This window comes from Cupriavidus sp. CuC1, from assembly GCF_044627735.1.
Classification (GTDB): Bacteria; Pseudomonadota; Gammaproteobacteria; order Burkholderiales; family Burkholderiaceae; genus Cupriavidus; species Cupriavidus ulmosensis.
This window is the reverse complement of sequence record NZ_JBIUHC010000008.1, coordinates 56,292-113,593: the sequence shown is the minus strand read 5'-3', so window position 1 is coordinate 113,593 and position 57,302 is coordinate 56,292. Positions and strand designations below refer to the sequence as shown.

The window sequence follows — 57,302 nt, the reverse complement described above, 5'->3', positions numbered from 1 at the left end:
CAGGATGCCGCGGTCGGCGCCGATGGCCATCGCCGTACGCAGGGTTTCCTGGCACTGGGTCACGCCGCAGGACACGGCGATCACCTCGGTGACCACCCCGGCTTCCCGCAGGCGCACCGCTTCTTCCACGGCGATTTCGTCAAACGGGTTCATGCTCATCTTGACGTTGGCCAGATCCACGCCCGTGCCGTCCGACTTCACCCGGACCTTGACGTTGTAATCCACCACGCGCTTGACTGCGACGAGTACTTTCATGCGCTCACTCCACTGATAGTCGATAGTCAGAAATTTGGTTCGCTCGCCATTATAACCACCGGGTGGGTGGCACTCTTATTTTTCGAACGGTCGTACTATTTTATCGGTAAAGAATTGCCGGGCATAGCCCGGCAATGTGAAAACTTCGCCGTATTGTGCCGCAGGATGCCCTGCGGCATACGGTTTTTGAGGGTTTTTTCAAACTTACCAGGCGGTAATCACCGAATCCTTGAAAGTGCTCTGGACATACTGCTTGATCTCCGGCGAATGATAGGCCTTGACCAGCTTGGCCACCCAGGGCTTGTTCTTGTCGGCTTCGCGGATGGCGATCAGGTTGGCATAGGGACCCTTGGGGCCTTCCATGGCAATCGCGTCCTTGGTCGGCGACAGGCCAGCCGACTCGGCGTAGTTGCCGTTGATGGCCGCAGCGTCGAGGTCATCCAGCGAGCGCGGCAGTTGCGCGGCGTCCAGCTCGACGATCCGGATCTTCTTCGGGTTGGAGACGATGTCCAGCGGCGTAGCCTTCAGGCCAGCGTCCGGGCGCAGCTTGATCAGGCCCTTGCTTTGCAGCAACAGCAGGCCACGGCCACCATTGGTAGGATCGTTCGGTACGCCAACGCGCGCGCCATCCTTGATCTGGTCGAGCGACTTGATCTTCTTGGAGTACACGCCCATCGGGAAGGTCACGGTGAAGGCAATGTGGGTGAACTTGTAGCCACGGTCCTTGATCTGCGCTTCCAGGTAGGGCAGGTGCTGGTAGCTGTTGGCATCCAGGTCACCCGAAGCCAGCGCGGCGTTCGGCTGGATGTAATCGCTGAACTCCACCACCTGGATGTTCAGGCCATCCTTGGCCGCGACCTTCTTCACCTGTTCCATGATCTGGGCGTGCGGGCCGCCGGTGACGCCGATCTTGATCGGCTTTTCCTGCGCCACGGCGCCGGTGGCCAGGGTGGCGCCCAGGGCGGCGCCGACAATCCATTGCAGCAAGTTACGACGTTGCATGTTGACTTCCTTTTTCTCGATGGCTCTATGTCTTTGCAGATAGCCGGGCGGAATGCCGGGCCGACCTGTTACTTGTGGCTGATGCGCCGCACCAGCCAGTCGCCGAAGCTTTGCACCGCTTGCACGGAAACGATCAGGATCAGTACCACCGCCACCATCACCTCGGTGATGTAGCGCTGGTAGCCGTAGCGGATGCCGAGGTCGCCCAGGCCGCCGCCGCCGATGGCGCCGGCCATGGCCGAGTAGCCCACCAGGCTGACAAAGGTGATGGTCAGGCCGGCCACGATGCCAGGCATGGCCTCGGGCAGCAGCACCTTCATCACGATCTGGCCGGTGCTCGCGCCCATCGACTGGGCGGCTTCGACCAGGCCCTTGTCGACTTCGCGCAGCGCGCTTTCCACCAGGCGCGCGATAAACGGGATCGCGGCGATGGTCAGCGGCACCACGGCCGCGGTCGTGCCGATCGACGACCCCACGATAAAGCGCGTGAACGGGATCACCACCACCAGCAGGATGATGAAGGGGATCGAGCGCACGGCGTTGACCACCACGCCGATGGTGCGGTTGAACAGCGGATGCGACAGCACGCCGCCGCGGTTGGTCAGGTGCAGCAGCACGCCCAGTGGCACGCCAAACAACGCGCCGACCACGCCCGAGATGCTCACCATCAGCAGTGTCTCGTTGAACGAGGCCAGGAACAGGTCAAACATTTCAGACCACATGCTCGATCTCCTCCACCACTACGCCCTCTTGTTGCAGGTACTCCATCGCCGCCTTCACGTCGGCCGGCTCGCCGGTGGCCATGATGGCCAGCGAGCCGAAGGCCTGGCCCTGGATCTCGTCGATATGCCCGTGCAGGATGTTGAAGTCCAGCCCGTAGCGGCGGATCGCCTGGGCCAGCACCGGCTGGTCCACGCCCGCGCCGGTGAAGGCCAGGCGGTAGACGTGGTCGCGCCCGTTGCCAAGCCGGCTTTCCACACGCTTGAGCACGCTAGGCGGCAGTTCCTGCGCGATCACGTCGCCGATCATGGCGCGCGTGACTTCATGCTTGGGGCGCAGGAATACGTCGATCACCCGGCCGGTTTCCACCACCTGGCCGGCTTCGAGCACGGCCACGCGGTCGCAGACCTGTTTGATCACTTCCATCTGGTGCGTGATCATGACGATGGTCAGGCCCAGCTCGCGATTGATCTGCTTGAGCAGTTCGAGGATGGAGCGGGTGGTCTCCGGATCGAGGGCGGAGGTCGCCTCGTCCGACAGCAGCACCTTGGGCTTGCTGGCCAGCGCACGGGCAATCCCCACGCGCTGCTTCTGCCCGCCGCTGACCTGGGCAGGATAGCGATCCTTGAGCGCCGTCAGGCCGACCAACTCCAGCAGCGGCAGCACCGTATCGGAGATCTCGCTGCGGGACTTCCCGGCGAGCTCCAGCGGCAGCGCCACATTGTCATAGACGGTACGCGACGACAGCAGGTTGAAATGCTGGAAGATCATGCCGATGTCGCGGCGTGCCTTGCGCAACGCGGCGCTGTCAAGCGCGGTCAACTCCTGGCCGGCCACGCTCACGCGGCCGGCGCTGGGGCGGTTAAGCAGGTTGATGGCGCGCACCAGCGTGCTCTTGCCGGCGCCGCTGCGGCCGATGATGCCGAAGACCTCACCTGCCGCAATCGACAGGTTGACGTCCCGCAGCGCATACACCTCACCCGACCCGCCGGGGAAGCGCTGCGAAAGACCTTGCAGTTCGATCATGTGAAAAGAAAACGGCAACAGGCGAGAAAGTCTCTCTAGCGCTGTTGCCGCATTTTATTTTTTGGGCGAAGCGCGCATTTTAAGCGATCCGCTTCATACCAGAAACGACTTTTTGCCGATGTCTTTATATGTTAGGGGCATATAGGCCCGTATAAGCCAACAAAAAGATATTTAAACATCACTCCAAGAGGGCGGGCGCTTGTCGAGAAAGGCCTGGACGCCCTCCAGCGCCGCCGGATCCATCATGTTGCAAGCCATGGTCTGCCCGGCGAGCTGATAGGCCGCTTCGATGCCCATCTCCAGTTGGCGGTAGAACAGGCCCTTGCCGGCGGCCACGGCGGCGGCCGGCTTGGCGCAGATGCTGGCCGCCAGGCGCGCGACCTCGGCATCGAGGGCATCGGCCGGCACTACGCGGTTGACCAGCCCGCGGTCCCGGGCTTGCAGGGCGTCGATCATGTCGCCGGTCAGCAGCATCTCCATGGCGTGCTTGCGCGACAGGTTGCGCGACAGCGCCACGCCGGGGGTCGCGCAGAACAAGCCGAGATTTACGCCCGATACCGCAAAGCGGGCCACGTCGGCCGCCACCGCCAGGTCGCACATCGCCACCAGCTGGCAGCCGGCGGCGGTGGCAATGCCTTGCACGCGCGCGATGACCGGCTGCGGCATCTTCTGCATCGCCATCATCATGCGGGTGCAGCGGTCGAACAGGCGGCGGTAGTAGTCGTGCGACGGGCTGGCGCGCATCTCGCGCAGGTCATGGCCCGCGCAGAACGCGCGGCCGGCCGCAGCCAGCACCACCACGCGGACCGAGGCATCGGCGCCGGCGCGGGCAAACGCCGCGGACAGCGCATCCAGCAGGTCCTCTGACAGCGAGTTGAACGCTTCGGGCCGGTTCATCGTCAGGCGCAGCACGCCCGGGGCGTCGAGGCTTTCGGTGAGCAGCGGCGTCACGGCGCGGATATCGCGGATATCGGTTTCAGCCATGCCAGGGCCTCCTATCGTTCGAGCAGCACCTTGAGGTGCGCACACACGCTACGGCTCAGCGCGCTCAGGTTATAGCCACCTTCCAGGCAACTGACGATGCGCCCTTTCGCATGGGCGCGGGCGACGTCGACCAGTTGGGCGGTGATCCAGGCATAGTCCTGCTCGACCAGCCCCATCTGCCCGAGGTCATCCTCGCGATGGGCGTCGAAGCCAGCCGAGATAAACAGCATCTGCGGCTTGAACTCGTTCAGGCGCGGCAGCCAGATCGTCTCCACCACTTCACGCACCGCCAGGCCGTTGGTATAGGCCGGCAGCGGGATGTTCGACATATTGGCGGCGATGTGCTCGGTGCCGCTGTAGGGATAGAACGGATGCTGGAAGAAGCTGCACATCAACACCTGGGCGTCGCCACGGAAGGCGGCTTCGGTGCCATTGCCGTGATGCACGTCGAAATCGACGATGGCCACGCGCTCGAGCCCGTGCGCGGCGAGCGCATGACGCGCGGCGATCGCCACATTGTTGTAGAAGCAAAAGCCCATGGCCCGATCCGGCTCGGCATGGTGCCCCGGCGGGCGCACGCAGCAAAACGCGTTCTCGACTTCGCCCGCCATCACCGCATCGGTGGCGGCCACCGCGGCGCCGGCCGCATGGGTGGCGGCGGCCAGCGTGTGCGGGTTCATCGAGGTATCGGGATCGATCGGGTAGTAGCCGCTGGCAGGGCTGGCCGCGGCCAGCGAGGCGATGTATTGCGGAAGATGCACGCGCCCGATCTGCTCGGCGGTGGCGGCGCTCGCCTCACGCCGGTCGAGCAGGCCGTCCATGCCGTGCGAGATCAGGTGATCCTCAATGGCCCGCAGGCGCTCGGGGCACTCCGGATGGAAATGCCCCATCTCATGCAGCAGGAACTCGGGATGCGTGTAATAGCCTGTGGGCATGTCTTATTGCTTTAATCGTGGTCTCCACTCGTTACGTTATCACATGCCGCGCTGGCCACCCAGCGGGGTGGCACGCAGGCACCATCCGCTATACTCGCTGCGACTTGCAAAGGACACCATGACCGACTCCCAGCGCTCCCTGCGCCGCCCGCTCCTGGGCGCCGCACTTTCCGCTGCCGCATTGAGCTTGTGCGGCGTCTCCCCCGCCCTGCTTGCCGCCGGCAAGCGCCGCGTGAGCGTGCGCGAAGAAGAAATCGAGCCGGGCCGCTACCGTGACAACCCCAAGAGCCGCGCCTTCATCGACGAGATGGTGGCGCGCCACGGCTTTGCCCGCCAGACGCTGGAAGACTGGTTCGGCCAGGCCGTGTATTCGTCCACGGTGGTGCGCCTGATCATGCCGCCCGCCACGCCGGGACGCAAAAGCTGGCGCACCTACCGCTCGCGCTTTATCGAGCCGATCCGCATCGATGCGGGCGTGCGCTTCTGGCAGCAGAATCGCGAAACGCTGCGCCGCGCGGAAGCCGAGTTCGGTGTGCCGGCCGCGGTGATCGTCGGCATCATCGGCGTCGAGACCATCTATGGCCGCGACATGGGCACCTTCCGCGTGATCGACTCGCTCTCCACGCTGGCCTTTGATTATCCGGACGTGCCCAACCGCGAAGCGCGCACCACGCTGTTCCGCAACCAGCTGGCCGACTACCTGCTGTGGTGCCGCGACACCAACACCGATGTGTTCTCGGTGCTGGGCTCCTTCGCGGGCGCCGTGGGCATTCCGCAGTTCATGCCCACCAGCCTGCGCGAATACGCCATCGACTACGACGGCGACGGCCACATCGACCTGCGCAGCAGCGCCACCGACGCGATCGGCAGCGTGGCCCGCTTCCTGCAACTGCACGGCTGGGAACAGGGCCGCCCGGTGGTCTGGCGCATCGCCACCGACGAGGGCAGCCGCGGCATCGTCGCCGCCGCTGCGGATGGCGAGCCATGGCCCACCCGCACGCTCAACCAGTTGCTCAAGGCCGGCCTGCGCGTGGACGAGCCGATCGACCTGGCACGCGAAGGCGAAACCGGCGTGCTGGTGGTGGACCTGCCCACGCCCGGCGAAACCACCGACTACATGCTCGGCCTGCGCAACTTCTATGTGCTGACACGCTACAACCGCAGCTTCTTCTACGCGCTGGCCGTGTACCAGCTGGGCGAGGCGGTCAAGGCCGCGATGGGCTGACCTCGCTAATCGCAGCACCAGAAACAAAAAGCCCCGCAAGATTCGCGGGGCTTTTTTTTAATGCGCGGAGCAACGCGGCGTCAGGCCGGGAACACCCCGGTCGACAGGTAGCGATCGCCGCGATCGCACACCACGAACACAATGGTGGCGTTCTCCACTTCCTCGGCGATACGCAGCGCCACGCACAGCGCGCCGGCAGCCGAGATGCCGCAGAAGATCCCTTCCTCGCGCGCCATGCGGCGTGCCATGTGCTCGGCATCGCCCTGGCCGACAGGCTCGGTACGGTCGATGAACTTCGGGTCGTAGATCTTCGGCATGTACGCCTCGGGCCACTTGCGGATACCGGGAATGCGCGAGCCTTCGGCGGGTTGCGCCCCCACGATCTGGATCTCTGCGTTCTGTTCCTTGAGGTAGCGCGAAACACCGGTAATGGTGCCCGTGGTGCCCATGGCAGAGACGAAGTGAGTAATGCGCCCTTCGGTATCGCGCCAGATCTCCGGGCCAGTGGTCTCGTAGTGAGCCAGCGGATTGTCCGGGTTGGCGAACTGGTCCAGGATCACGCCGCGGCCATCGCGCTCCATGGAGTCCGCGAGGTCGCGCGCATATTCCATGCCGCCCTTGACCGGCGTCAGGATGATCTCCGCGCCGTAGGCGGCCATGCTCTGGCGGCGCTCCATGCTCAGGTCTTCCGGCATGATCAGCACCATCTTGTAGCCACGGATGGCAGCTGCCATGGCCAGCGCGATACCGGTATTGCCCGAAGTGGCTTCGATCAGCGTGTCGCCCGGCTTGATGCGCCCGCGCGACTCGGCGCGGGCAATCATCGAGACTGCCGGCCGGTCCTTGACCGAGCCCGCCGGGTTGTTGCCCTCGAGCTTGCCGAGGATTACGTTGCCGCGCGGCGTGCCGGCGGCGCCGGGGATGCGCTGCAGTTGCACCAGCGGCGTATTGCCGATGGTGTCTTCAATCGTCTTGTAGGCCATGGTGAGCGGGATTCCAATGTCGGCGCTCATTGTAATGCAGTCGCAAAGCCCGCGTTGCCGACGTGGCGGGCGCTCCCCCGCGGGAGCGCCCGCTAGCTTCGCGGTGTGTCAGGCTTCGGCTTCCGCCTCGGCTTCCGCCTCGGCCTCGGCCTCGGCCTTGCGGCTGCCCAGCAGGTGATACAGCAGGATCGCGCCAAAAGTGGCGGTACCGATGCCGCCAAGCGTCATGCCGCCCAGCTTCAGGGTCAGGTCGCCGGCCGCCACGGTCAGCGTGGCGCCGACCGTGATCAGGTTGCGCGAACTGGAGAAATCGACCTTGTTCTGCACCCAGATACGCCCGGCGGTGGCAGCGATCAGGCCGAACACGACAATGGTCAGGCCACCGATCACCGGACCCGGGATGGTCAGGATCAGCGCACCAAACTTGGGCGAGAAGCCCAGCACCAGCGCCACCGCCGCCGCCACCACGAAGATCAGCGTGGAGTAGATCTTGGTCACCGCCATCACGCCCATGTTCTCGGCGTAAGTGGTCACGCCCGTGCCGCCGCCGCCGGCGGAGATGATGGTGGCAATGCCGTCGCCGATGAAGGCGCGGCCGATATACGGGTCGAGATTGCGGCCGGTCATCACACTGATGGCCTTGATATGCCCGAGGTTTTCCGCCACCAGCACGATGGCTACCGGGGCGATCAGCAGCATGGCGCTGGCCTGGAACACCGGCGTGGAGAAGACCGGCAGGCCGAACCAGGCGGCGGCGGCCACGCCGGAGAAATCGATGCCTTTGCCCATGCCCAGCCCGTTGGCGCAGACGAAGTACAGCACGTAGCCGAACAGCCCGCCCACCAGCACCGGGAGCCGGCGCAGCATGCCCGGCGCATGGACTGCGACCATGCCCACGGCCAGCACCGTGGCCAGGCCCACCCAGGTGTCCAGCGCGGCGCCGCTCACGGCCTTGACCGCCACCGGCGCCAGGTTCAGGCCGATGGCCGCCACGATGGCGCCCGTCACCACGGGCGGCATCAGCCGCTCCACCCAGCGATAGCCGACCGACTGCACCACCAGGCCAATGAGCAGGTACAGCACGCCCGCTGCGATGATGCCGCCGAGCGCCACCGGGATATTCGGGTTGGGGCCGCTGCCGGCGTAGCCGGTCGCCGCGATCACCACCGCGATGAAGGCAAAGCTGGAGCCCAGGTAGCTCGGCACCCTGCCGCGCACGCACAGGAAAAAGATCAGCGTGCCGATGCCGGAAAACAGGATGGCGATATTGGGATTGAAGCCCATCAGGATCGGCGCGATCGCGGTCGAGCCGAACATCGCCACCACATGCTGGATCCCTGCCAGGAGGGTCTGGCCGGCGGGCAGGCGCTCATCCGGCGCAATCACGCCGTGCGTCTTTAGCCGCCACTTGGGCAGGAATCCCGCGTCCTCGTTATTTCCCATTGTCCAGCTCCCTTTTTATTGGCCTGGCCGCCCCCCGTATGCGGGCAGGTCCGGCTCGATTTTGGATTTTGTGGGCCACGCAGCCGGCTCGGGCCGCAACAGCGTCCGCATGATACCGCGCGGCCGCATTCGTGATAAGCCACACGGCACTAGCACGAGCCATACCAGCGCCGGATCCTCGTGCTGGTGCATGGGTAGCAAAAAAGCCCCGGGCTCGGCCGGGGCTTCGACGATCGGATAGCTTCGGGGGCGGGCGCCGCGCAGCACGCCCGCGGCAGCCTTAGCGAACGGCCTTGGCCGGCGGCTTCTCCGCCTTGGCGTCCTTCTTGGCCGGAGCCGCCGCGGCCACCGTGGCCTTCGGCGCGGCTGCGCCGCCGGCGCCGATGGTCATGCCGGCCTCCTGCAAGCGCACGACCGATTTCTGCCCCAGGCCCTTGACCCGATCGGCGAGATCCGCGGCATCCTTGAAAGGACCGCCCCGGCTGCGTTCGCTGACAATGGTGCTGGCCGTGGCAGGCCCGATGCCCTTGAGCGAAACCAGCGCGGCCTCATCGGCGGTATTCACATCGATCGCCGCGAGCGCGGCGCCAGAGAGCGAGAACCAGACGGCGGCGGCCAGCAGGACCTGCCTGGACGCACGCGTCAAAGTTGGCTTGAACATGGGAATTTCTCCTATCCGTTGATGAAGGTGGCTTCGCCCTGGCTGGACGAAGCAACACGCAGGATAGGAGCGGGCAAGCGGCTTGGCGCACCCCGCAACAAAAGTTCACCTCAACGCTACCGAGGTGTTTCCACAGTGCGCGGAAAGCGGGCGGCAAGTGGTTCTATGCGCGCGTCTTTGCGACTTCAGCCCTTGTTCTGCAACAACCAGCGGCAGTAGCGCGACACGCCTTCTTCCACGGTGTAGAAGGCTTCCTTGTACCCGGCGCCACGCAGGCGCGAGACATCGGATTGGGTGTAGCACTGGTACTTGCCGCGCAGCGCGTCGGGGAACTTGATGTACTCCACCAGGCCCTCCAGCACCATCTCGTCGAGCGTCAGATGGGGCCGGCCATCGGCCTCGCGCAGCGTGTTGACCACGGTCGCGGCGATGTCGTTGAACGGTTGCGCGCGGCCGGTGCCGAGGTTGAAGATGCCCGACTTGTCCGGATGCTCCAGGAAGAACAGGTTGACCTTCACCACGTCTTCCACCGAGATGAAGTCACGGGTGTGGCCACCCGGCGCATAGCCGCCATACTCGCCAAACAGCTTCACCGTGCCGTCGGCGCGGAACTGGTTGAAATTGTGGAACGCCACCGAGGCCATGCGGCCCTTGTGCGCCTCACGCGGGCCATACACGTTGAAATAGCGAAAGCCCACGATCTGCGACAGCGCGGACGGCAGCGTGCGCCGCACCACCTGGTCGAACAGGAACTTGGAGTAGCCGTAGACGTTCAGCGGCTTCTCAAATTCGCGCTCTTCCTTGAACACCTGCGAGGCGCCATAGGTGGCCGCCGACGAGGCGTAGAGGAATTGCGTGCCCTGTTCCAGGCAGGCATCCATCAGCGCCTTGGTGTAGCGGAAATTGTTCTCCATCATGTAGCGGCCGTCGGTCTCCATGGTGTCCGAACAGGCACCCTCATGAAACACCGCGCGCACCTTGCCGAACTCGCCGCGCTTGAAGCGCTCGATAAACTCGCCCTTGTCGAGGTAATCGCGGATCTCGCAGTCGACGAGGTTGTGGAATTTGTCGGCGCGCGTCAGGTTGTCGACGGCGACGACATTGTCTTCGCCGCGCTCGTTCAGGCCCTTGACGAGGTTGCTGCCGATGAAGCCGGCAGCGCCGGTAACGATGATGGTCATGGTCGTGTGGGCTCAGTCGAGCCAGGAGGCAGCGCGGCCATTATGCCGGCGTGCCGAACAATTCAGGATAGGTGACGACCGCGGTGCCCAGCTTGCCCACCACGATGCTGCCAGCGCGATTGGCGTGCTGCACGGCTTCCTTGAGCGGCACGCCCGCGCCCAGCATGGTCGCCAGCGTGGCGATCACGGTGTCGCCGGCGCCGGACACGTCGTAGACTTCGCGCGCCTGCGCCGACACGTGCAGCACCTCGGCTTCGGTGTAGAGCGTCATGCCCTCTTCCGAGCGCGTCAGCAGCAGCGCTTCGAGATGCAGCTCGCGCCGCAGGTTCTGGGCCCGGATGGTGAGATCGGACTCGGTCTTCCAGGCGCCCACCACGTGCCGCATTTCAGCGCGGTTGGGGGTGATCAGCGTGGCGCCGCGATAGCGTGAGTAATCGTCGCCCTTGGGGTCGACCAGCACCAGGCAGCCTGCGGCGCGGCCCGCCTCGACCATGCGGCCGACGTGGGCCAGTCCGCCCTTGCCGTAGTCGGAGAGCACCAGGACCTTGTACTCCTTGACCAGGGCCAGGAAACGATCCTGCACCGCAGCCAGCACTTCATGTCCCGGAACATTCTCGAAGTCCACCCGCAGCAACTGTTGCTGGTGCGCCACCACGCGCAGCTTGATGGTGGTGTTGACGGTGGGGTCGCGATGCAGGTAGGGCTGCACGTGGCTGGCGCTGAGCAGCGCCTCCAGCGTACGGCCGGGCTCGTCGTCGCCGACCACGCCCAGCATGCCCACCTGGGCGCCCAGCGCGGCGGCATTGCGCGCCACGTTGGCGGCGCCGCCGAGGCGTTCGTCGCTGCGCTTGATCTGCACCACCGGCACCGGCGCTTCCGGCGAGATGCGCTCGACATCGCCAAACCAATAGCGGTCGAGCATCATGTCGCCCGCCACCAGGATGCGCGATTGATTGATCTGTTGCTGCGGAATATGGTTCTTGCTCATGGACATCCTTGGCAACACGGCCCGGTCCGTCAGCCGGGGCGTTGGCTTGTCGTTCCCGTTGGGTTGCGTTTCAGCGCGTCGTGGTCGGCCGCCCGATCGCATGATATTCGATGCCCGCTTCCTGCATGGCTTCGGGCTCGTACAGATTGCGTCCGTCGAAGATGACGGGTGCCTTCAGGCGGCGCTTGATCTGGTTGAAATCCGGGCTGCGGAACACCTTCCACTCGGTGACGATGACCAGGGCATCGGCACCGTCGAGCGTATCCATCTGCGCGTCGCTGAAATGCACGCGCGCGAAGCCGCCTTCGATGTCCGCGAGATCGAGGGCCAGCGCATGCTTGGCCTCGGCCATGGAGATCGGATCATGCACGCGCAGGCAGGCGCCCCGGGACACCAGCGCTTGCGCCAGCACCCGCGACGGCGCTTCACGCATGTCGTCGGTATTGGGCTTGAATGCCAGGCCCCAGATCGCAAAGGTGCGGCCGGTGAGATCCTCGCCGCAGCGGCGCACGACCTTGTCGGCGAGGACCTGCTTTTGCGCATCGTTGACCGCTTCCACCGCTTCCAGCACGCGCATGGGCTTGCCATGCGCGCTGGCGGTGCGCATCAGCGCCTGCACATCCTTGGGGAAGCACGAGCCGCCGTAGCCGGCACCGGCGTACAGGAAACTATAGCCGATGCGCGGATCGGAACCGATGCCCATGCGGACCAGCTCGATATCGGCGCCGACCTCATCGGCCAGGTTCGCCAGCTCGTTCATGAACGAGATGCGCGTGGCCAGCATCGAGTTAGCGGCGTACTTGGTGAACTCGGCCGAGCGCACGTCCATATAGAAAGTACGCTCATGATTGCGGTTGAAGGGCGCGTAGAGCTGGCGCATGATCGCCTTGGCGTGGCGGCCTGCCACGTCGGCATTGCAGCCCAGCACGATACGGTCGGGACGCATGAAGTCCTCCACCGCGGCGCCTTCCTTCAGGAACTCCGGATTCGAGACCACCGAGAACTGCAGGTCTTCGAGGCCGCGCGCGGCCAACTCTTCACGAATGGCTTCGGCGACACGGTCGCCGGTGCCGACCGGCACGGTGGACTTGTCCACCACCACCTTGAAGCCGGTCATGTACTTGCCGATATTGCGGGCAGCCGCCAGCACATATTGCAGGTCGGCCGAGCCGTCCTCGTCGGGCGGGGTGCCAACGGCGATGAACTGCACGTCGGCATGCTCCACGCTGGCCGCCACATCGGTGGAAAACGTCAGCCGGCCAGCCTCGCGGTTGCGCTGGATCAGCTCTTTCAAGCCCGGTTCGTAGATCGGCACGCCGCCGGCATTGAGCATCGTGATCTTGCGTTCGTCGACGTCCAGGCAAAACACATCGTTGCCCAGCTCGGCCAGGCAGGCCCCGGTCACTAGACCGACGTAGCCGCTGCCGATAATGGTGACTTTCATAACTTGTACTCCAGATAGGGATTGGCGTGCGACGCTAAAGCATCAACATCAACATCAACATCAGCATCGGCGCCAGCGTCAGCCGAGCGCCTCGGAGCGGCGCGGTGCATAAGTTTCCCAGCGGTTGCAGCCGGGGCACTGCCAATAGAACAATCGGGCGCGGAAGCCGCATTCGCGGCAGGTATAGCGCGCCAGGTTACGCGTGCGATGTTGCAGCAGGTCGCGAATCGCCGACACCTCCTGCTCATGTTCGATATCGTGGGCGGAGCCCGCCGGCTCGGCATCGGCCCCATCGGCAGTGACAGCCACGCTGGCTTGCGCTACCTCCGCAGCCTGCGCCTCGAAATACTTGGTCAGGGCCTGCAACGACGGCTGGCGGCGCAATTGCTCGCGCATCAGCACGGCCGCGGCATGCGCGCCGTGCAGTTCCAGCTCGGCGCGATAGGCACTATCGAGCAGCTCGGCAGCCAGGTTCGTCTTGAGCAGGCCACGCAACCACTCCAGCGCCCGGCCATCGTCGCCCAGCTGGCGGTACGCCTTGACCACGCGATCCGCCACCAGCGGCAGGTAGGAGGCATCCTGCTTCTCGATGCCAAGCCAGTGGCCGAGTGCGCCTTGCGCGTCGCCCGCCGCCATCGCCACGTCGCCCAGCAGCATCGGCGCGCGCACATTGGCGGGGTTTTCCTTGACTGCCTGCTGCAGCCAGCCGATGGCGTCGTCGGGCTGCTTGCGCTGCAGCGCGTCCTGCGCCAGCTCGCAGCAGAACTGCGCGATCTGCACACTGTAGTCCTTGTGCTCCAGCGGCTGCAGTTCGCGTGCCGCGTCGATGGCCTTCTTCCACTCTTTCTCGACTTCGTAGAGCTCCAGAAGCACATGCTTTGCCGGGGCGGCATACGGCCCGGACATCAGGCGGCGCAGCGATTCCTCGGCGCGGTCAAGCAGGCCGGCACGCAGGAAGTCCTGGCCCAGCTCATAGAGCGCGTGCTCGCGCTCGGCATCGGGAAGATCCTGGCGGCTGGCCAGGTTCTGGTGCACGCGGATGGCGCGTTCGGTTTCACCGCGCCGGCGGAACAAGGCGCCGAGCGCAAAGTGCAGCTCGGTGGTCTCGGGGTCCAGGCGCACCACCTCGATGAACGCATCGATGGCTTGGTCGGGCTGCTCGTTGAGCAGGAAATTCAGCCCCTTGAAATAGGAGCGCGGCAGCGCGCCCTGCTCGCTCATCAGCTGGCGCGCATCGAAGCGGGCAGCCATCCAGCCGAGGCCGAAAATGAGCGGCAGCGCCAGCAGCCACCAGGTTTCAAAAATCATGGGTCAGACTTTAGGGCCAACTACGTTGTAAGGAATGCCGGAACCTGCCGCGGCCTGTGGGTCGCGCGCACTTTCCGCCGACTGGCTGCGCGCCTCGCCCAACGCACGCCGCAGCCGGCCGGCCTCCATGCGCTGGCGCATCAGCGCAGGCGCCAGCGCAGCGAGTGCTGCGAGGATGCCCAGCCCGAAAGCGGCCAGCAAGATCAGGATCAGGGGCGCGCGCCAGACTGCGTCGAAAAAGAGCTGCAACGAGACGTCGGCGGTGTTGCGCAGCGCCAGCACGAACAGCAGCGCGAACAGGACGATGCGGATGATCCAGGCGACAAGTTTCATGCGGGCTTCATGCGGCAGATGGGATGGATCGGACTCCGGTGATGCGGACGCCGGCGGGCGGCGCCCCCTCGGTGGTAGGGTAGGGATAGGCCATTCCTGGTCACCATCCCCCCCTAAGAACCGTACGTGCGAGTTTCCCCGCATACGGCTCAAGCCTCTACAAAATGTTAATTAAACACCGGTTTCACAACGGTCTGGCCGTGGTGGTGAACGCGGATATGACAATTCGGATGCAACAGCACACGATTTCCCAGAGCGTCCGAGCCGCCGAGAATGCGCGGTTCGAGATGGTGATCTTCCCACCCGGACTCTTTGGTTATCTTGCACTGACACACCGCACACAAGCCTTGCTGGGACAGGTACAACTTGATCCATTGCTTTCGGTGCGACATGCTTGATCGCATGCGCTCTTGCCGCAACTTCTCACCGTACTGCTCCTGCTCAGGATCAAAGGGGTTGTAGCTCCCTTTGACTTTTGTGTGCCGCTGAATGACCGTGCTCGCAAGCGAGTACAGTTCCATCCAGTGGCGACTACCAGCCTCGTCTGTGACTGTGGTCCCGAACACCCAGTTCCGTTCCCCGATCGAAGCGAAGTACTTCTTCCGCACCCAATCAGAGTTCTTTCCTCGGTGTCGCCGTGTCGCCCATCGCCATAGAGCCTGGAATACCACATGCTCCATACGTGTGAACGTGGCCTTTGCAACCACTGGACTGTGATACTGCGCCCAGCCCCTTAGCATCGGATTCAGCAGAGCAATTAGATCCGCCTGCTTTCCCGCTTTGTTAGCACTGATGACTTCCTTCACCTTGCGATAGAACGTCTGCACGTTCTTCCTGCTCGGTTTGATGAGCAGCGTTCCCGAGTACTTCCGGAAATTCCACCCTAGGAAGTCAAAGCCGTTGGCGATGTTGACGATCCGCGTCTTTTCCGTCGATAGCGTCAGCCCCCGTACTGCTAGGAACTGCTCCACCCACGGTTTTACCTCATGTTCCAAAAGCTCCGGCGTGTTGCCGGTGATCACGAAGTCATCCGCATAGCGCACAACGTTAACCTTTAGCTTCTTGGTTTGGTTGACTCCCAACTTCGTCCGCAAGGACTCCGTCAGTTGCCGTTCCAACCCGTTCAATGCCACGTTTGCCAGAGTCGGGGAAATGATGCCCCCCTGTGGTGTTCCGGCCTCGGTCGCCTGAAACTGGCCCTGAAATACAACGCCAGCCTTCAGCCACTTTTGCAGAATTGCGCGGTCCATCGGGACGTTGCGTTCCAGCCAGTCGTGACTGATATGGTCAAAGCACCCCTTGATATCTGCCTCTAGTACCCATTGAGCCGAAGCCTTCTGGGACAACGAGACAAATAGCTGGGACATGGCATCCGCGGTAGAGCGATTGATCCGGAACCCATAGGAGTTCGGATCACTCGTCCCTTCGGACACCGGTTCCAGCGCCAGCAGATACAGGGCCTGCATGGCTCGGTCCAACATGGTCGGAATGCCCAGAGGGCGTTCCTTCCCATTGGACTTGGGGATAAAGACCCTCCGTAATGGCATGGGCCGGTACCCCCGGCGTTTCAACCGTCCGATGGCTTCCCATCGGACTTCAGGCGAGTCCCACTTTTCGCGGTCAACACCTACTGTCCGCGCACCTTGGTTCTCCGTCACTCGCCGCACCGCCGATGCCTTGGCGGACCACGAGCGGGTCAGGGACCGCTGCAGGGCTTTCACCCTGCGCCAATCCCCTTCCTGTGTTGCCTTCGCAATTCGAATCTGCATTACCCGAACGTTTCGCTCAACGCGGCGCCAATTGATGTCGCCCCATCGCTGCGGTACGCCGGAGGGCGCAGATTCATCCTTGCGGATCAATGCTTCCATGCTGCTCTCCTATCTTGAGGATCCTCCCCAGAATCAAGAGACAACATGCCCCTTGAGGGACAGTTGCCCCTCAAGGGAAGAAAAATTAAACAAGCGAGTTCAGTCAGCCGTCTTGTGACGAAAGACCAGTTGGAAGTCTGCCCGCTTTCGCGTGGGATGATGTTTCAACCCCTATCCGAACCATTACAGCCCGGCGTTCGCTTTTTCCAACCTCCCATACCCGCACAGCCAACAGCGTTCCTTGCGGTTCGCCTGCCGAAGCTAGCTGCGCTTCGGCAGCCATACGGGCTTACCACGTTCCCTGCGCGTTACACGACTGGGTTAGGGTCCGCCTCTTCGCCGGTGGTCCAATGACGACGTGTCCCGAGGAACCAACGGGACAACCGACCACGTACCGTTTTGGTTAGTGCCTAACAGCAGCTTTGGCACCGCAATGCTCACGGCGTTTATCAGCAGTTCACTTACATTACCCATACCAGTCAGCCTAGCTCCTCGACCCCATCGCTGCTCGGAGTCTCCACCCATTTCCCTCACGGAAAACGGGCGCCCTTACGGGGGCTACATTGTCAGGGAAGCTTCACACCCCACCGTTACCAGTGACGCATGTCCCCCTAGGCTACTGCTAGTCGCATAGCAGGTTCTCTATCAAAGCACCCTCGCGGGTGAGTCCGACCGAACCATAACGCGCAGAGCTTACGCTCCGGAACCTCACTCTCTTACTTCATGTGCTCCTAACCAGCGAGCGCTTGACGGCGGTGGGCTCTTGCGAGCGCTAGCCTCCGTCCCAAAGAACGTAGCGCCGATCCATATGGACCGGATTGAATGCTATGTTGCGCCTGCACAACAAACCGCATTGTACAAACGCCCACACCCTCCATAGAGCGTGTGTGTACAGAGAACTCGCCCAAAGGCGAGCGTCCCCGCCTTTGGGCAATGGCTGGACATTCATCCAGCAAAAAGCAAACTGCGACTCGGGCCGGTATTCTGGCCTTCATCACAACATCTGGACTCCCCCCACCTTACGGCCAGGTTCGTCAAAGCAAGAAATGGTTGAGATTGACGGGTCAGCCGAAGCCTTCCCGTGTCCCAACAAAGGTCGATGCTCCTAACGTTGGAGCTGCCCGGACACGAAGTGCGTGTCGCACGATTCCCGGCATTGTAGCGGAATCGCCTCGTGCCAACGGTAACCTCTTGTATGCACACGCAATGAAAAAGCGCCCCGATAAGGGGCGCTTTTTTGACTATCCAGGCACATCACGAGCCAAACACAGCGGATTCAGGACTGGGCCAGTTTCAGCCCGCCGTCATCATGCGAGGCGCTGCCGGCAACGGCTGCCGGCTTCGCCTGGCCAGGCGCGGTCGCATGACCCGCACCAGCCGCAGCGCCATGGCCATTGCTGCCGCCATGGATGCTGCCATTCGCATTGCCGCCGCCAACGTGACTTCCGTTGGCATTGGCACCAGCACCGCCGCCGCTACCTGCCTGCGGCAGCGCCGGGCTGCGATCGACACGTTCACGCAACTCCTTGCCCGCCTTGAAGTGCGGTACCCGTTTCTCGGGCACCAGCACGCGTTCGCCGGACTTGGGGTTGCGCCCAACGCGCGGCGGACGCCGGTTCAGACCAAAACTGCCGAATCCGCGAATCTCGATGCGGTGGCCATCGGCCAGCGCTTCGGACATCGCGTCGAGGATCGTCTTCACCGAGATATCCGCATCCCGCAGCAACAGCTGCGGGAACCGGGCAGCCAGTTTTTCGACAAGCTCGGACTTGGTCATGGGCATCCGCTAGCAGGCGTAAGAACCAATGCTTACTGGTTGTCCTGGCCGAGCTTGGCCTTCAGCAGCGCGCCCAGGTTGGTCGTGCCAGCCGTGCCGGTGTCGGCAGCGAACTTTTGCATGGCTTCTTGCTGCTCGACGTTGTCCTTGGCCTTGATCGACAGGTTGATGTTGCGCGACTTGCGGTCGACGTTCACCACCAGGGCGGTGATTTGTTCGCCTTCCTTCAGCACGTTGCGAGCATCTTCCACGCGGTCAGCCGAGATTTCGGATGCGCGCAGGTAGCCTTCGACGTCATCAGCCAGTTGCACGACAGCGCCCTTGGCATCAACAGTCTTGATCGTGCCGTTGACCAGGGAACCCTTGTCGTTAGCCGAGATGAAGTTGTTGAACGGGTCGCCCGACAGCTGCTTGATACCCAGCGAGATGCGTTCCTTGTCGACGTCGATGCCCAGAACCACGGCTTCCACTTCGTCGCCCTTCTTGTACTTGCGCACGGCTTCTTCGCCGGTTTCTTGCCAGGACAGGTCGGACAGGTGCACCAGGCCGTCGATGCCACCGGGCAGGCCGATGAACACGCCGAAGTCGGTGATCGACTTGATCTGGCCGCCCAGCTTGTCGCCCTTCTTGTGGTTACGGCTGAAATCGTCCCACGGATTGGCCTTGCATTGCTTCATGCCCAGGCTGATACGACGCTTGTCTTCGTCGATATCCAGAACCATGACTTCGACTTCGTCGCCCAGCTGGACAACCTTCGACGGGGCCACGTTCTTGTTGGTCCAGTCCATTTCGGAAACGTGGACCAGGCCTTCGATGCCGGCTTCGATTTCAACGAATGCGCCGTAGTCGGTCAGGTTGGTCACCTTGCCGAACAGGCGGGTGCTTTGCGGGTAGCGACGCGAGATGCCGACCCACGGATCTTCGCCCAGCTGCTTCACGCCCAGCGAGACGCGGTTCTTCTCTTGGTCGAACTTGAGGATCTTGGCGGTGATTTCCTGGCCAACCGACAGCACTTCGCTCGGGTGACGCACACGACGCCATGCCAGGTCGGTGATGTGCAGCAGGCCGTCGATGCCACCCAGGTCCACGAATGCGCCGTAGTCCGTGATGTTCTTGACGATACCGTTGACGATGGCGCCTTCCTTCAGGGTTTCCATCAGCTTCTGGCGCTCTTCGCCCAGGGTCGCTTCCACAACGGCGCGGCGCGACAGCACCACGTTGTTGCGCTTGCGATCCAGCTTGATGACCTTGAATTCCAGGGTCTTGCCTTCGTACGGCGTGGTGTCCTTGATCGGACGCACGTCGACCAGCGAGCCCGGCAGGAACGCGCGGATGCCGTTGACCATGACGGTCAGGCCGCCCTTGACCTTGCCCGTGACCGTGCCCGAGATGATTTCGCCGTCTTCCAGCGCCTTCTCGAGGTTCAGCCACGATGCCAGGCGCTTGGCCTTGTCGCGGGACAGGATGGTGTCGCCATAGCCGTTCTCGAGCGCGTCGATGGCCACGGAGACGTAGTCGCCGGCCTGCACTTCGAGTTCGCCCTGGTCGTTCAGGAACTCCTCCACCGGCACAAAGGCTTCCGATTTGAGGCCGGCGTTGACGACCACGAAATTGTGGTCGATGCGCACGACTTCAGCGGAAATCACTTCGCCAGCCTTCATATTGGAGCGGGCGACGGATTCCTCGAACAGTGCGGCAAAGGATTCGTTAGTTTGCAGGTCGGACATAAACTTGAGTATCAATCCGCAGTACTCGGGCCGGCGCGTGGATCGCGCTCAGTCTGCACCGGGCAGCGGGGTCAGGTTGAACAACACCGGCGGATCTGCGCTTGCAGGCTCTGCCGGCACTTCGATGTTGCAGCGGCTGGACTCGCGCGGGTCAATAACCCGGCGCGCCATACCACTGCAGCACCTGCGCCACCGCCTGATCCACCGTCATGTCGGAGGTATCGAGCAGGTGCGCATCCTCTGCGGGACGCAGCGGCGCGGCCGTGCGGGAGCGATCCCGCTGGTCGCGCGACTCAAGGTCTCGCAAAAGGTCTTCGATATTAGCAGAAATTCCCTTATCAATCAATTGTTTATAGCGCCTGCGAGCGCGCGCCTCGACACTTGCCGTCAGGAACACCTTCAGCCGGGCATCCGGGAAAATCACGGTACCCATGTCGCGGCCGTCGGCAACCAGGCCGGGCAGCTTGCGAAAACCGCGCTGCAGCGCCGTCAGGGCGTCGCGCACCGGCTGGTGGACGGCGATCGCCGAGGCCCGGTTGCCGGTGGCTTCCGCGCGGATGGCCAGGCTGACCTCCTCGCCGCGCAGCCAGACACGGTCCGGCCCGAACTTCACATCGAGGCGGGTAGCCAGGCTTGCCAACCCCTCCACATCCTGCATGTCGATGCCCGCACGCTCGCTGGCCAGCGCCACCAGGCGATACAACGCACCGCTGTCCAGCAAGTGGAAACTGAGCGCGTCGGCCACCTTGTGCGCTACGGTACCCTTTCCTGATGCGGTGGGCCCGTCGATTGTGATGACGTCGACGATAGTCATTGTTTATTAAGACAGAACAAAATATTGATTTCTTAAATCAATTGAGAATCATTAGCATGTGGTTCGTGACGGGCACCCGACAAAAACCCGGGCACATGCAGCAAACAACCGACATCTTCGCGAGGCAATCTACCATGGCTAAGACCCTGTCGTTCGGCATCATGCACGTTGCCATTGCCTTTGGCGTCACTTATACGCTGACCGGCAATCTGGCTGTCAGCGGCGCCGTGACGTTCATCGAACCGGCAGTCAACACTGTGGCGCATTACTTCTTCGACCGCTACTGGGAACGGCGCGAACCCGGCGCGCAGCACAAGCGCTCGCCCCAAACCGGGCGCGGCGACGACGGCCTGCAACTGGCCGCGTGATCAGCGCGCCACCGTGCCAAACACCTCGAAGTAATCCGGGAACGTCTTCGCGACGCAGCCGGGTTCGTTGATGCGCACCGGCAGCGGACCGAACGCGGCCAGCGAAAAGCACATCGCCATGCGGTGGTCATCATAGGTATCGATGCCGGCGGCCGGGGTCTGCCAGGCGGATTGGGCCGGCGGCGTCACCTTCAGGTAATCCGCGCCCTCTTCCACCTCGACACCCAGCTTGCGCAGCTCGGTGGCCATGGCGCTGATGCGGTCAGTTTCCTTGACCCGCCAACTGGCGATATTAGTTAGCGTGGTGGGCCCTTCGGCGAACAGTGCCGCCACGGCCAGCGTCATGGCAGCGTCCGGAATATGGTTGCAGTCCAGCTCGATGCCGTGCAGGCGGCAATCGTCGCGCTCGGTGCCGCGGACCTCGATCCAGTTGGCGCCGGCCATCACGTTGGCGCCCATGCGGTTAAGCGCCTCGGCAAACTTGACGTCGCCCTGGATGCTTGCCATGCCCACGCCCTCCACCCGCAGCGGGCCGCCGCCGATGGCGCCCGCAGCCAGGAAGTAGGAGGCCGAAGACGCATCGCCCTCGACAAAAATCTCGCCCGGCGAGCGATATGCGGCGCGAGCCGGCAGGATGAAGCGTGACCAGCCCTCGCGCCGGACCTCGATGCCAAAGCGCGCCAGCAGGTTGAGCGTGATCTCCACATAGGGCTTGGAAATCAGCTCGCCCACCACTTCGATCTCGATGGTGTCGCCAGGCGCATCGGCCAGCGGCAAGGTCATCAGCAGCGCCGTCAGGAACTGGCTGGACACGTCTCCACGCACGCGGATCGGCGCATCGATGCGAATCTGCGCGGGAGAAATCTGCAAGGGCGGATAGCCCTCGGTGCCAAGGTAAGCGACGCTCGCGCCAATCTGGCGCAGGCCATCGACCAGATCGCCGATCGGCCGCTCATGCATGCGCGGCACGCCGGACAGCTTGTAGTTCCCGCCCTGCAGCGCCAGCGCCGCGGTGAGCGGGCGGATGGCCGTGCCCGCATTGCCCATGAACAGCTCGGCCGCCTTGTTGGGGAAATTGCCGCCCACGCCGCGCACCACGCAAACGCCGTCCTCCTGGCGCCATTCGACACCCAGCGTGCGCAGCGCCTGCAGCATCACGCGCGTGTCATCCGAGTCGAGCAGGTCGCACACGCGGGTCTCACCCTCGGCCAGCGCCGCCAGCAGCAGGACCCGGTTCGAGATGCTCTTGGAACCCGGCAGGCGAACCGTGCCCGAAGCGCGAGTGAAGGGACCGAGCGTGAGATGTTCCATGGTTTGCATGCTAGTTGGCCGGCGGCTTTCGATGAAAGGCGCGCCGCTCCGTTGGTGACGTGGCGTTGGCGTAGTGGTGGCGTATGGCTGGCGTGGCGATTGCGTGACGATCAGGGCTCGGCGTTGACAGCCGGCGCGCGCTGCGCGCCCCATTGCTGCCGCGCCTGGCTGGCGCGCTGGAAAATACGTTCCAGGCCCTCGCCGTTGCTGTTTTCGATCAGGGTCTTCAGATGCGCCAGCATGGCCTGGTAGGTGCTGAGCTCACTCAGCATCGCCTCGCGGTTGCCAACACAGATATCGCGCCACATTTCCGGCGAGGACGCCGCGATCCGGGTGAAATCCCGGAAGCCGCCGCCGGCGAAATCGAGCTTGAGCGCCGCGTCTTCGGCATTGGCCACCTGGGCTACCAGCGCGTAGGACAGCAGGTGCGGCAAATGGCTGACGGCGGCAAACACGGCATCGTGCTGCACGGCCGACATCACGCTGCACTGGGCGCCCGTGGTCTCCCACATGGCGCGCACGGCGGCCACGTCGATGCGGGCATTTTCCTGCAGCGGGCACAGCACGACTTTCTTGCCGACATAGAGATCGTCCAGCGCGGCTTCCACGCCATGCAGCTCACGTCCGGCGATGGGATGGGCCGGCACGAACTGAGCCGCCTTGTCGCCCAGCGCGGTCTTGGCCGCCATGATGACGTCGGACTTGGTGCTGCCGGCGTCCGTGATGATGGTGGTGGGCTCCAGATGCGGCTCAAGTGCATGGAGCAGCGCAAAGGTCTGCGCCACCGGCGCGCACAGCACGATCATGCTGGCGCCCTTGGCGGCGTCTTCCAGCGCGGCCGCCTCGTCGATCACGCCCAGCTTGAGCGCTCGCTCGAGCGAAGCTTGCGAGCGGCCAACGCCGACCACCGTGCCAACCGCACCCGCGCGCTTGAGCGCGAGTGCCAGCGAGCCGCCGATCAGGCCGACGCCGACAATGACGACACGGGAAAAAAATGGAGCGGACGCAGGAACGGTCACGGGGATACGCTGCCAGGCAAGGAAGTTCGGGAATCCGATATTGTAACTTCTCCGCCGGGCGTCGGCGCCGCCATTCCGGCATCCGGGACGGTGCCGGCCCGCACAGGGCCGGGACAGCGCTTATTTGAGGGCCTTTTCCAGCGCCGCGATAAAGGCAGCGTTTTCTTCAGGCAGGCCGATGGTGATGCGCAGCCATTGCGGCAAGTTGTAGTTGCCCACCGGCCGCACGATCACGCCCTGCTTGAGCAGCGCCAGGTTGACGCGCGCGCCGGCGCCATCGTCCTGGCCCACACGCACCAGCACGAAATTGCCCGAGGACGGCACGTACTGCAGGCCAAGCCGGTCGAACGCCGCCACCAGTTGCGCCTTGCCGGCACGGTTGAGCTCGGCGCTGCGCCGCAGGAAGGCCGCATCGCCCAGCGCCGCCACCGCCGCAGCCTGCGCCAGGCTGTTGACGTTGAAGGGTTGGCGGATACGGTTGAGCAGATCGGTGAGCGCAGGCTGCGCCACGGCGTAGCCGATGCGCAGGCCGGCCAGGCCGTAAGCCTTGGAGAAGGTGCGCGACACCAGCAGGTTGGGATACTTCCGGACCCACGCGATCGAATCGTACTGCTGCGCGTCGTCCAGGTATTCGTTGTAGGCCTCGTCCAGCACCACCACGACGTCGGCCGGCACCTTGGCCAGGAAGGCCTCGATGTCGGCTGCCGGCAGGAAGGTGCCGGTCGGGTTGTTGGGGTTGGCGATAAAGACCAGGCGCGTGTCCGCCGCCATGGCCGCGGCCATGGCGGCGAGATCGTGGCCGTAGTCGCGCGCCTTGACCTCGATGGCGCGCGCGCCGACTTCCTGCGTGGCCAGCGCATACACCGCGAAGGAATGCTCGGCATAGACGATCGACTCGCCCGGCTTGACCAGCGCATGCGCCGCGATCTCCAGGATGTCGTTGCTGCCGTTGCCCAGCGTGAGCCAGTCGGCCGGCACGTCGAAGCGGGCCGACAGCGCGCCCTTCAAGGCGAAGCCGTTGGCGTCCGGGTAACGGCCCAGGTCGGCCATGGCGGCAGCGATGGCGGTCCGGGCCGATTCGGGCATGCCGAGCGGATTCTCGTTCGAGGCCAGCTTGACGATGGTGGACTCGTCCAGGCCAAACTCGCGCGCGACTTCGGAAATCGGCTTGCCCGCCACGTACGGGGAAATCGCCCGCACATACTCGGGACCGAACTGCTTGCCCTGCTCTGCCATGTTCATTCCTTCTCTGAAACGTTGTTCGCGGATCCGGCCGCCGCTTGGCAGCCGCACCTTTGTCAGCGGCTCCGCCGCCTGGTTGCCGCCTCGTTACCGGCTGGACGGATAGGAGCCCAGCACCTTGAAGTAAGCCGCGTTGCGGCGCAGCTCTTCCAGCGCGCGCGCCACCGAAGCATCATGCTGGTGGCCTTCCACGTCGACGTAGAAGTAGTACTCCCACGCGCCGCTGCGCGCCGGGCGCGACTCGAACCGGCACATCGACACGCCGTTGTCGGCCAGCGGCGCAAGCAACTGGTAGACCGCGCCGGCCTTGTTGGGCACCGAGAGGATCATCGAGGTCTGGTCGCTGCCGGAGGGTTCGGTCTCGTAGCGGCCGATCACCGCGAAGCGCGTGCGGTTATGCGGATCGTCCTGGATATGCGTGCGCACCAGATGCAGGTGGTAGCGATTGGCCGCCGACTCGCCGGCGATGGCCGCCACGGTGGGATCCTCGCTGGCCATGCGCGCCGCTTCCGCATTGCTCGACACCGCCTGGCGCTCCAGGTGCGGGTAGTTGGCCGTGAGCCAGTGCTGGCACTGCGCCAGCGCCTGCGCGTGGGCGCGCACCACGGTCACGCCCTTCATGTCGGGGGACGATGCCATCAGGTTGTGGTGCACCTTCAGCGCGATCTCGCCGCTGATCTTCAGCGAGGTCTGCAGGAACAGGTCCAGCGTGCGCGAGACCGCGCCCTCGGTGGAGTTTTCCACCGGCACCACGCCGTATTCGACAGTACCGGCTTCCACCGCACGGAACACCTCGTCGATGCTCGGGCACGGCACGCCGCTGACCTCGTGGCCGAAGTGCGCATACAGCGCCTGCTCGGAGAACGTGCCGGCCGGGCCAAGGAAGGCCACCTCGAGCGGCTTTTCCAGACCGCGGCAGGCCGACATCACTTCACGCCAGATCGCCGCCACGCTGTCGTCGAGCAGCGGACCGGGGTTGGCGCCCTGGACCTTGCGAATCACCTGCAGCTCGCGCTCGGGACGGAACACCGGCGCGCCGTACTTTTTCTTGACCTCGCCTACGTCGAGGGCGAGTTGCGCGCGGCGGTTCAGCATCGCCAGCAGCTCGCGGTCGAGCGTGTCGATCTGCTCGCGCAGCGGCGTCAGCTCGACGCCCAGCGCTTTCTCGGCCGCGCCATTGTCCTGCTGCGCCTCCCCCTGCGCGCCTTGCTTGTCTTGATTTGTCATTGTATGAATCCGCTACGCCACGTCATTGCGCAGTGGCAATGGAAATGGCCCTGAAAAAAACCGAATCGGCACTGCAGCGGCAGCGCCACGCGATGCCGCTGCAAACGAAGGATCAGGCCGCGGTCCGCTCGAATTCGCGCATGTACTCGATCAGGGCGGCAACGCCCTCGATCGGCATAGCGTTGTAGAGGCTGGCGCGCATGCCACCGACCGACTTATGGCCCTTCAACTGCACGAGGCCATTGGCGCGCGCGCCTGCCAGGAAGGCGTCGTTGCGGGATTCGTCGGCCAGGTAGAACGGCACGTTCATGCGCGAGCGGCTGCCCGGATCGATCTCGTTGCGGTAGAACGCGCTCTGGTCGAGGAACTCGTACAGTGCATGCGACTTGGCGATATTGCGTTGCTCGATCGCGCCCACGCCGCCCTGCGCCTTGAGCCACTTGAAGACCAGCCCGGCGATATAGATGGAATAGGTCGGCGGCGTGTTGTACATCGAGTCGTGCTCGGCCACCAGGCGCCAGTTGAACGCGGACGGGCAGAGCGGATGCGCATGGCCCAGCAGGTCGTCGCGCACGATCACGATGGTCAGGCCGGCCGGCCCGATGTTCTTTTGCGCGCCGCCGTAGGCTACCTGCACGCGCGACCAGTCGACCGGGCGCGACAGGATGTGGCTGGAGACGTCGGCCACCACGACCGGCCCGCCATCGCGGTGCTGGCCAATGTCGGGCACGTCCTGGAACTCCACGCCAACGATGGTCTCGTTGGTGCACAGGTGCACGTAGTCGGCATCGTCCGACAGCTTCCAGTCAGCCACATCCGGGATGCGGACGAATTTTTGCGCGGTGCTGGTGGCAGCGATATTCACCTCGCCGTAGCGGCGCGCTTCCTGCTCGGACTTGACCGACCAGGTGCCGGTGACGACGAAATCCGCCTTGGGGCGATCGGCGTTCACGCGCCGCATCAGGTTCAGCGGCACGATGCCGTTCTCGCCGATGGCGCCACCCTGCAGGAACAGGATGCGGAAATTCTTCGGCACCTGCAGCAGCTCGCGCAGGTTCGCCAGCGCCTCGGCCTGGATGCTCTCGAACTCGCGGCTGCGGTGGCTCATTTCCATCACCGAGACGCCGGATCCGTGCCACGACAGCATCTCGTCGGCTGCCTGCAGCAGCACTTCGGTCGGCAGGGCTGCCGGACCGGGCGAGAAGTTATAGACACGCTCGGCCACGGCGCGCTGCATCATGGCGGCAAGTGCTGGATTCTGGGGTTCGTTCATGGATCGGGATGGAAATGAAAAATGGCTGCCGGTATTACCCAAGCAGCCATTATCCATCAAACCCGCGCCAGATTGGGGAGGCGAGGACAGCGCCCCGCCCGCCCAGCGGATTACTTCGCCGCGGCGGCGATTTCCTTTTCGGCGGCGTCGCGCATCGACTTGCCGACTTGCGGGCCGTACTTTTGCATCATCGAACCCCAGATTTCCTGGGTCGCCTTGCCCTGGTTAGCCATGAACTTCTGGCCGGTCGGCGACTTCAGGAACGTGGTCAGGTCCTTGATTTCCTGGGCGCTGTAGTACTTGCCGAAGGCGTCGAAGTGGGCCTTCATGGCATCGCTCTTGAAGCCGTCGGTGGTGAATGCCGTGCCGGCGCCATCGACCATGCGCTGCACCGCGCCGTTCTTCTTGAGCTTCTCGACAGCAGCCTGCTTTTGCTTGTCGTTGAGCGTCTTGTTCTCGACCAGTACCTGCTCCAGGACCATGGGCGCTTCCTGCTTGGCGCCTTGCTGCCAGTTCTCGGCCTGGCCCTTGACGGCCTGGTCGGCTTGCATCACGGTCAGGAGTTCCTTGATGGCAGCGGTCTTGTCGGCGTCCTGGGCATGCGCCGCGTTGGCCAGCATCATGGCCGGTACGAAGGCAGCCAGAACAGCGATACGTCGATAGGTTTTGAGCATTGTGACTCCCTTGTAAATATGTCCGTTTTAGTCCCGCAGCCGGCAATCGAGTTCCGTCTATCGGGTCAGTGTTGCAACAACTTACGAATTTGATCCTGTATCAGGCGTGCCGGCGCCAGTGCCGTCCTGCGCACCTGCCTGCTCACCGTCGGCAGCCGGAGCCGCCGCGTCCGCCCCTTCTTCGAGTTCGTCGCCCGCCACACCGTTGTCGGCATCGCTTTCGACGATTCGCTGCAGGCCGGACAGCTTGGTGCCCTCGTCCACGTTGATCAGGGTCACGCCTTGCGTGGCGCGCCCCATCTCGCGGATTTCAGACACACGTGTACGGATCAGCACGCCGCCGGTCGTGATCAGCATGATCTCGTCTTCCGGCGACACCAGCGCGGCAGCCACTACCCGGCCGTTGCGCTCGCTCGTCTGGATCGCAATCATGCCCTTGGTGCCACGGCCGTGTCGAGTGTACTCGGCGATCGGAGTGCGCTTGCCGTAACCATTTTCGGTGGCGGTCAGCACGCTGCCCACCGCAACGGCTTGCTCGCTGGTCTCGGCCGGGGCCACCAGCATGGCGATCACGGTCTGGCTTTCTTCCAGGTTCATGCCGCGCACGCCGCGGGCCTGGCGGCCCATCGGACGCACGTCGTTTTCGTCGAAGCGCACGGCTTTGCCGGAATCCGAGAACAGCATCACGTCGTGCTGGCCGTCGGTGACCGCAGCCCCGATCAGGTAGTCGCCCTCGTCGAGATCGACCGCGATGATGCCGGCCTTGCGCGGGTTCGAGAACTCGGTCAGCGCCGTCTTCTTGACGGTGCCGCGCGCGGTGCTCATGAAGATGAAATGCTCGGCGTCGAACTGGCGCACCGGCAGGATGACGTTGATCTTCTCGCCATCGGACAGCGGGAACATGTTGACGATTGGCCTGCCGCGCGAGTTGCGCGACCCCTGCGGCACCTCGTACACCTTCAGCCAGTACAGCCGGCCGCGGTTCGAGAAGCACAGGATGTAGTCGTGCGTGTTGGCGACGAAGAGCGTGTCGATCCAGTCGTCTTCCTTGGTGGTGGTCGCCAGCTTGCCGCGGCCGCCACGCTTTTGCGCGCGGTACTCGGAAATCGGCTGGCTCTTCATATAGCCACTGTGCGACAGGGTCACCACCATGTCCTGCGGCGTGATCAGGTCCTCGGTATCGAGCTCGGTCGCGTTGAGCTCGATGTGGGAGCGGCGCAGGTCGCCGAACTCGGCGCGGATCGCAGTCAGCTCGTCGGTGATGATGGTGCTGATGCGTTCCGGGCGCGACAGGATGTCGAGCAGGTCGGAGATGACCGCCATGACATCGCGGTATTCCTGGACGATCTTATCCTGCTCCAGGCCCGTGAGGCGCTGCAGGCGCATCTGCAGGATTTCCTGGGCTTGCGAGTCGGACAGGCGGTACAGCCCGTCGGCTTGCATGCCGAAGATGGCCGGCAGGCCGTCCGGGCGGTAGGAGGCGCGGCCGCCGGCGGTGTCGCCTTCGGCGCGTGCCAGCATCTCGCGCACCAGGCTGGAATCCCAGGCCTTGGCCATCAGCCCTTGCTTGGCGATGGGGGGCGTGGGCGCCGCCTTGATGATGGCGATGAACTCATCGATGTTGGCGAGAGCAACCGCCAGGCCTTCCAGCACGTGGCCGCGCTCGCGCGCCTTGCGCAGCTCGAACACGGTACGGCGGGTGACGACTTCGCGCCGGTGCGACAGGAAGCAATCCAGCATCTGGCGCAGGTTCAGCAGGCGCGGCTGGCCGTCGACCAGCGCCACCATGTTCATGCCGAAGGTGTCCTGCAGCTGGGTGTGCTTATAGAGGTTGTTAAGAACCACCTCCGGCACTTCGTTGCGCTTGAGCTCGATCACCACGCGCATGCCGGATTTGTCGGACTCGTCGCGGATATCGGAGATGCCCTCGACCTTCTTGTCCGTCACCAGCTCGGCGATCCGTTCGAGCAGGGTGCGCTTGTTGACCTGGTAGGGCAGCTCGTCGACGATGATCGCCTGGCGTTGGCCACGGTCGATATCCTCGAAGTGCGTCTTGGCGCGCATGACGACGCGGCCGCGGCCGGTGCGATAGCCTTCGCGCACGCCCTGGATGCCATAGATAATGCCGGCGGTCGGGAAGTCCGGCGCCGGAATCAGCTCGATCAGCTCGTCAATCGTCGCTTGCGGATTACGCAGCAGATGCAGGCAGGCATCGACCACTTCGTTAAGGTTATGCGGCGGGATATTGGTGGCCATACCCACCGCGATACCCGACGAACCATTAATCAGCAGATTCGGGATGCGTGCCGGCAGAATCAGCGGCTCATGTTCGGAGCCGTCATAATTCGGCCCAAAATCGACAGTTTCCTTATCGATATCGAGCAGCATCTCGTGGGCAATCTTGGACAGGCGGATTTCGGTATAACGCATGGCTGCCGCGTTATCCCCGTCCACCGACCCGAAGTTACCCTGGCCATCGACCAGCATGTAGCGCAGCGAGAAATTCTGCGCCATCCGCACGATCGTATCGTATACAGCAGTGTCGCCGTGGGGGTGATACTTACCAATCACGTCCCCTACGATACGGGCCGATTTCTTGTACGGCCGGTTCCAGTCGTTGTTAAGCTCATGCATCGCATAGAGCACACGCCGGTGTACCGGCTTCAAGCCATCCCGTACATCGGGAAGCGCGCGCCCGACGATCACGCTCATGGCGTAATCGAGATAGGAACGGCGCATTTCCTCTTCGAGGGAGACCGGAAGGGTTTCTTTGGCGAATTGATCCATTGCGGCGTGGGTTATCCGGCGAATTTAAACAGAAGGCACCCAGGTGAATCGCCATTCGCCAAAGCGGCGTCTGACAGGTGGGCAACGTGACATTCTAACATGCGCGGCTGCCCTCTCCCGCAGCCGCGGCGGCCCCCTTGGCAGGGGCTCCGGCAGGGCCGGGAAAGGGCGCGCAAGGCCGCGTCGAAAATCCTGCAAGCACGGCCCGACAAGGGTTTGCGGGCATCGCAAGAGCCATGTTGCACAAACACCACAGGCCTAAAACCCATTGGTGGAATCGAATATATTTACTTCTTAGGAAACGACCCTTGTGGCACAATTCCCCAGCGAAGAGCCAGACATTGTTCGAAGTGGAGCATACACCGCATCGAGAATGTTATACTCCGAAGAATGTATGACTTGTTTCCGTCCATTTGCTCGCAGTAACCCTGCGGTGATCTCATCCTGAGAGGAGAAATATGAAAAAATTTGCCAAGCTCGCGCTCGTTGCAGCTACCGCAGTAATGGCTGCATCCGCTCAAGCCCAGTCCGTCCCCTACGAAAAGAAGGCTGTGAACGATAACTGGGGCAACGGTACGAGCGAGTACGTGTGGAAGAACGGCACGAACGAGCTCTGCTGGCGCGACAGCTCGTGGACCCCGGCCACGGCCAACGCCCTGTGCGACGGCGCCCTGGCTCCGGCGGTCGCTCCGGTTGCCCCCCCGGTGGCACCGGTTGCTCCTCCGGTTGTTTCCAGCGAAAAGGTCACTTTCGCTGCTGACACCCTGTTCGATTTCGACAAGGCTGTGCTGAAGCCGGAAGGCAAGGCCAAGCTGGACGACCTGACCTCCAAGCTGTCGGGCATCACCCTGGAAGTGATTATCGCAGTTGGCCACACCGACTCCTTCGGTTCGGACAAGTACAACGATCGCCTGTCGATCCGTCGTGCTGAAGCCGTCAAGGCCTATCTGGTCAGCAAGGGCGTGGAAGCCAACCGTGTCTACACGGAAGGCAAGGGCAAGCGTCAGCTGAAGGTTGACCCGAAGTCGTGCAAGGGCAATCGCAAGGCGCAAATCTCCTGCCAGCAGCCGAATCGTCGCGTGGAAGTCGAAGTGGTCGGCACCCGCAGCGCACGTTAATCGGAACCTTTCCGATGAAAAAAAGCCCAGCGCAAGCTGGGCTTTTTTTTTGATACAGTCGCTGCATATCCTCCGCCTTCACGCCGCCGCCCTGGTGGCGCGCCAAACTCCATGACGCAGATATCCTCCCCGCTCCATCCGACCGTTGAAACCACCTTGATCGGCAAGAACGCCGACGCGCGCGAAATCGACAAGTTCAGCGAGCTGGCCCATCGCTGGTGGGACCCGGAAAGCGAGTTCAAGCCGCTGCACGAGCTCAATCCCCTGCGGCTCGGCTGGATCGACGGCATCGCCAGCCTCAAGGGCAAGGACGTGGTCGACATCGGCTGCGGTGGCGGCATCCTGGCCGAGAGCATGGCGCGCACCGGCGCCACGGTGCGTGGCATCGACCTGTCCACCAAGGCACTGAAGGTGGCCGACCTGCATAGCCTGGAATCAGGCGTGTCCGTCACCTACGAGGAAATCGCCGCCGAAGCCCTGGCGGCTCGCATGCCCGCCAGCGTCGATGTGGTGACCTGCATGGAGATGCTCGAGCACGTACCGGACCCGCAATCGATCGTGCGTGCCTGCGCTACGCTGGTGCGCCCTGGCGGATACGTGTTCTGCTCCACCATCAACCGCAACCTCAAGGCCTACCTGCTGGCCGTGGTCGGCGCCGAATACGTGCTCAAGATGCTGCCGCGCGGCACGCATGACTACGACAAGTTCATCACGCCATCCGAACTCGCTCGCTACGCCCGCAACACGGGGCTCGAGCTGGTCGAGATGCGCGGCATGACCTACAACCCGCTGACACAGGTCTACTCGCTGGGCCGGGACACCGATGTGAACTATATGATGGCATTTCGCCGGCCGGCCTGACCATGCACACCTACGACGCAGTCTTCTTCGATCTCGACGGCACCCTCGCCGACACCGCCCCTGACCTGGCCGCGGCGGCCAACCGGCTCGTCACCGAGCACGGCCGGCCGCCCGTGGACTACGAGAAACTCCGCCCGGTCGCCTCGCACGGCGCGCGCGGCCTGATCGGCGCCGCCTTCGGCAAGAGTCCGGCCGATCCTGAGTTCCCCGCGCTGCGCGATACCTTCCTCGATTACTACGAGGCCGACATCGCTGTGCATACGCGCCTGTTCGACGGCATGGCCGAGGTGCTGGACGCGCTGGAAACCGCCGGCATCCGCTGGGGCATCGTCACCAACAAGATCACACGCTTCACCGCGCCGCTGGTCGCCGCCATCGGGCTGGCGCCGCGCGCCTCGGCCGTGGTCAGCGGCGACACCACGGCGCATGCCAAGCCCCACCCCGCGCCGCTGCTGCATGCCGCCGAAGTCAGCGGCGTGGCGCCCGGGCGCTGCGTGTATGTTGGCGATGACGTGCGCGACATCCAGGCCGGCAAGGCCGCCGGCATGATCACGATCACCGCTGCCTACGGCTACTGTGGCGATGGCGAGCCGCCCGAGGCATGGGGCGCCGACTATCTGGTGCGCCATCCCAGCGAGTTGATCGCGCTGCTGGCACCTGTCGGGCATCCCTGACGCTGGAGGCGGCCTGCAGTCATTGACACCTGGAGCCGCCAACGGAGTACAATCTACCTTCTTGACACTGTTCACACAGTTCACGCAGGGGCCGACCTGGTTTCGACGTGGGTTACAAAGCAGTGGAGGGCATACCGAGGACCCGTCACCTCGTTAATCAATGGGAATGCAATAACTGCTAACGACGAACGTTACGCACTGGCCGCTTAATTGCGGCCGTCCTCGCACTGGCTCGCTGGCGGGCTAGAGTCGCAAGACTACGCGAGGTCATTAACGCCAGATAAGCCCTGAGTATGTCACGGACCTAGGGACGAAAATTTAGTGACTCGCCGTTGTAGAGCGTGTCCGTCCGCGATGCACCGGTTAAATCAAATGACAGGACTAAGTATGTAGAACTCTCTGTGGAGGGCTTGCGGACGCGGGTTCGATTCCCGCCGGCTCCACCAATATTCAGTTCCGGTTATTTCCGGGACTACCAAAAACCCCGAGGATTCCCATCCTCGGGGTTTTCTTTTTTTTTCCGGCTTAAATAATGAGGGCGGCGCATGCCTCCCTCACTACCCCCAGAAAAATTGCAGGAAAACGGGGCAATATCGGCTAAATTAAGAGTTGTCTGATTCACATAGCGCCCTCACGCCTGCATCATCCCCACTGGCTGCCGCTGCAGAGGCGGTCTTCCCGACGCGGACCTTCGAGGCCCGCGTCCGTTGCCCTCCAGCGCCCGCTCACTCTTGTGCGGGCGTCTTTTTTTGCGCACTCGGGCATGTGTCGCCTGGCCGTGAGGCGCAAGGTCATCAGCAATTTGTAATCATCTGTTACAGTCGACATTTTTTTGGCAACCGAAAAGCGGCGCTAGAGGCGCCCATGCGCACAGGAACGGGCAAAGTACAAATGAAAAGACGCATTGGGGCTGCAAGCATTGCGCTGGCCCTCGCAGGCTGTGGCGGATCGGGCGACAACGGTGGCGGACTGGCAATCGTGCGCACCCCTCCCGCCACCACGTCGACGACATCCACGGATCCCACGACGCCGGTGATCCCGGCTGCGCCCGACACCATCGCGCTCGGCTCCGGCTTCTACAGCGGCACCTCCGCCGCCAACGAACGGTTCAACATCCTGGTGCTGGACGAGAACGTCTATTACGCGTTCTACGCCATGGCGGGCATACCGGACGTATCGACCGGGGTGCTGACCGGCAATTACAGCTCTGGGAGTGGCGCGCTGACCACGAACAACAACGGGCTGGATTTCAACCAGGAGGCGGCGGGCTACAGCCTGACTGCGGCGAACCTGATGGCGGCCTATGTGCCAGGCAAGTCGATCCAGGCGCAGGTCACCTACCGCAACGGGAGAAACTCGGTCGTCAACGCCACCTACAGCACCGACTACAACTTCATCGCGACCACCGACGGCTTGAAGGGGACTTATTACGGCACGTCGAATGTCATCGACACCAGCGGGATCACCGCGGGCGGCGTACGGCTGGTCATCGACGCCAACGGCAGCTTCACGCTCGATGGCAGCGGCTCAGGCTGCAGCTTTACCGGGACCGCCACGCCGCGGCGCCAAGGCAAGGTCTACAACATCACCCTGCAGTTGAGCGGCCCGACCTGCCGCTACGCGAACACGCCGATGACCGGCATCGCCTACTACGACCCCACCACCACGCATAGCTTGCCCACGCCCGGCCAGCTCTACCTGTTTGCGATGCGCCCCGACCGCCAGGTCGGGGTGATCTTCACTGGCAAGCTCTGAGGTGCAGCTCAGAGAAAGCGGTCGAGGATCTTGCGGCTGCCCTTGTCCAGGCTGGTCAGGTTGCGCACCAGGTAGTGGATGCCGTGGCTGTCGGAGATCAGCAGCGTGGAGCCCGCGAGGCGGCGGATGTCCTCCTCGCCACGCAGCACCAGCGAGGTGAGGCCACGATCCGTCTCCACCTCCCAGGTGCTGGGGGTGGCGTAGGTGGACACCGAACGGATGCGGTGGATCTCCGGCATGAACTCACGGCTGGCCAGCTCGGCCTCGATCATCTCGCGCACGGGGGCGGGCAAGGTATCCAGGCGGGGCAGCCAGGCCAGTTCGCGGCCATCGGTGCTGACCAGGCCGACGCCATCGTCGGGCGCGGCGATGGGAAACGCGCGAACGGGAACGACGCCATCATGCGCAACGCCATCCGCCGTGGTCATCACCAGGCGGCCAAGGGCATTGCGGGAGAGCTTGAAATCGACTTGCTGCATGTGAGCTCCCATCCTTATTGCACGTTGAGCGCATCGGCGGAGGCGAGATCCGCGTCGGCGTCGACATTGCGGGCCTGCGCCTGGTAAAGCTTGTAATAGGCGCCTTCGCGCGCCAGCAACTCATCGTGGTTGCCGACTTCCACGATCTGCCCACGGTCCATCACCACCAGGCGGTCCGCCTTGCGCAGCGTGGACAAGCGGTGGGCGATGGCGATGGTGGTGCGGCCCTGCACCAGGTTATCCAGCGCCTTCTGGATTTCCTTCTCCGTGGTCGTATCCACTGACGAGGTGGCCTCGTCCATGATCAGGATGCGCGGGTTGATCAGCAGCGCGCGGGCGATGGAGATGCGCTGGCGCTCGCCGCCGGACAGCGCTTGCCCGCGCTCGCCCACCAGCGAGTCGTAGCCGTGCGGCAGGCGCAGGATAAATTCATGCGCATGGGCAGCCCGCGCCGCAGAGATGATTTCTTCGCGCGTGGCGCCCGGCTTGCCGTAGGCGATGTTCTCGGCAATCGTGCCAAAGAACAGGAACGGCTCCTGCAGCACCAGCCCGATATGGCTGCGGAACTCCGATACCGGCAGCGAGCGGATATCGACGCCATCCAGCCGGATCGCGCCTTCGGAGACATCGTAGAAGCGGCAGATCAGGTTGACCAGCGTGCTCTTGCCCGACCCGCTGTGTCCCACCAGGCCAATCATCTCGCCCGGCGCGATCGACAGGTTAAGCCCGCGGATCACGGCACGGTTGCCGTAGCGAAAGCCCAGGTCGCGCAGCTCGATGGCGCCCTCGACGCGCTCCAGGTGCACCGGCCGCGTGGGCTCCGGCACGCTGGACACGTGATCGAGGATATCGAAGATGCGCTTGGCGCCGGCGGCGGCCTTCTGCGTGACCGAGACGATCCGGCTCATCGAGTCCAGGCGCGTGTAGAAGCGGCTGATATAGGTGAGGAAGGCCACCAGCACGCCGACCGTGATCGCGTTGTGCGAGACCTGCCAGATGCCGAAGATCCACACCACCAGCAAGCCGATCTCGGTCAGCAACGTGACGGTCGGGGTGAACAGCGACCACACCGCATTGACCCGGTCGTTGATCGCCAGGTTGTGCCGGTTGGCCTCGCGAAAGCGCTCCACCTCGCGCTTTTCCTGCGCGAACGCCTTGACCACGCGGATGCCCGGGATGGTGTCGGCAAGCACGTTGGTGATCTCCGACCAGATCCGGTCGATCTTCTCGAAGCCGTGGCGCAGCCGGTCGCGCACCAGGTGGATCATCCACGCGATGAACGGCAGCGGCACCAGGGTAACCAGCGCCAGCCACGGATTGATGGAAATCAGGATGGCCGCCGTCATCACGATCATCAGCACGTCGGTGGCGAAATCCAGCAGATGTAGCGACAGAAACACGCAGATGCGATCGCTTTCCGAGCCGATGCGGGCCATCAGGTCGCCCGTGCGCTTGCCGCCGAAGTACTCCAGCGACAGCCGCAGCAGGTGCTCATAGGTGGTGGTGCGCAGGTCCGCGCCGATCCGCTCGGACACCCGCGCCAGCAGATAGGTACGCGCCCAGCCAAGGCTCCACGCCACCAGCGCCGCGCCCAGCAGGCCGGCCAGGTACAGCTTGACCCGGTTGTAGTCGATGGGCAGGCCGTTCTGGTAAGGAATCAGCACGTTGTCCATCAACGGCATGGTCAGGTACGGCGGCACCAGCGTAGCGGCTGTGGACAGCAGCGTCAGCAGGAAGCCGGCCAGCAACTGGAAGCGGTACGGCCTGGCGAAGCGCCACAGGCGCAAGAGCGCCCAGGTCGAGGGCGGGGTTTCCAGGTCACGGCTGCATTGCGGACATTGATCGTCGTCCGGGGGCAGCGGCGCCTTGCAGGTCGGGCAGACCGCCTCGGCATCGATATCCGGCAGCCCCGCCCGGCCCGAGGCCGACAGGTCGCGCTGCGCATGGAACTGGTCGATCAGGCGCAACGCGGCCGGGTTGTGGCCGAGCGTGTAGCGCCAGCTGGCCAGCAAACGTCCACTGTCCTGCAACTCCAGCGTGCCGACCCCCGCGTGATCGGCGTGATGCAGCGATAATCCGGGCTGGATCACCCATTCCTGCCAGTCTTTTTGCCCAGGCATGCGCGCCAGCAAGCGACGATCCGTCACAAGTACCCAGCCTTGGGTAAAATGCAGCTTTGCGTCAAGGTCGACTTCGAGCCAGGCAAGGACGGCTTCGCCAGGTTGAAGGCGGGTGCCGAGTTCGTTACGCCACGGCTCGTTCTGGGCGTCGCTGTCAATCACGGGCAAGGAAGGTTGGGTCATCGTTGATACGGCATGCTGCGTCCTTGGGCTATGGACATAACTTGAAACAATTTAGTGCGGGCGCGCCCTGGCGGCCCGCCGATTTGCCCGCAGTATACATAAGGCCAAACACACGGGCGCCCATGATGCACTGCACAAACGCTTTTTAATCAAGAAAGTCAACCGGCTGACCGTTGTAACGTTACTGAAAGGTTAGGCTTCTATTTCTCGGGCACTCGCCCACTGCCTCAAGCTAAATCAATGAAAAAGAAGGACATTGAGATTTTCGATGTCATGTCGCTGCGCGGCCCGAATATGTGGACATATCGGCCTGTGCTGGAGGCGTGGGTCGATATCGGGGAACTGGAGGATTTTCCCTCCAACACGATTCCGGGGTTCTACGAGCGTCTGTCGGCATGGTTGCCCTCGCTGGTCGAGCATCGCTGCAGTATTGGCGAGCGCGGCGGCTTCCTGCAGCGGCTCAAGGAAGGCACGTGGCCTGGCCACATCCTGGAACACGTCACGCTTGAGCTGCAGAACCTCGCCGGCATGCCCGGCGGCTTCGGCAAGGCACGCGAGACCCCGATCCGGGGTGTCTACAAGGTGATCGTGCGGGCCTGGCACGAGGACGTCACGCGCGCCGCTCTGTTCGCCGCCCGCGACCTGGTGATGGCGGCCATCGAGGACCGTCCCTACGACGTCCAGGAGACGGTGGACCACCTGCGCCGCATGGTGGACGAGCATTGCCTGGGCCCGAGCACCGCCTGCATCGTCGACGCTGCCGACGACCGCGACATCCCGGCTCTGCGCCTGTCCGAGGGCAACCTGGTGCAACTCGGCTATGGCAGCCGCCAACGCCGCATCTGGACCGCCGAGACCGACCGCACCGCCGCCATCGCCGAGAGCATCTCGCGCGACAAAGACCTGACCAAGAGCCTGCTGGAATCCTGCGGCGTGCCCGTGCCCGAAGGCCGGCTGGTGGAAAGTGCCGCCGACGCCTGGGACGCCGCCGAGGACATCGGCCTGCCGGTGGTGGTCAAGCCCTATGACGGCAACCACGGCCGCGGCGTATTCACCAACCTGACCACGCGCGAAGAAGTCGAGACCGCCTATGGCGTGGCCATCGACGAAGGCAGCGGCGTCATCGTCGAGCGCTTCGTACTGGGCAACGAACACCGCCTGCTGGTGGTGGGCGGCCGCCTGGTGGCCGCCGCCATGGGCGAGACGGCCAGCGTCACCGGCGACGGCAAGTCGACCATCGACGAGCTGATCGAGTCGCAGATCAATTCCGACCCGCGCCGTGGCAGTACCGAAGACCACCCGCTCAACAAGGTGCGGCTGGATTCGGCCGCGCGCCTGGAACTCAAGCGCCAAGGCTTTGACGCGCTTTCCGTGCCGCCCGAGGGCAAGCATGTGCTGATCCAGCGCAATGGCAACGTGGCCTTCGACGTCACCGACCGCGTGCACCCGAGCGTGGCCGCGCATGCCTCGCTGGCTGCGCGCGTGGTGGGCCTGGACATTGCCGGGGTCGACCTGGTGGCCCAGGACATCTCGCGCCCGCTCGCCGAGCAGCGCGGCGCCATCGTCGAGGTCAATGCCGGCCCTGGCCTGCTGATGCACCTGAAGCCCTCCAACGGCGAAGCCCGCCCGGTGGGCCGCGCCGTGGTGGATCACCTGTTCCCGGCTGGCGAAGGCGACGACAACGGCCGCATCCCGGTCGTCGGCATCACCGGCACCAATGGCAAGACCGTGGTGGCCAAGCTGGTGGCGCGCCTGCTGCAACTCTCCGGCAAGCACACCGGCCTGGCGTGCAGCGACGGCCTTTACCTCGACCGCCGCCAGGTCCAGGGCGGCGACCGCGCCAACTGGGACGCGGCCCGCCGCATCCTGATGAACCGCGCGGTGGATGCCGCCGTGCTCGAGAACGACAGCGGCGCCATCCTGTCCGAAGGCCTCGCCTACGACCGTTGCCAGGTCGGCGTGGTGACCAATATCGATGTGCCTGACCACCTCGGCCAGTATTACGTCGAGGAAGTCGAGAAGATGTACAACGTGCTGCGCACGCAAGTCGACGTGGTGCTGGACGGCGGTGTGGCGGTGCTCAACGCGCGCGACCCGCTGGTGGTCGAGATGGCGGAGCTGTGCGATGGCGACGTGATCTTCTTCGGCCTGACGGCCGACCTGCCCGCCATTGCCGCGCATCGCGCGGCGGGGCGCCGCGCGGTCTACGTGCGCGACGGCAAGGTGGTGCTCGCCACCGGCAGCCGCGAGGTGCCGCTGACCGACGTGGCCGCGATCCCCCTCACCTATGCGGGCCGCGTGGCCTTCCAGGTCGAGAACGTGCTGGCGGCGGTGGCCACCGGCTGGGCGCTGGGCATCTCCAACGACCTGATCCGCGCTGGCGTGGTGACGTTCGATGTGGGCCAGGTGGATGTGCCTGGACGCTTCACGCTGTTCGAGCGCAACGGCGCCATCGTGGTGATCGATGACGCCCACAATGCGCCCGCGCTGGAAGCGCTGGTGGCATCGCTGGAACGCTTCCCGAGCGAGCGCCGCGTGGTGGTGTACGGCGCCGGCGCGCCGCGCCGCGACGAAGACATGGTCAAGCAAGGCAAGGTGCTGGGCGCTGCGTTCGACCGCGTCTTCCTGTGCGAGGACACCTCGGTCAAGCGCACGCTGCCGGACACCGAGGCACGCGCGCTGCTCAAGCAGGGCCTGTACGAAGGCCGCCGCGTCACCAAGATCATCGATGAGGGCTCGCGCCGCCAGGCGATCGAGGCCGCACTCGCGCAAGTAGTGGCCGGCGACCTGCTGGTCCTGCAATGCGATGAGGCGACGACCCTGCCGACGGTCGACCTGGTGCACCAGTGGATGGGCCAACCGGGCCGCCGCGCCTGATCCGGAAGGAAACTGATTTCATGGAAGTCTCACGTATCCGGGCCCTGCGCGGCCCTAACCTGTGGTGCCGCCACACCGCCATCGAAGCCATCGTTTCGTGCTCCGACGAGGCCCATACGCTGGCTCAGCTGCCCGGTTTTGAAGAGCGCCTGCGCGCGCGCTTTCCCGAGGTAGGCCCGCTGCGGCCCGATGACAACGAAGGCGTGGTGTCGCTGGCGCACGCGCTGGAATGCGCGGCCATGCGCCTGCAGGCGGAGGCCGGCTGCCCGGTCAGCTTCAGCCGCACCGCGCCCACCGTCGAACCCGGCACCTACCAGGTGGTGGTGCAGTACAGCGAGGAAGAAGTCGGCCGGCTGGCGCTGGAGCTTGCCGCCACGCTGTGCCGCGCCGCGCGCGACGACATGCCGTTCGACCTGGCCGATGCGCTGCATCGCCTGCGCGAGCTCGATGAAGACGTGCGCCTGGGGCCGAGCACCGGCTCCATCGTCTACGCGGGCGTGGCACGCGGCATTCCGTATCGCCGCCTGACGCAAGGCAGCATGGTGCAGTTCGGCTGGGGCAGCAAGCAACGCCGCATCCAGGCCGCCGAGACCGACATGACCAGTGCGGTCTCGGAATCGATCGCGCAAGACAAGGAACTCACCAAGAAGCTGCTGCACGCCGCCGGCGTGCCGGTGCCGATGGGCCGCTCCGTCTCGGACCCCGACGAAGCCTGGGCCGTCGCGCAGGAGATCGATGCGCCGGTGGTGGTCAAGCCGCGCGATGGCAACCAGGGCAAGGGCGTGGCGGTACGCATCCGCACTCGCGAGGAAGTCATCGCCGCCTATGAAGTGGCCGCCGAGATCAGCTCCGACGTGATCGTCGAGCGCTATATTCCCGGCCACGATTTCCGTCTGCTGGTGGTGGGCAACCACCTGGTCGCCGCGGCACGCCGCGATCCGCCCCAGGTCACCGGCGATGGCAAGCACACCGTGCGCCAACTGGTCGAGGAAGTGAACCGCGACCCGCGCCGCGGCGAGGGACACGCCACCTCGCTGACCAAGATCCGCTTTGACGATATCGCGCTGGCCACGCTGGCCAAGCAGCATCTCACCGCGGATGCGGTGCCGCCCAAGGGCACCCGCGTGGTGCTGCGCAATAACGCCAACCTGTCCACCGGCGGCAGCGCAACAGACGTCACCGACGATGTGCACCCCGACATGGCCGCCCGCGCCGTGGCGGCCGCGCGCATGGTCGGCCTGGACATCTGCGGCGTCGACGCGGTCTGCGAGACCGTGCTCAAGCCGTTCGAGGAACAGGCCGGCGGCATCGTCGAAGTCAATGCCGCGCCGGGCCTGCGCATGCACCTGCAGCCCTCCTACGGCAAGGGCCGTGCGGTGGGCGAGGCCATCATCTCCACGATGTTCGCCGACGGCGACGATGGCCGCATCCCCGTGGTGGCGGTCTCCGGCACCAACGGCAAGACCACCACGGTCCGCCTGATTGCCCACCTGCTCGCCGGCAGCGGCCTGCGCATCGGCATGACCGGCACCGACGGTGTCTACGTCAAGGGCGAGCGCATCGATACCGGCGACTGCAGCGGCCCGCGCAGCGCCCGCAATGTACTGATGCATCCCGACGTGGACGCAGCCGTGTTCGAGACCGCGCGCGGCGGCCTGCTGCGCGAGGGCCTGGCCTTCGATCGCTGCGACGTGGCCGTGGTCACCAACGTGGGCGAAGGCGACCACCTCGGGCTGTCCTACATCAGCACCGTGGAAGACCTGGCCGTGCTGAAGAGCGTCATCGTGCAGAACGTGGCACCGCACGGCATGGCCGTGCTCAATGCCGCGGACCCCATGGTGGTGCGCATGGCCGACGCCTGCCCCGGCGCCGTGACCTTCTTCGCGGCCGACCTCAACAACCCCGTGATGGCCACGCACTGCGCGCAGGGCAAGCGCGTGGTGTACGTCGAGGATGGCCATATCGTGGCCGCCGAAGGCGAGAACCAGGTGCGCATCGCGCTGTCGAGCATTCCGCTGACGCGCGGCGGCTCGATCGGGTTCCAGGTCGAGAACGCCATGTCCGCCACCGCGGCGGCATGGGCGCTCGGCATCGACTGGGAAGTGATCCGCCGCAGCCTGGCGACCTTTGTCAACGACGCGGCCACCGCCCCCGGACGCTTCAACGTGTTCGACCACAAGGGCGCGACGCTGATCGCCGACTACGGCCACAACCCGGATGCGATCCAGGCGCTGTGCAACGCCATCGAAGGCATGCCGGCCAAGCGCCGCTCGGTGGTGATCAGCGGTGCGGGCGACCGCCGCGACGTCGATATCCGCCGTCAGACCGAAATCCTCGGTGGCGTGTTCGACGAAGTGATTCTGTACCAGGACCAGTGCCAGCGCGGACGCGAGGACGGCGAAGTGCTGGCCCTGCTGCGCGCAGGCCTGGAGGGCGCGACGCGCGCCAGCGCAGTGGAGGAGATCCGCGGGGAATTCCTCGCCATCGACACCGCGCTGTCGCACCTGCAGCCGGGCGACCTTTGCCTGATCCTGGTGGATCAGGTGGAGGAAGCGCTCGCGCATATCGAGCAGCGGATCGCGCAGGGTTGAGCGCGGCGCAGTGAAGCAGCAACGCAAGAAAGCCAGCCACACCGGCTGGCTTTCTTCTTTCTGCGTGGTGCCGATATGCGTTGGTTTGCACCCCTCTGTCATTTGTGGGAGAGCAAGCCGGGGGAGAGGGAGAGACAGCCGTCGTCATGGCGCGCGGCTTTGGCCTGTTCGGCGGCTTCGTTTGGCGCTGCGATAGGGCCTGGTGCGGCCTAGTGCCGCCCCGGCAACGACAAGCGCCGCTCCAGCTCCCGCTGCACCTGCGCCAGCGCCGTGCTGAGCATCCAGTAGATCGCGGCCACCGCGACATAGAGCGGCAGCGGCTGGTAGGTCGCGGCAATCACCTCCTGCGCCGTGCGCAGCAACTCGGTCACGGTGATCACCGATACCAGCGAGGTGTCCTTGATCAGGCTGATCAGGCTGTTCGACAGGCTCGGCACCGCCAGCCGCAGCGCCTGCGGGCCCACCACATAGCGCAGGGTCTGGCCTTGCGTCAGTCCCAGGCTATAGGCGGCCAGCCACTGCCCGCGCGGGATGCCGAGGATGGCGCCGCGCATGCTCTCGGAGAGATAGGCGCCCACGTTCAGGCTCAGCGTCAACACGCCCGCCGGCGTGGGTTCCATGGCGATGCCGATGCCCGGCAAGCCGTAATACACCACGAAGATCTGCACCAGCAGCGGCGTGCCGCGCATGATGCTCACATAGACCCGCGCGATGGCCTCCAGCACGCGCCGGTGGCTGATGCCCATGAGCGCCACCGCGGTGCCGATCACCAGTCCGAAGACCATCGACAGCAGCGCGAACTTGATGGTGAGCAGCATGCCCTGCAGCAGCACGGGCAGCGACTCGACGACAAGCTGGAGAGCGGACATGGGAAGCCCTGGCGGGAACGCGCCCGCGCTTACTTGGCGGGCTTGGTCACGTCACCGCCAAACCACTTCACCGACAGCTTGCCGAGGCTGCCGTCCTTGCGCATCTCGTCCAGGGCCCGGTCGATGGCCTGTGCGAACTTCGGGTTGTCCTTGCGGAAGGGAATCGCCACCTCCGAGTTGCCGCCTTCGACGATCGCGCCGGGCCGCAGTGGCAGGTTGGACATCTTGATCAGGTAACTGATCATCAGGCGGTCGTTGAGCGCGGCATCCACGCGCTGGGCTGCCAGGTCGCGCAGGTATTCGGGCGCGCCCGGATAGGTCTTGACGTCGATGCCGGGCACCGACTTGGCCAGCTCGTTGTAGTTGCTGCCCAGGCTCACGCCCAGCTTCTTGCCTTTCAGGTCCTCGAGGGACTTGAACTGCCGGTTGTCATCCTTGCGCTGGATCAGTTGCGCCGCCGAATACACGTAAGGCGTGGAGAAATCCAGCACCTGCTTGCGCTGCGGCGTCACCGCGACCTGGTTGACGATCACGTCGAACTTGCCAGCCTGCAGCCCGGCAATGATGCCGCTCCATTCGGTGGTGACAAACTCCGGCTTGACGCCCAGCTTGGCCGCCACGCCCTTCGCCACATCCACATCGAAGCCTTCCAGCTGGTTGTTGCTGCCGCGGTAGTTGAACGGCGGATAGGTACCTTCCAGCCCGATCTTGAGCGCGCCGGCCTGCTTTACGGTATCGAGCAGGTCCGCGGCCTGCGCGGCAGCGCCGGCCGCCAGCAGCGAAACGGCGAACAGGGCGTTGAGACAGCCAGTACGAAGCGATCGCATATGTTCTCCAGTCAGCACAGCCGACGCGGACGGCGTCCGCATCGGTCCGGCAAGCGTTGGCCCGGCGTTGGCCCGGCAAGAGCGCAGGCCGGCTTTTAGCCTAGCGCAATTTCCTGTCGAACAGCAATAACGATTCGCCCTGCCCTGCCGGGCCCTGCGCCGCCCTGCTTACTGGAACGCCTTGTCGTTCGGGTGGGCGTAAAGATCCTTCATGTCGGCTGACAGCGGATAGTTCAGGTTGATGTTGCGCGGCGGGATCGGCGACTGGAACCACTTCTTGTACAACTGCTCGGCACGGCCGCTGGTCATCAGGTCGGCGATCACGCCGTCGGCCAGCGCCTTGAAGGACGGATCGTCCTTGCGGAACATGCAGGCGTAGTTCTCGGTCTGCAGCGGCGTGCCCACCACGGTCCAGTCATTGGCGCTCTTGGCCTTGGTCAGCTCGCCGTAGAGCAGCGGCTCGTCCATGACAAAGGCCACCGCGCGGCCCGTCTCCAGGATCAGGAAGGACTGCCCGTGGTCCTTGGCGCTGATCAGGTTCATGTTCATGGCCTTTTCGCCATTCATCTTGACCAGCAGGCGCTCGTCCGTGGTGCCTGCGGTGGTCACCACGTTGCGGTCCTTGAGATCGGGGAAGTCCTTCACGCCCGAATCCTTCTTGGTCAGCATGCGCAGCCCGTAGACAAACAGGCTGTTGGAAAACGCTACCTGCTTCTGCCGCTCCAGGTTGTTGGTGGTGGTGCCGCACTCGATGTCGATGGTGCCGTTCTGCATCAGCGAAATGCGATTCTGCGAGGTGATGGGCACCAGCTTGACCTCGAGCTTGGCCAACTGCAGTTGCGCCTTCACCTTGTCGACGATCTGCAGCAGGATCTCGTGCGAGTAGCCCATCACATCGCGTCCGTTGGTATAGGAGAACGGGATGGAGGACTCGCGATAGCCCAGCGAGATCACGCCGGTGTCCTTGATCTTGCGCAGCGTATCGCCGTCTGCAGCATTGGCGTTGTGAACGACGCCGGCGGCGCCAGCCAGCATGGCAACCGCCAGCAGGCAACGGGAGATTCGGTTGGAACGGACGTGCGATTTCATATCGTTTTCTCCTTGGATGGGAATGGCTCGAAGTCCTGCTTGGTCGTGAAGCGGCATTTCTCAGCGGTAATGCAAACGTAAAAACTGCCCCGGAACGCTGCCCATCAAGCCAGCGCCGCGGCAAAATCCCTTTCATCGATGGCCGGCTTGCGCCCGGCCAGGCCATCGGCCAGCAAGCCCGCGCTGCCCATGGCCAGCGTGAAGCCAAGCGCGCCGTGGCCGATATTGAGCCACAGGCCGCGCAGGCTCGTGGGCCCCACCATCGGCAGGCCGGTCGGCGTGGCCGGGCGCAGGCCCGCCCAGGGCTGCAACTGCTCCGGCTCCATGCCCGGCGCCATGTCGCCAAACAGCGCGCGGGTCTCAAAGGCCAGCGTGGCGATGCGGGCACGGTCGATGACGGTGTCCCCGCGCACCAGGTCGGCCATGCCCGCCACACGCAGGGTGTTGCCGATGCGGGCATAGACGATCTTGCGCGCGAAGTCCGTGATGCTGATGTGCGGCGCACGCTCGCCATCGCGGATCGGCACCGTGATGCTGTAGCCCTTGAGCGGCCACAGCGGCGCCCGCAGCCCCAGCGGCTTGAGCAGCGCCACGCTGCCGATGCCGCCTGCCACCACCACCGCGTCCGCCCGCTCGATGCCGGCATCGGTGCGCACGCCGGTCACGCGCTCGCCTGCGCGCTCGATACCCAGCACGCCGGTGCCGAAACGCAGCGCCACGCCGGGACGGTCTTGCAGCAACTGTGCCAGCGCCAGGCAGAAGCGATGGCAATCGGCCACTTCCTCGCTCGGCGTGTGAATGGCCCCGGCAATCTCGCCGCGGATGCCGGCCAGCGCCGGCTCCAGCGCCACGCAGGCATCGCTGTCCAGCGCCTGCTGCTCGCAGCCCAGGCTGGCCTGGTAATCGAGCAGGCGGCACGCAGCGTCGAAGCTGGCCGCATCGCGGTGCACAATCAGCTTGCCGCGCCGGGCAAAGCCGAACTCCACCGGCTGGCTGTCGACGAAAGCCTGCATCAGGTCGCGCGAGTAGAAGGCCAGGCGCAGCAGCTTGCGCGTGGTGGCCTCGCTGGCGGAGGCATTGCAAGCCCGTGCAAACGCGACCAGCCAGCGCCACTGCGCCGGGTCCGCCGATGGCCGGAAGCGCATCGGCGAATCGGCGCGCAGCAGCCACCCGGGCACCTTGGCCAGCACGCCCGGCCCGGCGAGCGGCGCCACATAGCTATAGCTGAGCTGCCCGCCGTTGGCGAAGCTGGTTTCCTCGCCCGGGCCATCGCGCCGCTCCAGCACGGTCACCTCGTGCCCGTCGCCTGCCAGCCGCCACGCCGCGCTCATCCCGATCACGCCCGCCCCTACGATCACAACCTTCATCACCCGCCTCTTTGATCCGATCCACAGAGGGTAGTCCACGAGAGCCCGGCTTGCCCAATGCCAATACGTGCAAGAATATGTCTTTAGGCTATGGATGCCGCTATTCCGGGGCGCCCTCCCTTGCCACATGCGATTGCGTCAGATCGAAATCTTCCGGGCAGTGATGCTGACCGGCACCGTCAGCGAGGCCGCGCGGCTGCTGCACGTCTCCCAGCCGGTCGTCACCCGCGTGCTGCAGCATGCCGAGGCCACGCTCGGCTTCCGTTTGTTCGACCGGGTAAAAGGCAGGCTGCAGGCCACGCCCGAGGCCAACGCGCTGTATGGCGATGTCGAGCGGCTATATGGCGAGATCGAGCGGGTGCGCCGCGTTTCCGAAAGCCTGCGCCACAAAGGCGCCGGCCGCCTGCGCGTGGCGGCCACGCCCAGCCTGGCCAATCCGCTGCTGGTGCCAGCCGTACGCCGCTTTTGCGCGCGCCATCCCGACACCCAGGTGCAGGTACTGACCCACCACACCGGCGAGGTCGTGCAAGGCTTGCTGGCCAACCAGATCGACCTGGGCTTCGCCTTCTCGCCACCGCGCCACGAAGCCATCATCAGCGAACCGGTAGCTGGCGGCCAGATGCTGCTGGCGGTGCCGCGCGGCGAGCCGCTGGCGGCCCGCGGCCGGCGGGCCGACGTGCCAATGCACCGGCTGGTGGAGCGCCCCTTCATCGCCTACGACGACAACAGCTCGCTCGGGCTGCTGGTGCGCCAGACCCTGGCGCGCAATGCGCTCGAGCCGCGCTCGACGCTGGAAGTCCAGACCTATTCGCTGGCGCTGGCCCTGGTCGATGCCGGCCTGGGCCTCACCTTGCTAGACCAGTACACCGCGCTGGGCGCAAACCCGGAGCGTGTGTCGCTGCATGAGGTCAAGCCCGCGTTGCCTTTCGAGATCCAGCTGCTGCGCGCCAGCCACCGCGGCAGTTCCAGCCTGGCCGACGATATGCGCGAGCAGTTTGCCGCCGCCGCAATAGCGCTGGCTGCTGCGCTGCCGCAGCGGCTGGAGGCGCCGGCGGTCAGCTTCGAGCATGCCCCTAAATGAAGCGGGCTGCCCTGCCCCGGCCCTTTGCAGAATTTGACAGTACCGTGCACCGTGCACCATCATCAAAGCGCCTGAACGGTGCCCCCCCCCAAAACCTATGTTCGCCCTTATCCTGCTTCTCCTTATCCTGATCAGCGCCTTCTTCTCGATTTCCGAGATCGCGCTGACCGCAGCGCGCCGCACCAAGCTGCAGGTGCTGTCGGAGCGTGGCGACCGCCGCGCCACCAAGATCATGCTGCTCAAGGAGGAGCCGGGCAACTTCTTCACCATCGTGCAGATCGGCGTCAACAGCGTGGCCATCCTGGCCGGTATCGTCGGCGAGAAGCATGTCTCCGACCTGCTGCAGACGGCGCTGCTGCCCTACCTGGACGTGGTCACTACCCAGCGCATCGCCAATGTCGGCTCTTTCCTGATCGTCACCCTGCTCTTCATCCAGTTCGCCGACCTGATCCCCAAGCGCATCGCCATGACGTTTCCCGAGGCCTGCGCGCTGGTGGTGATCGGGCCGATGCTCACGCTCATCAAGATCTTCAAGCCGCTGGTCTATGTGTTCAACGGCGCCGCCAACGCCACCCTGCACGTGTTCGGCGTGCCCACCAAGCACATCGACCAGATCACCACGGAAGACATCGCCGCCATGGTCGATGCCGGGGCGGAGGCCGGCGTGCTGCACAAGCACGAGATCCACCTGATCGAGAACGTGTTCGAGCTGGACGCGAAGAACGTCACCGCGGTGATGACCCCGCGCGACGATGTGGTCTACATCGGCCTGGACGAGTCCGCCGACAGCCTGCGGCGCAAGCTGGTCAACTATCCGCAAGCACAGTATCCGGTGTGCGGGCACAACCTCGATGACGTGCTGGGCTATATCGATTCGAAGGACATCCTGCAGATGTTCCTCGCCGACGATTCCACCGGCGTGATCGGCAACATCGGCAATATCGGCAAGCACCACGACAAGAATGTGCTGGTGATCCCGGACACGCTGACGCTCACCGAATCGCTCACGCGCTTTCGCGAGATGCACCAGAATTTTGCGGTGGTGATGAACGAGTATGGACTGGTGGTGGGCATCGTCACGCTGGACGATATCGTTGGCGCGCTGATGGGCAACATCATCTACTCCACCGAAGACGAGCAGATCGTGCGGCGCGACGAGAGTTCGTGGCTGGTCGACGGCGTGACGCCGCTGGTGGACCTGAAGAAAGCGCTGGAGCTCGATGAGCTGCCCGGCGAAGACTACGTCGACACCGCCGCCGGGCTCGTCATCTACACGCTCAAACGGATCCCGAAGAAATCGGAAGCGATCGAGGCCGCGGGATTCCGCTTTGAGGTGCTGGACATCGACCATCACAAGATCGATCAGTTGCTGGTCTCGCGACTGCCGCCGGCGGAGCCGTTCCAGCCGTAAGCGCGCGGCGATAGCGCTCGACCGTGGTGGGCAACTGGAACACCACGATCCAGGCCCCGACCACCACCACCGCCGCGGCGGCGACCGCGCCCAGGCGCAGCGGCGCCAGGCGCTCCGGCGCATGCAGGGTAACGTACGCGGTGCCCAGCAGCACGATCCAGGCAAAGCCTAGCGCGCAGCCCGCCAGCACGTCGGACAGCCAGTGCATGCCAAGGTAGAGCCGCGACAGGCAGATCAGCGTCACCACCACCGCCGTCAGCGCGACCACCGGCATCCGTACCCGCCACGGCTGGCGCAGGCACAACAGGAAAGCCAGGAAGCCGTAGGTCACCATGCTGCTGGTGGCGTGGCCGCTGGGAAACGAGAACGACTCCAGGCCGCCGTAGATGCTGGCCGGCCGGCTGCGCTCAAGGGCGAGCTTGAGCACCATCACGCAGGCGCGCGCGCCAACCAGCGCCCCCACCCAGTACGCCGCCGCCACCCAAGTCCGGCGCCACGCCAGCCAGCCAAAGACCGCCACGCCCACCGCCACGGACACCCGCGCGCCGCCCAACTCGGTCAGCGCCACCATGGCCGTATCCAGCCAGCCTTGCTGCCATGCGCGAAGCTGCGCGAACACCGCCTGGTCCACCTGCACCAGTGGCGCGCCTTCGGCGATGGATTCACCCAGCCACAGCAAGGCGGCAGCGCACGCCAGCAACAGCACTCCGCCCACCGCCAGCACGAGCAGCTCGACGATATCGCGCTCCAGCAGGCTGGCAACGCGCGGCCACGGCTTCGTGGCGCGTACGCGCAGCGCGTCGCGGCCACGCAGCCGCGCGGCATCGAGCCGGCGCACCAGCGGGCGGATGACCAGCAGCAGGCCGCGCACCACGCAGAGCAGCAACAGCGCGAACAAGGCGAGAAGGCCCACCACGCCCAGCGCGGTTGCCGGTGTGAGCCAGGGCGCGCCAGCGGGCTGGACCACGGCGAGCGCTTGAACGGGAGCAGCCACCATCGGCTCAGCCCCCCGCCGCCATGCGCGCGATATTGGCGCGTGCCGGCGCTTCGCAATCGGCAAAGGCGGGCGTCGCGAACAACTGCGGCCGCTGCGCCATCGCCTGCAGGAAAGCGATCCGCCGCTGCATGAATGCCGCGTACAGGGCATCGCCGGACAAGCCTGTGCGATTGGCCAGCAGCGCCTTGTTTTCCTCGAACACAGCGAGAGTCCAGGCGTCGAATTCCGCTTCAGGCGCAGCCAGCCGAGACAGGTCCAGATCCAGCACCGCCTCGGACTCTGGCACCGACGCACGATGCCCGCACGTATCCATCACGATGCGCGCGGCCAGCGCTGTCACCGCCGCATCGACCCCGCTCACCATGGTTTCGATCAACCCGGCCGATGCCGCTTCGTTATGCTCGCAACCCGGCACGTAGACCGCGTCGTGGAACAGCACGGCAAGCGCCTGCGCTGGCGCAAGCGCAATGCCGCGCGCCTGCGCCAGCGCAAACATCTCCAGTACATGGCGGCGATCGTGGTAATGCCGGTAAGGCGCGTCGTAGCAGGCCAGCACCTGCAGCACGGTCGCGCGCGGCAACCAGGCCAGGCAAGCCAGCGCGGCCGGCCAGTCTGGCGCGAAACGCGGCTGCGTGCCCTGCGGCGTGGCCACGCTTTCGCTGAATACGTCCAGCGGCCGCACCCACAACCGGGAGCGATCCCGCATCGACTCGTACACCACCACCCGCGACAGGTCCGACTCGATCACGCCGAGCCCGACGATGGCATAGGCACCGCCCTTGTAGTGGCGAAAGGGCATGCCATGCAGATAGTCGGAGGACGCATCGGCGCCGGGCAAGGCGTGCGGGGAAGGCTGGTAAGAAGACTGTGTCATGAGCGGCTGTTCAAATCGGAGCAGCGTCATGATAGTGCATTGACTGCGCGGGGCCGGTTGCGGGCCCCGCGCGGGTGCGCAGGGTTGACTGCGTGGTTGACTGCGGGTTGGCTAAATTACTTGCGATGCGTGCGCTGACGCATCGCGCCAGGTTCAGCCATCTTCGGGTCCTTCTGAGAAACCTCCTGCACCTCGCTCTCCTTGCTGTGCCGTTTCTCTATGCGGATATTCGGGGACGGCCGCTTCGAATTGGAGTGAGCGTTCCGGCTCATGCCTTACCTCCATTCTGGTCGACGTGGCGGTTGCCACTTAACCAATATAGAGGTCCGGCACCCAGGTTGCCATGTCCGGCGCGCTTCGAAGCCCAGGCACTGCCATCGATTACGCCACGCCTCCCTCGCCACGCTGGGCGGCCAGTTCACTCAACACCAGCGTCTCGCGAGCCAACCCGGCCGCCAAAGAAAAGACACCGTTCTGGATTTCCTGTTTTAGTGCGCTGAAGGTATCGCCAGAGGCCGCATATTCGCTAATCATGAACAGCAATCCATAGAGCTGCGCGGCACGCTCGGCGGCCAGACTCAAAGGATCCTCGAGCGAGGTGCGTGTAGTGACAAACATTGCCGACTCGGCGTGTTCGGCTGTGATGCCGTAGCGGCAGTGCTTACCCATGGCACGCCTCCTGGAGCCTGGCCTGCGTGCGACGTGAGCCTAAGGGGAATGTTGGGTGTTTCGATTGCCTTTGATGGGCGAGGAAAACCTGGGGCATGGTGCTGCCTCCTTTTCATGCGGTTTCGATCCCCCACCCCGACGCCAATCGGGGTGGGCGGGCGCAAGGCAAGGTTGGCGTACCGGCGAAAAGGATCCGGCGAGCCCGAAGGCTCCCCTGCCCAGGCCCGCCCAATGAAAAGCGCGCAGAGGCAAAACGGACGTAAAAAATCGCCTGGCGGCGACTGTCCGCCTTTTCGTTCGGGACGCCAATCCCGATCGCTGTGGTTGCAGCGATGAGCAGAGTATATCGCGCGAGCTGGCTCAGTGACCTGTGCAACGATGCCTGCCGCCATCGTGCCGCGCGTTGTGCCGCGCATTGTGCAGAAAACGCGCGAACCGTACCCCCAAAGCAAAAGCCCCACGACTCTGTGAGGAATCGTGGGGCTTTGCGTACTGCTGGCGGAGAGGGTGGGATTCGAACCCACGGTAGGCTCGCACCTACGCCTGATTTCGAGTCAGGTACATTCGACCACTCTGCCACCTCTCCGGTAACTGGGTCGCTTGTCGCGAAGAACAAGATTATAGAGGAAACCTTGTTTGCCCCGCAAGCCCCTCGCGTGAAAAATTACGCCTCGGGCTCAAGGCGCGCCAGGCCGCCCAGATACGGCTGCAATGCGGCCGGCACCGTCAGCGAACCATCGGCGTTCTGGTAGTTTTCCAGGATCGCCACCAGCGTGCGGCCAACCGCCAGGCCGGAGCCGTTGAGCGTATGCAGCAGTTCCGGCTTGCCCTGGCCCGCACGGAAGCGGGCCTGCATGCGGCGGGCCTGGAAGTCGCTCATGTTCGAGCAGGAGCTGATCTCGCGGTAGGTGCCCTGCGCGGGGATCCACACTTCGAGGTCATAGGTCTTGGTGCTGCCAAAGCCCATGTCGCCGGTGCACAGCACCACGGTGCGGAACGGCAGGTCGAGCTTCTTCAGGATAGCTTCGGCGTGGCCGGTGAGCTGCTCCAGCGCATCGAACGAGTGCTCGGGCTGCACCACCTGCACGAGCTCGACCTTGTCGAACTGATGCTGGCGGATCATGCCGCGCGTGTCGCGGCCGTAGGAGCCGGCTTCCGAGCGGAAGCAAGGCGTGTGGGCAACGAAACGCAGCGGCAGCTTGTCGCCGGCCACGATGGCGTCGCGCACGATGTTGGTCAGCGGTACCTCCGCCGTGGGGATCAGGTAGAAGTTCTCGATGCGCTCGCCCTCTTCACTGCCGACCTTGCGCGGCACCTTGAACAGGTCCTCTTCGAACTTGGGCAGCTGGCCGGTGCCGCGCATCGATGCGGCATTGACGATGTAGGGCACGTACATCTCGGTGTAGCCGTGCTCGATCGTGTGGGTGTCCAGCATCAGCTGCACCAGCGCGCGGTGCATGCGTGCGATGCCACCGCGCAGCATGGCGAAGCGCGAGCCCGTGACCTTGCTCGCGGTATCGAAATCCAGCCCGAGGCGCTCGCCCACGTCGACATGGTCCTTGACCTCGAAGTCGAAGCTGCGGGGTGTGCCGACGCGGCGCACTTCCACGTTGCCGGTCTCATCCCGGCCCACCGGCACGCTTTCGTGCGGCAGGTTGGGGATGGCCTCCAGGATATCGGCGAGCTGGGCCTGGATTTCGTCCAGGCGCGCGGCCGATGCCTTGAGGGCATCGCCGATGCCGCCGACTTCGGCCATCACCGCGGAGGCGTCCTCGCCCTTGCCCTTGAGCATGCCGATCTGCTTGGAGAGGCTGTTGCGGCGCGCCTGCAGTTCCTCGGTCCGGGTCTGCAGTTGCTTGCGCTCGGCTTCGAGTGCCTGGAAGGCCGCTACGTCGAGTTGGAATCCGCGCGTGGCAAGGCGTTGCGCCACGGCGTCGATGTCTTTGCGGAACAGCTGGATGTCTAGCATGTTGCGTGTGAGGGCAGGTGCATTGGCCAGCGACATGCTGGCGGATCCGGCATTTTACTGTACTGGCCGGGGCTGACACCGTTGCGCCGACTGGAGAACAGGCTGGCGGATCGCCCGCTGTTCGCGAGGACACGCCGCCGGGCAACGGCGATGCGCGCTATTGGGCCCCGCCGCCGTCGCCACCGTCGTCGTCCCTGCCCCTGCCTTTGCCCTGCTGCCGGTGCCATTGCGCGTCAAGATCTCGCAGGTGGCGCAGCTTGTCGCCGATCTTGCCTTCTAGCCCGCGCGGCGTGGGCTTGTACCAGCCCGGGCGCTTGAGGTCGTCGGGGAAGTAGTGCTCGCCGGCGGCATAGGCTTCGGGCTCGTCGTGCGCGTAGCGGTAGGCGTGGCCGTAGCCGAGTTCTTTCATTAGCTTGGTCGGCGCATTGCGCAGGTGCACCGGCACGCCGCGCGACTTGTCCTTGGCCACGAAGGCACGCGCGGTGTTGTAGGCGTTGTAGCCGGCATTGGACTTGGGCGCCACGGCCAGGTAGATCAAGGCTTGCGCCAGCGCGAGCTCGCCTTCGGGCGAGCCCAGCCGTTCGTAGGTTTCGGCGGCATCCAGCGTGATGCGGGCGGCACGCGGATCGGCCAGGCCGATGTCCTCCCACGCCATGCGCACGATGCGCCGCGCCAGGTAGCGCGGATCGGCGCCGCCGTCGATCATGCGGCAGAACCAGTACAGCGTGGCATCGGGATCGGAGCCGCGCACGGACTTGTGCAGCGCGCTGATCTGGTCGTAGAACGCGTCGCCGCCCTTGTCGAAGCGGCGCAGGTTCTCCGACAAGGCGCTGCCGAGCAACGCGTTGTCGATGACCGGCGCGTTGGCACTGCGCGCGGCGCGCGCCACGATCTCGATATTGTTGAGCAGCTTGCGGCCATCGCCATCGGCCGAGGCCACGATCAGCTGCAGCGCCTCTTCCTCCCACTGCAGGCCGCCCAGCTCTTCGCTGGCGCGCCGCGCCAGTTGCGTCAGCTCCGCGTCGTCCAGGCTCTTGAGCACATACACCGCGGCGCGCGACAGCAATGCGCCGTTGACCTCGAAGGACGGGTTCTCGGTGGTGGCGCCGATAAAGGTGAACAGCCCGCTTTCCACGTGCGGCAGGAAGGCGTCCTGCTGGCTCTTGTTGAAGCGGTGCACCTCGTCCACGAACACCAGCGTGCGCCGTCCGTGGGCCCGGTATTGCTCGGCACGCTCGACTGCCTCGCGGATGTCCTTGACGCCGGACAGCACCGCCGACAACGCGATGAACTCGGCATCGAAGGCCGTGGCCATCAGCCGCGCCAGCGTGGTCTTGCCCACGCCGGGCGGGCCCCACAGGATCATGGAATGCGGCTCGCCGGACGCGAACGCCACCCGCAGCGGCTTGCCGGCGCCAAGCAGGTGTTGCTGGCCGATCACCTCGTCGATATTACGCGGGCGCAGGCGCTCGGCCAGGGGTTGTTGGGAACGATCGGGAGCTTCGGAAAACAGCGTGTCCGCCACGGTATTCAGGCCTTTATGTCAGGTCAGGCGCGCACGGTGCGTGCCCGCTGCGCCTAGGAACCTGACAGTGTAGACCATCGCGCGCGGCGGGCCGCGCAGCCCGCCACGGCTGGCGAATCAGCGCGCGGCGCGCTCATTGCGCGTGAAGGCATCCAGCACGCCAGCACGCTCGCTGCCCACGCGCGTGCGCCAGGCCGTCACCGCGCCCGCGCCGGCATCGCGCAGTGCCAGCTGCACCGCCGGAGCGGGGTTGTCCTGGATGGTCACGCCGTTGGCGCGCATGCGCGCGGCGTTCTCTGCCAGGCGGGTGCCCAGGCGGGCCCACTGCTTTTGCTCGGTCGCCTGCGCGGGCGTCCACCGAGGCACGCAAAGCGGGCGGCAAGGCCAGCAGCAGGCCGCTGCGCAGGCATTGGCGGCGCAGCGGCCGGGATGCGCACTTCAGGGAAGAAAACATGATGAGAGTCCTGGCATCGGGAGGTAGTGAGGCCATGAAGCCATGAAGCCTTGAAGCCTTGAAGCCTTGAAGCCGTCGTGTCGGGAAAGACAAATCAGTAAGCAAGCAAGCTGCCAGGACCCTTGGGGCGTGCGCTCAGCCGCGCCGGAACGCCACCACGTCGTCAACCTCCACGCGAATGCCGATGTGTTCGCCTAGCGCATGATCGTGGTGCGAAGGCACCAGCGACAGTACCTGCCCGCCGCCGGCCAGGCGCAGGGTGTACAGGATCTCTGCGCCGCGAAAGGCCTTGTGCAGTATCTGGGCACGCAGCGGGCTGTCGTCGTCGTGGACGATATCGTCGGGGCGGATCAGCACATCGACCTCTGCCGTGGCAGGCGGAACGCCCAGCGGCTCGTTGCTGTGCAGCGTGCCGAGTTCCAGCGTGACCGAGTGCGGGCTGGCAAGCTGGCCCGGCATCAGCACGCCCTGCCCGATGAAGTCCGCGACCACGCGCGTGGCCGGCCGGTGATACAGGTTGTGCGCGCTGTCCCACTGCTCGATGGCGCCGGCGTGCATCACGCCGATCTCGTCGGCCATGGCAAAGGCCTCGTACTGGTCGTGCGTGACCAGGATGGCGGTGGCGCCCTGGGCCTTGAGGATGTCGCGCACCTCCAGGCTCAAGCGCTCGCGCAGCTCGATGTCAAGGTTGGAGAACGGCTCGTCGAGCAGCAGCAACTCCGGCTTTGGCGCCAGTGCGCGAGCCAGCGCCACGCGCTGCTGCTGGCCGCCCGAGAGTTCATGCGCGAACTTGCCGCCGGATCCGGCCAGGCCCACGAGCGCGAGCATTTCTTCGACCCGCGCCGCGCGTTCGCCGCGGCGCACGGCATGCAGCCCGAAGGCCACGTTGTCCGCCACGCTCAGGTGCGGGAACAAGGCGTAGTCCTGGAAGACCATG

Annotated in this window: 47 protein-coding genes, 1 tRNA gene, 1 other RNA gene and 1 pseudogene (2 of these 50 cut by a window edge); 11 read left to right on the top strand and 39 right to left on the bottom strand. The window is 64.8% G+C overall.

Annotated elements, in window-relative coordinates:
* The 6 genes from ACGLHR_RS05550 to ACGLHR_RS05525 all read right to left on the bottom strand — a co-directional run.
* Positions 1 to 255, bottom strand: partial view of an electron transfer flavoprotein subunit beta/FixA family protein gene (locus ACGLHR_RS05550; protein WP_400092530.1) — the 5' portion only. 495 nt of this gene lie to the left of the window's left edge; 255 of the gene's 750 nt are visible here — the first part of the coding sequence; its start codon is at positions 253 to 255; the stop codon falls past the left edge of the window.
* A 204-nt stretch (positions 256 to 459) separates the two neighbouring features.
* Positions 460 to 1,257: a MetQ/NlpA family ABC transporter substrate-binding protein gene (locus tag ACGLHR_RS05545; RefSeq protein WP_318233391.1), complete on the bottom strand. Its 798-nt coding sequence runs from the start codon at positions 1,255 to 1,257 to the stop codon at positions 460 to 462.
* A gap of 68 nt (positions 1,258 to 1,325) precedes the next feature.
* Positions 1,326 to 1,979 carry a methionine ABC transporter permease gene (locus ACGLHR_RS05540; RefSeq protein WP_400092529.1) on the bottom strand — a complete coding sequence of 218 codons (654 nt, stop codon included), beginning with the start codon at positions 1,977 to 1,979 and terminating at the stop codon, positions 1,326 to 1,328.
* Positions 1,969 to 3,003: a methionine ABC transporter ATP-binding protein gene (locus ACGLHR_RS05535; RefSeq protein ID WP_400092528.1), complete on the bottom strand. Its 1,035-nt coding sequence runs from the start codon at positions 3,001 to 3,003 to the stop codon at positions 1,969 to 1,971. The genes ACGLHR_RS05540 and ACGLHR_RS05535 overlap by 11 nt, the downstream gene beginning before the upstream one ends.
* A gap of 171 nt (positions 3,004 to 3,174) precedes the next feature.
* Entirely contained in the window at positions 3,175 to 3,987 is an 813-nt protein-coding gene (locus tag ACGLHR_RS05530; RefSeq protein ID WP_400092527.1) for an enoyl-CoA hydratase, read from the bottom strand.
* Positions 3,988 to 3,998: 11 nt separating this feature from the next.
* Positions 3,999 to 4,922: a histone deacetylase family protein gene (locus ACGLHR_RS05525; RefSeq protein ID WP_400092525.1), complete on the bottom strand. Its 924-nt coding sequence runs from the start codon at positions 4,920 to 4,922 to the stop codon at positions 3,999 to 4,001.
* Positions 4,923 to 5,040: 118 nt separating this feature from the next.
* On the opposite strand from ACGLHR_RS05525, the gene mltB reads away from it, so the two are divergent.
* Entirely contained in the window at positions 5,041 to 6,147 is a 1,107-nt protein-coding gene (gene mltB, locus ACGLHR_RS05520; RefSeq protein WP_400092524.1) for a lytic murein transglycosylase B, read from the top strand.
* An 80-nt stretch (positions 6,148 to 6,227) separates the two neighbouring features.
* On the opposite strand, the gene cysM is transcribed toward mltB, so the two are convergent.
* The 12 genes from cysM to cmk all read right to left on the bottom strand — a co-directional run bounded on the left by cysM (position 6,228) and on the right by cmk (position 20,674).
* Complete coding sequence (gene cysM / locus ACGLHR_RS05515) at positions 6,228 to 7,130, bottom strand: cysteine synthase CysM (protein WP_267606613.1); 903 nt, start codon at positions 7,128 to 7,130, stop codon at positions 6,228 to 6,230.
* 108 nt (positions 7,131 to 7,238) lie between these two features.
* Positions 7,239 to 8,573, bottom strand: coding sequence for a solute carrier family 23 protein (locus tag ACGLHR_RS05510; RefSeq protein WP_400092522.1), 1,335 nt, complete (start codon positions 8,571 to 8,573; stop codon positions 7,239 to 7,241).
* Positions 8,574 to 8,853: 280 nt separating this feature from the next.
* A complete protein-coding gene (locus tag ACGLHR_RS05505) occupies positions 8,854 to 9,234 on the bottom strand; it encodes a helix-hairpin-helix domain-containing protein (RefSeq protein WP_267605870.1) in 381 nt (126 codons plus the stop codon).
* 185 nt (positions 9,235 to 9,419) lie between these two features.
* The gene (gene rfaD / locus ACGLHR_RS05500) at positions 9,420 to 10,415 is read right to left on the bottom strand and encodes an ADP-glyceromanno-heptose 6-epimerase (RefSeq protein WP_400092520.1); all 996 of its coding nucleotides are present in this window, start codon (positions 10,413 to 10,415) and stop codon (positions 9,420 to 9,422) included.
* Between the two features lie 40 nt (positions 10,416 to 10,455).
* Positions 10,456 to 11,403, bottom strand: coding sequence for a D-glycero-beta-D-manno-heptose-7-phosphate kinase (gene rfaE1 / locus ACGLHR_RS05495; RefSeq protein WP_267605868.1), 948 nt, complete (start codon positions 11,401 to 11,403; stop codon positions 10,456 to 10,458).
* Positions 11,404 to 11,473: 70 nt separating this feature from the next.
* Complete coding sequence (locus ACGLHR_RS05490) at positions 11,474 to 12,847, bottom strand: UDP-glucose dehydrogenase family protein (protein ID WP_400092518.1); 1,374 nt, start codon at positions 12,845 to 12,847, stop codon at positions 11,474 to 11,476.
* Positions 12,848 to 12,925: 78 nt separating this feature from the next.
* Entirely contained in the window at positions 12,926 to 14,155 is a 1,230-nt protein-coding gene (gene lapB / locus ACGLHR_RS05485; RefSeq protein WP_400092517.1) for a lipopolysaccharide assembly protein LapB, read from the bottom strand.
* 3 nt (positions 14,156 to 14,158) lie between these two features.
* A complete protein-coding gene (locus tag ACGLHR_RS05480; protein ID WP_318233399.1) occupies positions 14,159 to 14,488 on the bottom strand; it encodes a LapA family protein in 330 nt (109 codons plus the stop codon).
* 167 nt (positions 14,489 to 14,655) lie between these two features.
* Positions 14,656 to 16,356, bottom strand: coding sequence for a group II intron reverse transcriptase/maturase (gene ltrA, locus ACGLHR_RS05475; RefSeq protein ID WP_400092516.1), 1,701 nt, complete (start codon positions 16,354 to 16,356; stop codon positions 14,656 to 14,658).
* 1,276 nt (positions 16,357 to 17,632) lie between these two features.
* Positions 17,633 to 18,133 carry an integration host factor subunit beta gene (locus ACGLHR_RS05470; protein WP_400092515.1) on the bottom strand — a complete coding sequence of 167 codons (501 nt, stop codon included), beginning with the start codon at positions 18,131 to 18,133 and terminating at the stop codon, positions 17,633 to 17,635.
* Positions 18,134 to 18,165: 32 nt separating this feature from the next.
* Positions 18,166 to 19,860, bottom strand: a complete 1,695-nt coding sequence (gene rpsA / locus ACGLHR_RS05465; protein WP_006158411.1) for a 30S ribosomal protein S1 — start codon at positions 19,858 to 19,860, stop codon at positions 18,166 to 18,168.
* Between the two features lie 151 nt (positions 19,861 to 20,011).
* Positions 20,012 to 20,674: a (d)CMP kinase gene (cmk, locus tag ACGLHR_RS05460; RefSeq protein ID WP_400092513.1), complete on the bottom strand. Its 663-nt coding sequence runs from the start codon at positions 20,672 to 20,674 to the stop codon at positions 20,012 to 20,014.
* A gap of 134 nt (positions 20,675 to 20,808) precedes the next feature.
* On the opposite strand from cmk, the gene ACGLHR_RS05455 reads away from it, so the two are divergent.
* Positions 20,809 to 21,042: a DUF2061 domain-containing protein gene (locus ACGLHR_RS05455; RefSeq protein WP_400092511.1), complete on the top strand. Its 234-nt coding sequence runs from the start codon at positions 20,809 to 20,811 to the stop codon at positions 21,040 to 21,042.
* Here ACGLHR_RS05455 and aroA read toward each other — a convergent pair whose 3' ends face one another.
* The 7 genes from aroA to gyrA form a co-directional block, all read right to left on the bottom strand.
* Entirely contained in the window at positions 21,043 to 22,353 is a 1,311-nt protein-coding gene (gene aroA, locus ACGLHR_RS05450; protein WP_400092557.1) for a 3-phosphoshikimate 1-carboxyvinyltransferase, read from the bottom strand.
* A gap of 110 nt (positions 22,354 to 22,463) precedes the next feature.
* Complete coding sequence (locus ACGLHR_RS05445) at positions 22,464 to 23,372, bottom strand: prephenate dehydrogenase (RefSeq protein WP_400092510.1); 909 nt, start codon at positions 23,370 to 23,372, stop codon at positions 22,464 to 22,466.
* Positions 23,373 to 23,492: 120 nt separating this feature from the next.
* Positions 23,493 to 24,608, bottom strand: a complete 1,116-nt coding sequence (gene hisC, locus ACGLHR_RS05440; RefSeq protein WP_400092555.1) for a histidinol-phosphate transaminase — start codon at positions 24,606 to 24,608, stop codon at positions 23,493 to 23,495.
* Between the two features lie 93 nt (positions 24,609 to 24,701).
* On the bottom strand, positions 24,702 to 25,841 hold the full coding sequence (pheA, locus tag ACGLHR_RS05435; protein ID WP_043344480.1) for a prephenate dehydratase: 1,140 nt from the start codon (positions 25,839 to 25,841) through the stop codon (positions 24,702 to 24,704).
* A 112-nt stretch (positions 25,842 to 25,953) separates the two neighbouring features.
* A complete protein-coding gene (gene serC, locus ACGLHR_RS05430) occupies positions 25,954 to 27,114 on the bottom strand; it encodes a 3-phosphoserine/phosphohydroxythreonine transaminase (protein WP_400092508.1) in 1,161 nt (386 codons plus the stop codon).
* 110 nt (positions 27,115 to 27,224) lie between these two features.
* Positions 27,225 to 27,788, bottom strand: coding sequence for a DUF2059 domain-containing protein (locus tag ACGLHR_RS05425; protein WP_400092506.1), 564 nt, complete (start codon positions 27,786 to 27,788; stop codon positions 27,225 to 27,227).
* An 81-nt stretch (positions 27,789 to 27,869) separates the two neighbouring features.
* Positions 27,870 to 30,575 (bottom strand): DNA gyrase subunit A, encoded by a 2,706-nt coding sequence (gene gyrA / locus ACGLHR_RS05420; protein WP_400092504.1) that lies wholly within the window; start codon positions 30,573 to 30,575, stop codon positions 27,870 to 27,872.
* A gap of 458 nt (positions 30,576 to 31,033) precedes the next feature.
* Between gyrA and ompA the strand changes: the two genes are divergently transcribed.
* The 5 genes from ompA (at position 31,034) to ACGLHR_RS05395 (ending at position 34,983) form a co-directional block, all read left to right on the top strand.
* On the top strand, positions 31,034 to 31,693 hold the full coding sequence (gene ompA, locus ACGLHR_RS05415; protein ID WP_400092503.1) for an outer membrane protein OmpA: 660 nt from the start codon (positions 31,034 to 31,036) through the stop codon (positions 31,691 to 31,693).
* A gap of 111 nt (positions 31,694 to 31,804) precedes the next feature.
* Entirely contained in the window at positions 31,805 to 32,554 is a 750-nt protein-coding gene (gene ubiG / locus ACGLHR_RS05410) for a bifunctional 2-polyprenyl-6-hydroxyphenol methylase/3-demethylubiquinol 3-O-methyltransferase UbiG (protein ID WP_400092502.1), read from the top strand.
* A gap of 2 nt (positions 32,555 to 32,556) precedes the next feature.
* Positions 32,557 to 33,228: a phosphoglycolate phosphatase gene (gene gph / locus ACGLHR_RS05405; RefSeq protein ID WP_267605857.1), complete on the top strand. Its 672-nt coding sequence runs from the start codon at positions 32,557 to 32,559 to the stop codon at positions 33,226 to 33,228.
* A gap of 87 nt (positions 33,229 to 33,315) precedes the next feature.
* Positions 33,316 to 33,674: a transfer-messenger RNA gene (gene ssrA / locus ACGLHR_RS05400) on the top strand.
* Between the two features lie 445 nt (positions 33,675 to 34,119).
* A complete protein-coding gene (locus ACGLHR_RS05395) occupies positions 34,120 to 34,983 on the top strand; it encodes a hypothetical protein (protein ID WP_400092500.1) in 864 nt (287 codons plus the stop codon).
* A gap of 8 nt (positions 34,984 to 34,991) precedes the next feature.
* Here the strand turns inward: ACGLHR_RS05395 and ACGLHR_RS05390 are convergent, their stop codons facing one another.
* Together ACGLHR_RS05390 and ACGLHR_RS05385 are read right to left on the bottom strand one after the other, a co-directional pair.
* Positions 34,992 to 35,462 carry a DUF1854 domain-containing protein gene (locus tag ACGLHR_RS05390; RefSeq protein WP_318233410.1) on the bottom strand — a complete coding sequence of 157 codons (471 nt, stop codon included), beginning with the start codon at positions 35,460 to 35,462 and terminating at the stop codon, positions 34,992 to 34,994.
* Between the two features lie 14 nt (positions 35,463 to 35,476).
* Positions 35,477 to 37,765: an ABC transporter transmembrane domain-containing protein gene (locus tag ACGLHR_RS05385; RefSeq protein ID WP_400092499.1), complete on the bottom strand. Its 2,289-nt coding sequence runs from the start codon at positions 37,763 to 37,765 to the stop codon at positions 35,477 to 35,479.
* A gap of 240 nt (positions 37,766 to 38,005) precedes the next feature.
* On the opposite strand from ACGLHR_RS05385, the gene cphA (ACGLHR_RS05380) reads away from it, so the two are divergent.
* On the top strand, positions 38,006 to 40,642 hold the full coding sequence (gene cphA / locus ACGLHR_RS05380) for a cyanophycin synthetase (RefSeq protein WP_400092497.1): 2,637 nt from the start codon (positions 38,006 to 38,008) through the stop codon (positions 40,640 to 40,642).
* 20 nt (positions 40,643 to 40,662) lie between these two features.
* Positions 40,663 to 43,233: a cyanophycin synthetase gene (gene cphA / locus ACGLHR_RS05375; RefSeq protein WP_267605839.1), complete on the top strand. Its 2,571-nt coding sequence runs from the start codon at positions 40,663 to 40,665 to the stop codon at positions 43,231 to 43,233.
* A gap of 209 nt (positions 43,234 to 43,442) precedes the next feature.
* On the opposite strand, the gene ACGLHR_RS05370 is transcribed toward cphA (ACGLHR_RS05375), so the two are convergent.
* The 4 genes from ACGLHR_RS05370 to ACGLHR_RS05355 all read right to left on the bottom strand — a co-directional run bounded on the left by ACGLHR_RS05370 (position 43,443) and on the right by ACGLHR_RS05355 (position 47,385).
* Positions 43,443 to 44,102 carry an amino acid ABC transporter permease gene (locus ACGLHR_RS05370; protein ID WP_318233414.1) on the bottom strand — a complete coding sequence of 220 codons (660 nt, stop codon included), beginning with the start codon at positions 44,100 to 44,102 and terminating at the stop codon, positions 43,443 to 43,445.
* Between the two features lie 29 nt (positions 44,103 to 44,131).
* Complete coding sequence (locus ACGLHR_RS05365; RefSeq protein WP_267605837.1) at positions 44,132 to 44,929, bottom strand: transporter substrate-binding domain-containing protein; 798 nt, start codon at positions 44,927 to 44,929, stop codon at positions 44,132 to 44,134.
* A 168-nt stretch (positions 44,930 to 45,097) separates the two neighbouring features.
* Positions 45,098 to 46,018 carry a glutamate/aspartate ABC transporter substrate-binding protein gene (locus tag ACGLHR_RS05360; RefSeq protein WP_400092493.1) on the bottom strand — a complete coding sequence of 307 codons (921 nt, stop codon included), beginning with the start codon at positions 46,016 to 46,018 and terminating at the stop codon, positions 45,098 to 45,100.
* Between the two features lie 104 nt (positions 46,019 to 46,122).
* Positions 46,123 to 47,385: a D-amino acid dehydrogenase gene (locus tag ACGLHR_RS05355; protein WP_400092492.1), complete on the bottom strand. Its 1,263-nt coding sequence runs from the start codon at positions 47,383 to 47,385 to the stop codon at positions 46,123 to 46,125.
* A gap of 127 nt (positions 47,386 to 47,512) precedes the next feature.
* Here ACGLHR_RS05355 and ACGLHR_RS05350 point away from each other — a divergent pair, with 127 nt between their 5' ends.
* On the top strand, positions 47,513 to 48,466 hold the full coding sequence (locus ACGLHR_RS05350) for a LysR family transcriptional regulator (RefSeq protein WP_400092490.1): 954 nt from the start codon (positions 47,513 to 47,515) through the stop codon (positions 48,464 to 48,466).
* 97 nt (positions 48,467 to 48,563) lie between these two features.
* Positions 48,564 to 49,877, top strand: a complete 1,314-nt coding sequence (locus tag ACGLHR_RS05345) for a hemolysin family protein (RefSeq protein ID WP_400092488.1) — start codon at positions 48,564 to 48,566, stop codon at positions 49,875 to 49,877.
* A gap of 157 nt (positions 49,878 to 50,034) precedes the next feature.
* On the opposite strand, the pseudogene ACGLHR_RS05340 reads toward ACGLHR_RS05345, so the two are convergent.
* The 8 genes and pseudogenes from ACGLHR_RS05340 to ACGLHR_RS05305 all read right to left on the bottom strand — a co-directional run.
* A pseudogene (locus ACGLHR_RS05340) lies at positions 50,035 to 50,448 on the bottom strand (phosphatase PAP2 family protein); the annotation flags it as partial.
* 430 nt (positions 50,449 to 50,878) lie between these two features.
* Positions 50,879 to 51,748: a DUF1653 domain-containing protein gene (locus tag ACGLHR_RS05335; RefSeq protein WP_400092487.1), complete on the bottom strand. Its 870-nt coding sequence runs from the start codon at positions 51,746 to 51,748 to the stop codon at positions 50,879 to 50,881.
* Between the two features lie 381 nt (positions 51,749 to 52,129).
* Complete coding sequence (locus ACGLHR_RS05330) at positions 52,130 to 52,417, bottom strand: hypothetical protein (protein ID WP_400092485.1); 288 nt, start codon at positions 52,415 to 52,417, stop codon at positions 52,130 to 52,132.
* A gap of 496 nt (positions 52,418 to 52,913) precedes the next feature.
* Positions 52,914 to 53,003 (bottom strand) — tRNA-Ser (locus tag ACGLHR_RS05325).
* A gap of 78 nt (positions 53,004 to 53,081) precedes the next feature.
* Positions 53,082 to 54,386 carry a serine--tRNA ligase gene (gene serS, locus ACGLHR_RS05320; protein WP_400092553.1) on the bottom strand — a complete coding sequence of 435 codons (1,305 nt, stop codon included), beginning with the start codon at positions 54,384 to 54,386 and terminating at the stop codon, positions 53,082 to 53,084.
* Between the two features lie 157 nt (positions 54,387 to 54,543).
* Complete coding sequence (locus tag ACGLHR_RS05315) at positions 54,544 to 55,911, bottom strand: replication-associated recombination protein A (protein ID WP_400092483.1); 1,368 nt, start codon at positions 55,909 to 55,911, stop codon at positions 54,544 to 54,546.
* A gap of 117 nt (positions 55,912 to 56,028) precedes the next feature.
* Entirely contained in the window at positions 56,029 to 56,277 is a 249-nt protein-coding gene (locus tag ACGLHR_RS05310; RefSeq protein WP_400092481.1) for a hypothetical protein, read from the bottom strand.
* Between the two features lie 223 nt (positions 56,278 to 56,500).
* Positions 56,501 to 57,302, bottom strand: partial view of an ABC transporter ATP-binding protein gene (locus ACGLHR_RS05305; RefSeq protein WP_400092479.1) — the 3' portion only. Its footprint extends 260 nt past the window's final position; 802 of the gene's 1,062 nt are visible here — the last part of the coding sequence; its start codon lies beyond the right edge, outside the window; it ends in the stop codon at positions 56,501 to 56,503.

What these genes read in the sequence shown, in the direction of transcription:
- cphA (WP_267605839.1), top strand. Translation starts at nt 40,663, where the DNA reads ATGGAAGTCTCACGTATCCGGGCCCTGCGCGGCCCTAACCTGTGGTGC.
- lapB (WP_400092517.1), bottom strand. Translation starts at nt 14,155, where the DNA reads ATGATTTTTGAAACCTGGTGGCTGCTGGCGCTGCCGCTCATTTTCGGC.
- cphA (WP_400092497.1), top strand. Translation starts at nt 38,006, where the DNA reads ATGAAAAAGAAGGACATTGAGATTTTCGATGTCATGTCGCTGCGCGGC.
- ACGLHR_RS05335 (WP_400092487.1), bottom strand. Translation starts at nt 51,748, where the DNA reads ATGACACAGTCTTCTTACCAGCCTTCCCCGCACGCCTTGCCCGGCGCC.
- ompA (WP_400092503.1), top strand. Translation starts at nt 31,034, where the DNA reads ATGAAAAAATTTGCCAAGCTCGCGCTCGTTGCAGCTACCGCAGTAATG.
- ACGLHR_RS05540 (WP_400092529.1), bottom strand. Translation starts at nt 1,979, where the DNA reads ATGTGGTCTGAAATGTTTGACCTGTTCCTGGCCTCGTTCAACGAGACA.
- cmk (WP_400092513.1), bottom strand. Translation starts at nt 20,674, where the DNA reads ATGACTATCGTCGACGTCATCACAATCGACGGGCCCACCGCATCAGGA.
- hisC (WP_400092555.1), bottom strand. Translation starts at nt 24,608, where the DNA reads ATGGCAGAGCAGGGCAAGCAGTTCGGTCCCGAGTATGTGCGGGCGATT.
- ACGLHR_RS05545 (WP_318233391.1), bottom strand. Translation starts at nt 1,257, where the DNA reads ATGCAACGTCGTAACTTGCTGCAATGGATTGTCGGCGCCGCCCTGGGC.
- ACGLHR_RS05365 (WP_267605837.1), bottom strand. Translation starts at nt 44,929, where the DNA reads ATGCGATCGCTTCGTACTGGCTGTCTCAACGCCCTGTTCGCCGTTTCG.
- rfaD (WP_400092520.1), bottom strand. Translation starts at nt 10,415, where the DNA reads ATGACCATCATCGTTACCGGCGCTGCCGGCTTCATCGGCAGCAACCTC.
- serS (WP_400092553.1), bottom strand. Translation starts at nt 54,386, where the DNA reads ATGCTAGACATCCAGCTGTTCCGCAAAGACATCGACGCCGTGGCGCAA.
- cysM (WP_267606613.1), bottom strand. Translation starts at nt 7,130, where the DNA reads ATGGCCTACAAGACGATTGAAGACACCATCGGCAATACGCCGCTGGTG.
- ACGLHR_RS05470 (WP_400092515.1), bottom strand. Translation starts at nt 18,133, where the DNA reads ATGACCAAGTCCGAGCTTGTCGAAAAACTGGCTGCCCGGTTCCCGCAG.
- ACGLHR_RS05490 (WP_400092518.1), bottom strand. Translation starts at nt 12,847, where the DNA reads ATGAAAGTCACCATTATCGGCAGCGGCTACGTCGGTCTAGTGACCGGG.
- gph (WP_267605857.1), top strand. Translation starts at nt 32,557, where the DNA reads ATGCACACCTACGACGCAGTCTTCTTCGATCTCGACGGCACCCTCGCC.
- pheA (WP_043344480.1), bottom strand. Translation starts at nt 25,841, where the DNA reads ATGACAAATCAAGACAAGCAAGGCGCGCAGGGGGAGGCGCAGCAGGAC.
- ubiG (WP_400092502.1), top strand. Translation starts at nt 31,805, where the DNA reads ATGACGCAGATATCCTCCCCGCTCCATCCGACCGTTGAAACCACCTTG.
- ACGLHR_RS05525 (WP_400092525.1), bottom strand. Translation starts at nt 4,922, where the DNA reads ATGCCCACAGGCTATTACACGCATCCCGAGTTCCTGCTGCATGAGATG.
- gyrA (WP_400092504.1), bottom strand. Translation starts at nt 30,575, where the DNA reads ATGGATCAATTCGCCAAAGAAACCCTTCCGGTCTCCCTCGAAGAGGAA.
- ACGLHR_RS05480 (WP_318233399.1), bottom strand. Translation starts at nt 14,488, where the DNA reads ATGAAACTTGTCGCCTGGATCATCCGCATCGTCCTGTTCGCGCTGCTG.
- ACGLHR_RS05395 (WP_400092500.1), top strand. Translation starts at nt 34,120, where the DNA reads ATGAAAAGACGCATTGGGGCTGCAAGCATTGCGCTGGCCCTCGCAGGC.
- ACGLHR_RS05510 (WP_400092522.1), bottom strand. Translation starts at nt 8,573, where the DNA reads ATGGGAAATAACGAGGACGCGGGATTCCTGCCCAAGTGGCGGCTAAAG.
- ACGLHR_RS05455 (WP_400092511.1), top strand. Translation starts at nt 20,809, where the DNA reads ATGGCTAAGACCCTGTCGTTCGGCATCATGCACGTTGCCATTGCCTTT.
- ACGLHR_RS05390 (WP_318233410.1), bottom strand. Translation starts at nt 35,462, where the DNA reads ATGCAGCAAGTCGATTTCAAGCTCTCCCGCAATGCCCTTGGCCGCCTG.
- ACGLHR_RS05505 (WP_267605870.1), bottom strand. Translation starts at nt 9,234, where the DNA reads ATGTTCAAGCCAACTTTGACGCGTGCGTCCAGGCAGGTCCTGCTGGCC.
- aroA (WP_400092557.1), bottom strand. Translation starts at nt 22,353, where the DNA reads ATGGAACATCTCACGCTCGGTCCCTTCACTCGCGCTTCGGGCACGGTT.
- ACGLHR_RS05385 (WP_400092499.1), bottom strand. Translation starts at nt 37,765, where the DNA reads ATGACCCAACCTTCCTTGCCCGTGATTGACAGCGACGCCCAGAACGAG.
- ACGLHR_RS05370 (WP_318233414.1), bottom strand. Translation starts at nt 44,102, where the DNA reads ATGTCCGCTCTCCAGCTTGTCGTCGAGTCGCTGCCCGTGCTGCTGCAG.
- ACGLHR_RS05535 (WP_400092528.1), bottom strand. Translation starts at nt 3,003, where the DNA reads ATGATCGAACTGCAAGGTCTTTCGCAGCGCTTCCCCGGCGGGTCGGGT.
- ltrA (WP_400092516.1), bottom strand. Translation starts at nt 16,356, where the DNA reads ATGGAAGCATTGATCCGCAAGGATGAATCTGCGCCCTCCGGCGTACCG.
- serC (WP_400092508.1), bottom strand. Translation starts at nt 27,114, where the DNA reads ATGAACGAACCCCAGAATCCAGCACTTGCCGCCATGATGCAGCGCGCC.
- ACGLHR_RS05345 (WP_400092488.1), top strand. Translation starts at nt 48,564, where the DNA reads ATGTTCGCCCTTATCCTGCTTCTCCTTATCCTGATCAGCGCCTTCTTC.
- rfaE1 (WP_267605868.1), bottom strand. Translation starts at nt 11,403, where the DNA reads ATGAGCAAGAACCATATTCCGCAGCAACAGATCAATCAATCGCGCATC.
- mltB (WP_400092524.1), top strand. Translation starts at nt 5,041, where the DNA reads ATGACCGACTCCCAGCGCTCCCTGCGCCGCCCGCTCCTGGGCGCCGCA.
- ACGLHR_RS05350 (WP_400092490.1), top strand. Translation starts at nt 47,513, where the DNA reads ATGCGATTGCGTCAGATCGAAATCTTCCGGGCAGTGATGCTGACCGGC.
- ACGLHR_RS05360 (WP_400092493.1), bottom strand. Translation starts at nt 46,018, where the DNA reads ATGAAATCGCACGTCCGTTCCAACCGAATCTCCCGTTGCCTGCTGGCG.
- ACGLHR_RS05425 (WP_400092506.1), bottom strand. Translation starts at nt 27,788, where the DNA reads ATGCTCAAAACCTATCGACGTATCGCTGTTCTGGCTGCCTTCGTACCG.
- ACGLHR_RS05530 (WP_400092527.1), bottom strand. Translation starts at nt 3,987, where the DNA reads ATGGCTGAAACCGATATCCGCGATATCCGCGCCGTGACGCCGCTGCTC.
- ACGLHR_RS05330 (WP_400092485.1), bottom strand. Translation starts at nt 52,417, where the DNA reads ATGGGTAAGCACTGCCGCTACGGCATCACAGCCGAACACGCCGAGTCG.
- rpsA (WP_006158411.1), bottom strand. Translation starts at nt 19,860, where the DNA reads ATGTCCGACCTGCAAACTAACGAATCCTTTGCCGCACTGTTCGAGGAA.
- ACGLHR_RS05355 (WP_400092492.1), bottom strand. Translation starts at nt 47,385, where the DNA reads ATGAAGGTTGTGATCGTAGGGGCGGGCGTGATCGGGATGAGCGCGGCG.